Annotated in this window: 51 protein-coding genes (2 of these 51 running past the window's edge); 36 read left to right on the top strand and 15 right to left on the bottom strand. The window is 62.9% G+C overall.

The genetic code is table 11. The features are described from left to right. On the bottom strand, window positions 1-711 hold the 5' end (the start) of the coding sequence (locus LBW87_RS12795; RefSeq protein WP_225201857.1) for a methyl-accepting chemotaxis protein. 1284 nt of this gene lie to the left of the window's left edge; only the first 711 of its 1995 coding nucleotides appear in the window; the start codon lies at window positions 709-711; its stop codon lies off the left edge, out of view. Window positions 712-1074: 363 nt separating this feature from the next. Here LBW87_RS12795 and LBW87_RS12790 point away from each other — a divergent pair, with 363 nt between their 5' ends. Both LBW87_RS12790 and LBW87_RS12785 read left to right on the top strand, forming a co-directional pair. Continuing rightward, on the top strand, window positions 1075-2160 hold the full coding sequence (locus LBW87_RS12790) for an alpha/beta hydrolase family esterase (protein ID WP_225201856.1): 1086 nt from the start codon (window positions 1075-1077) through the stop codon (window positions 2158-2160). A 30-nt stretch (window positions 2161-2190) separates the two neighbouring features. Further along, a complete protein-coding gene (locus tag LBW87_RS12785; protein ID WP_225201855.1) occupies window positions 2191-2823 on the top strand; it encodes a LysE family translocator in 633 nt (210 codons plus the stop codon). 11 nt (window positions 2824-2834) lie between these two features. Here the strand turns inward: LBW87_RS12785 and LBW87_RS12780 are convergent, their stop codons facing one another. Beyond that, on the bottom strand, window positions 2835-3050 hold the full coding sequence (locus LBW87_RS12780; protein ID WP_225201854.1) for a glycine zipper 2TM domain-containing protein: 216 nt from the start codon (window positions 3048-3050) through the stop codon (window positions 2835-2837). 224 nt (window positions 3051-3274) lie between these two features. On the opposite strand from LBW87_RS12780, the gene LBW87_RS12775 reads away from it, so the two are divergent. Next, complete coding sequence (locus LBW87_RS12775; RefSeq protein ID WP_225201853.1) at window positions 3275-3502, top strand: hypothetical protein; 228 nt, start codon at window positions 3275-3277, stop codon at window positions 3500-3502. Between the two features lie 40 nt (window positions 3503-3542). Continuing rightward, window positions 3543-4277, top strand: a complete 735-nt coding sequence (locus LBW87_RS12770; RefSeq protein ID WP_225201852.1) for an ABC transporter ATP-binding protein — start codon at window positions 3543-3545, stop codon at window positions 4275-4277. On the opposite strand, the gene map is transcribed toward LBW87_RS12770, so the two are convergent. From map to LBW87_RS12740, 6 genes are all read right to left on the bottom strand, one after another. Beyond that, a complete protein-coding gene (gene map, locus LBW87_RS12765) occupies window positions 4278-5075 on the bottom strand; it encodes a type I methionyl aminopeptidase (RefSeq protein ID WP_225201851.1) in 798 nt (265 codons plus the stop codon). It lies immediately after the preceding gene. Between the two features lie 49 nt (window positions 5076-5124). After that, on the bottom strand, window positions 5125-6294 hold the full coding sequence (locus LBW87_RS12760) for an MFS transporter (RefSeq protein ID WP_225201850.1): 1170 nt from the start codon (window positions 6292-6294) through the stop codon (window positions 5125-5127). A gap of 510 nt (window positions 6295-6804) precedes the next feature. Further along, on the bottom strand, window positions 6805-7953 hold the full coding sequence (gene dgoD / locus LBW87_RS12755) for a galactonate dehydratase (RefSeq protein ID WP_225201849.1): 1149 nt from the start codon (window positions 7951-7953) through the stop codon (window positions 6805-6807). A 26-nt stretch (window positions 7954-7979) separates the two neighbouring features. Then, on the bottom strand, window positions 7980-8618 hold the full coding sequence (locus tag LBW87_RS12750) for a 2-dehydro-3-deoxy-6-phosphogalactonate aldolase (protein WP_225201848.1): 639 nt from the start codon (window positions 8616-8618) through the stop codon (window positions 7980-7982). Window positions 8619-8635: 17 nt separating this feature from the next. Further along, entirely contained in the window at window positions 8636-9601 is a 966-nt protein-coding gene (locus LBW87_RS12745) for a 2-dehydro-3-deoxygalactonokinase (RefSeq protein WP_225201847.1), read from the bottom strand. An 8-nt stretch (window positions 9602-9609) separates the two neighbouring features. After that, on the bottom strand, window positions 9610-10536 hold the full coding sequence (locus LBW87_RS12740) for an aldose 1-epimerase (protein WP_225201846.1): 927 nt from the start codon (window positions 10534-10536) through the stop codon (window positions 9610-9612). Window positions 10537-10992: 456 nt separating this feature from the next. On the opposite strand from LBW87_RS12740, the gene LBW87_RS12735 reads away from it, so the two are divergent. From LBW87_RS12735 to LBW87_RS12695, 9 genes are all read left to right on the top strand, one after another. Then, window positions 10993-11967 carry an ABC transporter substrate-binding protein gene (locus LBW87_RS12735; protein WP_225201845.1) on the top strand — a complete coding sequence of 325 codons (975 nt, stop codon included), beginning with the start codon at window positions 10993-10995 and terminating at the stop codon, window positions 11965-11967. A gap of 58 nt (window positions 11968-12025) precedes the next feature. Continuing rightward, window positions 12026-13576 (top strand): sugar ABC transporter ATP-binding protein, encoded by a 1551-nt coding sequence (locus LBW87_RS12730; RefSeq protein ID WP_225201844.1) that lies wholly within the window; start codon window positions 12026-12028, stop codon window positions 13574-13576. Beyond that, a complete protein-coding gene (locus tag LBW87_RS12725; protein WP_225201843.1) occupies window positions 13573-14652 on the top strand; it encodes an ABC transporter permease in 1080 nt (359 codons plus the stop codon). The genes LBW87_RS12730 and LBW87_RS12725 overlap by 4 nt, the downstream gene beginning before the upstream one ends. After that, window positions 14649-15662, top strand: a complete 1014-nt coding sequence (yjfF, locus tag LBW87_RS12720; protein ID WP_225201842.1) for a galactofuranose ABC transporter, permease protein YjfF — start codon at window positions 14649-14651, stop codon at window positions 15660-15662. Before LBW87_RS12725 ends, yjfF begins: the two co-directional genes overlap by 4 nt. Before the next feature lie 218 nt (window positions 15663-15880). Then, on the top strand, window positions 15881-16954 hold the full coding sequence (chvE, locus tag LBW87_RS12715; RefSeq protein ID WP_265112930.1) for a multiple monosaccharide ABC transporter substrate-binding protein: 1074 nt from the start codon (window positions 15881-15883) through the stop codon (window positions 16952-16954). Window positions 16955-17130: 176 nt separating this feature from the next. Beyond that, complete coding sequence (gene mmsA / locus LBW87_RS12710) at window positions 17131-18660, top strand: multiple monosaccharide ABC transporter ATP-binding protein (RefSeq protein WP_265112929.1); 1530 nt, start codon at window positions 17131-17133, stop codon at window positions 18658-18660. A 65-nt stretch (window positions 18661-18725) separates the two neighbouring features. After that, window positions 18726-19928: a multiple monosaccharide ABC transporter permease gene (mmsB, locus tag LBW87_RS12705; RefSeq protein WP_413927641.1), complete on the top strand. Its 1203-nt coding sequence runs from the start codon at window positions 18726-18728 to the stop codon at window positions 19926-19928. A gap of 75 nt (window positions 19929-20003) precedes the next feature. After that, the gene (locus LBW87_RS12700; protein WP_225201840.1) at window positions 20004-21764 is read left to right on the top strand and encodes an IlvD/Edd family dehydratase; all 1761 of its coding nucleotides are present in this window, start codon (window positions 20004-20006) and stop codon (window positions 21762-21764) included. A gap of 55 nt (window positions 21765-21819) precedes the next feature. Beyond that, entirely contained in the window at window positions 21820-22596 is a 777-nt protein-coding gene (locus tag LBW87_RS12695) for an SDR family NAD(P)-dependent oxidoreductase (RefSeq protein ID WP_225201839.1), read from the top strand. A 194-nt stretch (window positions 22597-22790) separates the two neighbouring features. Here LBW87_RS12695 and LBW87_RS12690 read toward each other — a convergent pair whose 3' ends face one another. Then, window positions 22791-23732, bottom strand: coding sequence for a LysR family transcriptional regulator (locus LBW87_RS12690; protein WP_225201838.1), 942 nt, complete (start codon window positions 23730-23732; stop codon window positions 22791-22793). 298 nt (window positions 23733-24030) lie between these two features. Here LBW87_RS12690 and LBW87_RS12685 point away from each other — a divergent pair, with 298 nt between their 5' ends. Both LBW87_RS12685 and LBW87_RS12680 read left to right on the top strand, forming a co-directional pair. Further along, entirely contained in the window at window positions 24031-25131 is a 1101-nt protein-coding gene (locus LBW87_RS12685; protein WP_225201837.1) for a porin, read from the top strand. Window positions 25132-25247: 116 nt separating this feature from the next. Continuing rightward, window positions 25248-26111, top strand: coding sequence for an SMP-30/gluconolactonase/LRE family protein (locus tag LBW87_RS12680; protein WP_225201836.1), 864 nt, complete (start codon window positions 25248-25250; stop codon window positions 26109-26111). Window positions 26112-26210: 99 nt separating this feature from the next. Here LBW87_RS12680 and LBW87_RS12675 read toward each other — a convergent pair whose 3' ends face one another. Continuing rightward, a complete protein-coding gene (locus tag LBW87_RS12675) occupies window positions 26211-27053 on the bottom strand; it encodes an IclR family transcriptional regulator (protein WP_225201835.1) in 843 nt (280 codons plus the stop codon). Between the two features lie 275 nt (window positions 27054-27328). Between LBW87_RS12675 and LBW87_RS12670 the strand changes: the two genes are divergently transcribed. The 7 genes from LBW87_RS12670 (at window position 27329) to LBW87_RS12640 (ending at window position 34395) form a co-directional block, all read left to right on the top strand. Continuing rightward, entirely contained in the window at window positions 27329-28606 is a 1278-nt protein-coding gene (locus LBW87_RS12670) for an L-fuconate dehydratase (protein WP_225201834.1), read from the top strand. A 42-nt stretch (window positions 28607-28648) separates the two neighbouring features. After that, window positions 28649-29425 carry an SDR family oxidoreductase gene (locus tag LBW87_RS12665; RefSeq protein ID WP_225201833.1) on the top strand — a complete coding sequence of 259 codons (777 nt, stop codon included), beginning with the start codon at window positions 28649-28651 and terminating at the stop codon, window positions 29423-29425. A gap of 9 nt (window positions 29426-29434) precedes the next feature. Then, complete coding sequence (locus LBW87_RS12660) at window positions 29435-29776, top strand: L-rhamnose mutarotase (RefSeq protein WP_225201832.1); 342 nt, start codon at window positions 29435-29437, stop codon at window positions 29774-29776. A gap of 65 nt (window positions 29777-29841) precedes the next feature. Next, complete coding sequence (locus LBW87_RS12655) at window positions 29842-31395, top strand: sugar ABC transporter ATP-binding protein (RefSeq protein WP_225201831.1); 1554 nt, start codon at window positions 29842-29844, stop codon at window positions 31393-31395. 47 nt (window positions 31396-31442) lie between these two features. Beyond that, a complete protein-coding gene (locus LBW87_RS12650; RefSeq protein ID WP_413927644.1) occupies window positions 31443-32444 on the top strand; it encodes an ABC transporter permease in 1002 nt (333 codons plus the stop codon). A 121-nt stretch (window positions 32445-32565) separates the two neighbouring features. Continuing rightward, window positions 32566-33453 carry an ABC transporter substrate-binding protein gene (locus LBW87_RS12645; RefSeq protein WP_225201880.1) on the top strand — a complete coding sequence of 296 codons (888 nt, stop codon included), beginning with the start codon at window positions 32566-32568 and terminating at the stop codon, window positions 33451-33453. 69 nt (window positions 33454-33522) lie between these two features. Then, complete coding sequence (locus LBW87_RS12640; protein ID WP_225201829.1) at window positions 33523-34395, top strand: amidohydrolase family protein; 873 nt, start codon at window positions 33523-33525, stop codon at window positions 34393-34395. A 122-nt stretch (window positions 34396-34517) separates the two neighbouring features. On the opposite strand, the gene LBW87_RS12635 is transcribed toward LBW87_RS12640, so the two are convergent. Beyond that, complete coding sequence (locus LBW87_RS12635; protein WP_225201828.1) at window positions 34518-35132, bottom strand: TetR/AcrR family transcriptional regulator; 615 nt, start codon at window positions 35130-35132, stop codon at window positions 34518-34520. A gap of 117 nt (window positions 35133-35249) precedes the next feature. Here LBW87_RS12635 and LBW87_RS12630 point away from each other — a divergent pair, with 117 nt between their 5' ends. The 5 genes from LBW87_RS12630 to LBW87_RS12610 are packed head-to-tail and all read left to right on the top strand — an operon-like array spanning window position 35250 to window position 39800. After that, window positions 35250-36539 (top strand): NAD(P)/FAD-dependent oxidoreductase, encoded by a 1290-nt coding sequence (locus tag LBW87_RS12630; RefSeq protein ID WP_225201827.1) that lies wholly within the window; start codon window positions 35250-35252, stop codon window positions 36537-36539. Beyond that, entirely contained in the window at window positions 36536-37354 is an 819-nt protein-coding gene (locus tag LBW87_RS12625; RefSeq protein WP_225201826.1) for a DUF1365 domain-containing protein, read from the top strand. The genes LBW87_RS12630 and LBW87_RS12625 overlap by 4 nt, the downstream gene beginning before the upstream one ends. Then, window positions 37351-38568 carry an SAM-dependent methyltransferase gene (locus LBW87_RS12620; protein ID WP_225201825.1) on the top strand — a complete coding sequence of 406 codons (1218 nt, stop codon included), beginning with the start codon at window positions 37351-37353 and terminating at the stop codon, window positions 38566-38568. The genes LBW87_RS12625 and LBW87_RS12620 overlap by 4 nt, the downstream gene beginning before the upstream one ends. 30 nt (window positions 38569-38598) lie before the next feature. After that, complete coding sequence (locus LBW87_RS12615; protein WP_225201824.1) at window positions 38599-39384, top strand: SDR family NAD(P)-dependent oxidoreductase; 786 nt, start codon at window positions 38599-38601, stop codon at window positions 39382-39384. Next, window positions 39381-39800, top strand: coding sequence for a nuclear transport factor 2 family protein (locus LBW87_RS12610; RefSeq protein WP_225201823.1), 420 nt, complete (start codon window positions 39381-39383; stop codon window positions 39798-39800). Before LBW87_RS12615 ends, LBW87_RS12610 begins: the two co-directional genes overlap by 4 nt. Before the next feature lie 6 nt (window positions 39801-39806). On the opposite strand, the gene LBW87_RS12605 is transcribed toward LBW87_RS12610, so the two are convergent. Further along, window positions 39807-40523, bottom strand: coding sequence for an MgtC/SapB family protein (locus LBW87_RS12605; protein WP_225201822.1), 717 nt, complete (start codon window positions 40521-40523; stop codon window positions 39807-39809). Window positions 40524-40684: 161 nt separating this feature from the next. Here LBW87_RS12605 and LBW87_RS12600 point away from each other — a divergent pair, with 161 nt between their 5' ends. Both LBW87_RS12600 and LBW87_RS12595 read left to right on the top strand, forming a co-directional pair. Then, a complete protein-coding gene (locus tag LBW87_RS12600; protein WP_225201821.1) occupies window positions 40685-41764 on the top strand; it encodes an alpha/beta fold hydrolase in 1080 nt (359 codons plus the stop codon). Window positions 41765-41868: 104 nt separating this feature from the next. Then, window positions 41869-42477, top strand: a complete 609-nt coding sequence (locus tag LBW87_RS12595; RefSeq protein ID WP_225201820.1) for a GNAT family N-acetyltransferase — start codon at window positions 41869-41871, stop codon at window positions 42475-42477. A gap of 12 nt (window positions 42478-42489) precedes the next feature. On the opposite strand, the gene LBW87_RS12590 is transcribed toward LBW87_RS12595, so the two are convergent. Continuing rightward, complete coding sequence (locus LBW87_RS12590; protein ID WP_225201819.1) at window positions 42490-43419, bottom strand: LysR family transcriptional regulator; 930 nt, start codon at window positions 43417-43419, stop codon at window positions 42490-42492. Window positions 43420-43572: 153 nt separating this feature from the next. Between LBW87_RS12590 and LBW87_RS12585 the strand changes: the two genes are divergently transcribed. The 3 genes from LBW87_RS12585 to LBW87_RS12575 all read left to right on the top strand — a co-directional run bounded on the left by LBW87_RS12585 (window position 43573) and on the right by LBW87_RS12575 (window position 49110). Continuing rightward, window positions 43573-44580 (top strand): zinc-binding alcohol dehydrogenase family protein, encoded by a 1008-nt coding sequence (locus LBW87_RS12585; RefSeq protein ID WP_225201818.1) that lies wholly within the window; start codon window positions 43573-43575, stop codon window positions 44578-44580. Between the two features lie 137 nt (window positions 44581-44717). Next, a complete protein-coding gene (locus LBW87_RS12580; RefSeq protein ID WP_225201817.1) occupies window positions 44718-46040 on the top strand; it encodes a hemolysin family protein in 1323 nt (440 codons plus the stop codon). Window positions 46041-46131: 91 nt separating this feature from the next. Continuing rightward, window positions 46132-49110 (top strand): hypothetical protein, encoded by a 2979-nt coding sequence (locus tag LBW87_RS12575; protein WP_225201816.1) that lies wholly within the window; start codon window positions 46132-46134, stop codon window positions 49108-49110. Between the two features lie 105 nt (window positions 49111-49215). Here LBW87_RS12575 and ggt read toward each other — a convergent pair whose 3' ends face one another. Both ggt and LBW87_RS12565 read right to left on the bottom strand, forming a co-directional pair. Next, window positions 49216-50979, bottom strand: coding sequence for a gamma-glutamyltransferase (gene ggt, locus LBW87_RS12570; RefSeq protein WP_225201815.1), 1764 nt, complete (start codon window positions 50977-50979; stop codon window positions 49216-49218). A gap of 163 nt (window positions 50980-51142) precedes the next feature. Further along, window positions 51143-52195 (bottom strand): LacI family DNA-binding transcriptional regulator, encoded by a 1053-nt coding sequence (locus LBW87_RS12565; RefSeq protein WP_225201814.1) that lies wholly within the window; start codon window positions 52193-52195, stop codon window positions 51143-51145. 367 nt (window positions 52196-52562) lie between these two features. On the opposite strand from LBW87_RS12565, the gene LBW87_RS12560 reads away from it, so the two are divergent. The 4 genes in view from LBW87_RS12560 to LBW87_RS12545 are tightly spaced (at most 34 nt apart) and all read left to right on the top strand, a layout consistent with a single transcriptional unit that may run on beyond the window. After that, the gene (locus LBW87_RS12560) at window positions 52563-53915 is read left to right on the top strand and encodes a GntP family permease (RefSeq protein ID WP_225201813.1); all 1353 of its coding nucleotides are present in this window, start codon (window positions 52563-52565) and stop codon (window positions 53913-53915) included. A gap of 16 nt (window positions 53916-53931) precedes the next feature. Beyond that, window positions 53932-55485: a gluconokinase gene (gene gntK, locus LBW87_RS12555; protein ID WP_225201812.1), complete on the top strand. Its 1554-nt coding sequence runs from the start codon at window positions 53932-53934 to the stop codon at window positions 55483-55485. Between the two features lie 34 nt (window positions 55486-55519). Further along, window positions 55520-56314: an SDR family NAD(P)-dependent oxidoreductase gene (locus LBW87_RS12550; protein ID WP_225201811.1), complete on the top strand. Its 795-nt coding sequence runs from the start codon at window positions 55520-55522 to the stop codon at window positions 56312-56314. A gap of 27 nt (window positions 56315-56341) precedes the next feature. After that, window positions 56342-57274 carry the 5' portion of an L-idonate 5-dehydrogenase gene (locus LBW87_RS12545; protein WP_225201810.1) on the top strand. 105 nt of this gene lie beyond the right edge of the window, so the window shows 933 of its 1038 coding nt (coding positions 1-933); its start codon is at window positions 56342-56344; the stop codon falls past the right edge of the window.

Below are 57274 nucleotides of genomic sequence, written 5' to 3'. Positions count from 1 at the left end.
CAGCAGGTAGGCGGTGCCCGCTATCTTGGCCTGCGTGCCGAGGTGCGCCGCGATGAGCGACTGCGCATTGAGGTTGGGATCGAGGGCCGATAACGGTTTGAGCGTGAGGTCCTTGTTGGGATGGGTCACGATTACGCCATCCTTGTTGATCAGAAAACCGAAGCTTCCCGGCGTCGGCTTGATGCTGGCCACATTGCGCACCACGCTGTCGAGTCTGATGTCGGCGCGAATCACGGCCTGCGGGTTGGCGCCGCCTATCGGATCGGCAAAGCTGACCACCAGTTTGCCGCTGATGGCATCGACATAGGGCATCGTCACAACGGACTTGCCTGACTTCACTGCCTCCTGATACCAGGGGCGAGAGGTTGGATCGTAGCCATCGGGCATCGGGTGCAAGGCCACGATGCGCTTGTCCGGATAGCTGATGTAGGCGTCGTCGAATTCGCCGCCTTCCAGGGCCGTGGCCAGGATCGGCAGCGGGTCGGTTTGTTTCAATGCCTGCTTGATCGCGCCGGTGGCGGCGCGTTTGCTGCGCACCCATTCTGCAAGGTTGTCGCCGTGGGTCTGAGTCAGTTGCTGCGTCTGGTGGCTCAGAGAAGCGAGGGTGTCGCGCCGCACGGTGTAGATATTGGCGGAGCAGAGTGCAATCATGGCCACTGCCAGGATCAAGACACAAATGATGATGATGCGCGTACGCAATGATGACAGCATGGTGCTTTCCTTCCCCTAAAAGACCATTGGCGATCATGGTCTTTCGTACGGCCCCTGACGGAAAAATATGCAATGCCAAAATGCTCACGACGCCCCCCCGGGCAATCATGCGCTGGGCGATACTGAAAGACTGGCTGATCAGACGATGCCGACCCGCTGCTTCCCCTGCAAGCCGGACATCACGGGTTTGGCCCGCTGCTTCAATATAACAGTGTTTATTTTTTTAACATTGTCACAGTGGCATGGGTCCATCGAACCAATAAGAAAAAGCCGGTTCTGCTCTTAAGCGGCGATGCAGCATGGCGCCACGCAAAAGATTGCCCCAGGAAATCTTTCCGGCAGCGTTCGATAGGGATCATGAGCATGTTCAACAAGCTGAACCGGCTGTGGATGCGCAGTCTTGCGAAGACCGGAAAATCCCGGATAAGGGCGGTCTCGACCCTGCTGAAGGCGGTGCAGACGGCACCCAGGCGGGCAAGGTCGACGGCCAAGCCGAAGACACCGAGTGTGGCGAATATGCCGACTGCGCCACGCCGCCTGCGCGAACCGCAGGGTGGTTCTTGGCACAGCGCAATCTTTGCCGGCGCCAAGCTTCCGGTGCGGCACATGCGTTACCGGTTGTTCTTGCCGGACACCGGCAGCGCCGGGCTGGTGGTCATGCTGCATGGCTGCCAGCAGAACGCCGACGATTTCGCCGCCGGCACCGGCATGCATCGGCTGGCAGCGGCCAAGGGTTATGCGGTGCTGTATCCCGAGCAGTCGGCCCGCAGCCATCCTCATCGATGCTGGAAGTGGTACGACGCGGCGACCCAGCGAGGCGGCGGCGATGCCGAGACCATCGCCGCAATGATCGAGATGATCGTCGCGCGATACGCCATCGATGGCAGTCGCGTCTACGTGTGCGGCATTTCGGCGGGCGCGGCCATGGCGCATATCCTGGCGCTGACGCATCCGCACCTGATGGCCGCCGTCGGTCTCCACTCGGGGCCGGTGTTCGGGAGCGCGCGCACGGCGGTCGGCGCCTACGGGGTGATGCAGCACGGCAGCGCCACGCCGCTGGCGCCGATGCGGGCGTTACTGGCGCGACAGCCGGGCTTGCCGCCGGTGCCGGCCATCATTGTCGGTGGCGGTGACGACGAGGTGGTGCGTCCGGTCAACCAGTTGCAGCTGGTGCGCCAGTGCAGTGAGCTATATCGACCGGGTTCGCTGGTGGCAGCGCCGGTGCAGGCCAAACCGTTCGGCCGGGTGTCCAAAGCCTGGCCGCGCAAGCGCGCAATGCGCATCAGTGATTACACGGCCGGTTCGGCAGTGATGATCAGGTCGGTGCAGATTGAGGGGCTGGGTCATGCGTGGAGCGGCGGCGATGAAGCTTTTTCGTTCAATGCCAGGGGGCCGGATGCCGGCAAGTTAATGTTAGAGTTCTTTGCGCGGCATCGGCGTAAAATCTAACTTTTCTTATTGCCAGAGGGGACCTCCGTCATGGATGCACTGTTATTTATCCCGGTCGCCATCATGCTGGCCCTGGTCCCCGGTCCGAATAACTTTTGCGCGCTCAATAATGGCCTGCGCCAAGGCATTGGCATGGCCTTGCTGGCAACCTTCGGGCGCGTCACCGCCTTTGCCATCTTCCTGACGATTTCGGCGGTGGGCCTGGGCGCGATGCTGTTGGCGTCGGAGACGGCATTCACGGCCGTCAAATGGGTGGGCGCGATCTATTTGTTCTATCTGGGGTGGCGCGCCTGGCGCAGCCGCGAGTTCCAGGGGCTGGCGCTGGCCGATGGTGGGGCGTTGCAGCCGCACGATGTACCTAAAAGCGCCTTTGCGCTGGCCATGCAGGAGTTCCTGCTGGGCATTACCAATCCCAAGGCCATCATGCTGTTCGCGGCGATCTTTCCGCAGTTCATCGATGCCTCGCGGCCGGCTGCGCATCAATTCCTGGTGCTGGGCTCGATCTACCTGGGCGCCGAGTTCGTTTCAAGCGCCGTGTATTCGGCCGGCGGTCGCCAGATTCGCCACTTCATCCGCACCTCGCGCGGCGTGGCCCGGCTCAACAAGATCACCGGCGGTTTCTTTATCGGCGCTGGCGCACTGCTGCTGGCAGCGCGCCAGTAACGCAGGCAGGATCAGCGGCCCACCTGGTGGCCGATGACGCCGCCCACGGCCGCGCCGCCGGCGGTGCCGATACCGCTGCCGCCGGTCAGGATGGCGCCGCCCACCGCGCCGATGGTGGCGCCGATGGCCGTGTTCTTGTCGCGGCGGCTCATGTTGCTGCAACCGCTCATGGCGGTCAGCGCGCAGACGGTCAGGGTAACGACGGTGATCTTGTGGATGGCTTTCATGATTGGCTCTTGATCGGCTAAGTTAATGATGTTGGGTCGCATTGGAAAAGCGACGAAATGTCTGACCTCAACATTAACAATAGTTTCTCAAAGATTGCCATTTGAAAACTATCGCTTACAGTTGTTACATTCTCCGTTTGGCATCAGCAGCCGATGATGGAAACTGCTATCGTTCGGCAAGCCGGGCTTCCAGGTTCGGCAACATCTTACCGAGAGAGCCCCCCATGGACTTGCCCCCTCGCACTGCTGCCGCACCCTCGTTGGGCGATGTACTTGCCCTGATAATGGCGTTCGGCTGGGAGGGCTTGTGGCTCATCTGGCTGGGCGTGCGGCACGGTGTATGGATCGAATGCATGGCCGGCCTGCTCCTCACGGCATTGCTGTGGCGTCATATCGGGACGGCGCTGCGTGACCTGGGGCGTTCGGCGAACGCCCAGGCAATTGCGCTATAGTTCGGCCTTCCCCAAGGTTGAAAAGAACAGGAAGTTAGTCGTGAGCGTCAACACGCAAGGTCCCGGCGAGACCGTACTGAAAGTCAGCGGGCTCAATGCCTTCTATGGGCGCGCCCATATTTTGTTCGATGTCGAGCTGGAGGTCGCGCGCGGCGAAGTGGTGGCCTTGATGGGGCGCAACGGCGCCGGCAAGTCGACCACCATGAAGGCCATCATGGGCATGCTGCCTGGCACCATCGGCCGGGTCGAATTTCGCGGGCACGATATCAGTCGTGCCCAGCCATTCCAGATATCCCGCCTCGGACTGGGCTTCGTGCCCGAGGATCGACGCGTCTTCACCGACCTGACCGTGCTGCAGAACCTGGAAGTGGGGCGCCAGCCGGCGCGCCCGGGCGCAGTCACCTGGACCCCTGAAAAACTGTTTGCGCTGTTTCCCAACCTGGGTGAAATGCCGCACCGGCCGGGCGGGCAGATGAGCGGCGGCGAGCAGCAGATGCTGACGGTGGCGCGCACCCTGATGGGCAATCCCCATGTGGTGCTGCTGGACGAGCCCTCCGAAGGCGTCGCGCCCCTGATCGTGGAGCAGATGGCCAACATGATCGCCACGCTGAAACGCGAAGGGATGGCCATCCTGCTGTCCGAGCAGAACCTGCATTTCGCCGAACTGGTGAGTGACCGCGCCTATGTGCTCGACAATGGCCACATCCGCTACCAGGGCAGCATGCAGCAACTGGCGGCCGATGAAGAACTGCGCCGCACGACCTTGTCGGTCTGATCAGTTGCTGGTGGCGATGGCGGGATAATCGCCGAAGCCTTCCGGCCATGGCGTCAGGATTTCATAGCCATTGGCCGTCACTACCACCATGTGTTCCCATTGCGCAGATAGCGAGCCGTCGGCGGTGACTACGGTCCAGCCATCGTCGAGTTGCTGGCTGTGGCGCTTGCCGGCGTTGAGCATCGGTTCGATGGTGAAGATCATGCCCTCGCGCAGCGGCAGGCCGGTGCCCGGCAAGCCGTAGTGCAAGACCTGGGGTTCGTCGTGGTAGACGGTGCCGATGCCGTGGCCGCAATATTCGCGTACCACCGAAAAGCCGTCGCGCTGCGCCACCGTCTGGATCGCATGGCCGACATCGCCCAGGGTCGCGCCCGGGCGCACCGTGCGGATGCCGGCGCACATGGCTTCATAGGTGGTATTGACTAATTTCTTCGCTTGCGACGAGACGGGGCCGACGAAGTACATGCGGCTGCAGTCGCCGTACCAGCCATCCTTGATGACCGCCACGTCGATGTTGACGATGTCGCCATTCTTCAGTTTCTGGCGCGACGGGATGCCATGGCAGATCACTTCGTTGACCGAGGCGCAGATGGTCTTGGGAAAGCCGTGATAGCCGATATTGGCCGGCGTGGCCTTTTGTACCTTGACGATGTGGTCCTGGCAGATGCGGTCCAGTTCGTCGGTGGTGACACCGGCCTTGACATGCTCGGCCACTACTTGCAATACCTCGGCGGCGAGTTGTCCGGCGCTGCGCGCCTGGGCTATTTCTGTGGCGTTACGCAGTTTTACTTTTCTCATGCGGTTTCTTTCGGGGGGCTGCATTGCTGGGCGGTCCCTATTGTAGCCATTAAATGAAACGACGCACCGGCCTGGCGCCGAACAAGGCAATGGCCGTCATTACCAGCGCTACGCATACAAAGCTCAGGCGCAGGCCGGCATGCTCGGCCACGCCGCCGATCATGACCGGGCCGATCAGCATGCCCACGTAGGCAAAGCGTGCCACGGCGGCAATGCTCTCGGCGGCGTTCATGCCAGGCACCCGGGCTGCCGCCAGGAAATAGATCGGCATCAGGTTGGCCATGCCCAGGCCGGCCAGCAGCAGACCGGCAATGGTGGTGGCGGGCTCGGGCAGCGCCGCTGCTGCGGCAATGCCGATGGCGCCCAGTGCGGCGCTGACGGTCAGGGTGCGGATGCCGCCCAGGCGGGCCCGGATGCGGTCGCCAAACAGCCGCCCCAGTGCCATGCCGGCCGAAAACGCCGCGTAGCTGTAGCTCACCAGCGCTGCCGGCGAGTGGGCCACGTCGCGCATGTAGACGGCCGCCCAGTCGTACATGCCGCCCTCGCACACCAGCGCCATGAATGCCACGCAGCCCAGTACCAGCACCATGCGCCGCGCATGGCGGTCGCCGTCGGCATGCGATTCGGTCGCTTGCGGCAAGCTGTCGGGCAACAGATGACGTCCGCCCCATAGCGCCACCGCCAGCGTGATCGCTGCGATCAGGGCGGCATGCGGCAGCGGCGACAGGCCGGGCACCGCGCCCAGCGCCGAACCGGCGATGCCGCCGATGCTGAACATGGCGTGCAGGGTCGACATGATCGGTTTGGTGCGGGCATTCTCGACCAAGGCGGCCTGCACGCTCATGGCGACATCGAAGGTCGCCATGGCAGTGCCGAAAACCAGCAGCAGGATTACTAACAGCGGAAAAGCCGGCATCACCGGAATGGCCAGCAGGGCAGTGGCGTACAACACGCCGGCCAGCCGCAGGCCGCGCGCGCTGCCTACCTTGGCCAGCCATTTTCCGGAATGCCCCATGGTCAGCAACGCACCGCCGGCCACCGCCAGCATGGCGACCGACAACAGCGCGTCGGATAGCGAGAAACGGTCCTTGACCGATGGGATCAATACGCCCCAGGTGGCAAAGGTGGCGCCATTGACGAAGAACTGGGCCATGGTGGCCCAGGTGGCGCGACGCAGTTGTGTGGCGGTGGGCGTGAAGGTGGCGGGGCTGTGGGACATGGAACGCGGCGCAAGATGACGGGAGGCGGGAGTGTGCCACGTTAGTCATTGCCGTGCAGGGGCCTGATTTTCCTTGGTGCCGGCGCAGGCCGGTATCCGGTGGCTTATGCGGTGCTTCTGCGGCTGTTGCAAGACGCTGGGTCCTGACTTTCGTCAGGACGACGGGGGGCGGGTTATAACCATTCCGTCGTACCGGCGGAGGCCGGTACCCAGTGGCTTATGTGGTGCTTCTGCGGCTGCTGCAAGACGCTGGGTCCTGACTTTCGTCAGGACGACGGAGGTTGGGTTATAACCATTTCGTCGTACCGGCGAAGGCCGGTACCCAGCGGCTTATGTGGTGCTTCTGCGGCTGCTGCAAGACGCTGGGTCCTGACTTTCGTCAGGACGACGGGGGTTGGGTTATAACTATTCCGTCGTACCGGCGGAGGCCGGTACCCAGTGGCTTATGTGGTGCTTCTGCGGCTGGTGAAAGACGCTGGGTCCTGACTTTCGTCAGGACGACGGGGGGGATTACCACTCGGCGAAACTGCCATCCTTGTGGCGCCATACCGGATTGCGCCAGCGGTGGCCAATTTCGGCGCGCTGGCGCACGTACTCTTCGTTGATCTCGATACCCAATCCCGGACCTTGGGGAATCTTCACGTAACCATCTTCATAGGCGAACACGCTCTGGTCGGTGATGTAGTCGAGCAGGTCGTTGCTTTCGTTGTAGTGGATCCCCAGGCTCTGTTCCTGGATGAAGGCATTGTAGGCGCCGGCGTCTACCTGCAGGCAGGCTGCCAGCGCGATCGGGCCCAGTGGGCAGTGCAGGGCGACCGCCACGTCGTAGGCTTCGGCCATGGCCGCGATCTTGCGGGTTTCGGTGATGCCGCCGGCGTGCGACACATCCGGCTGGATGATGTCGACATAGCCTTCCGACAGGATGCGCTTGAAGTCCCAGCGCGAATACAAACGCTCGCCCAGCGCAATCGGGGTGGCCGTGATGTGGGCGATCTCGCGCAACGCTTCGGCGTTCTCGGACAGCACCGGTTCTTCGATGAACATCAGCTTGTAGGGCTCGAGTTCCTTGATGAGCGCCTTGGCCATGGGCTTGTGCACCCGGCCGTGGAAGTCGACGCCGATCCCGACGTTGGGACCGACCGCTTCGCGCACCGCCTGCACGTTGGCCAGGGTCAGTTCGATCTTGTCGAAGCTGTCGATGAATTGCAGTTCTTCGGTGCCGTTCATCTTGACCGCCGTGAAGCCACGCGCCACGGCGCTCTTGGCGGCAGCAGCAGTGTCGGCCGGACGATCGCCGCCGATCCACGAATAGACGCGGATCGAGTCGCGCACCGCGCCACCCAGCAACTGGTGCACCGGCTGGCCGAGCGCACGGCCCTTGATGTCCCACAAGGCCTGGTCGATACCGGCCAGCGCACTCATGTGGATCGCGCCGCCGCGATAGAAGCCGCCGCGATACAGCACCGTCCAGTGGTCTTCGATGTTGCGCGGGTCGCGGCCGATCAGGTAATCGGCCAGTTCCTCGACGGCCGCTGCCACGCTGTGGGCGCGGCCTTCGACAATGGGCTCGCCCCAGCCGACGATGCCTTCGTCGGTTTCGATCTTGAGGAAGCACCAGCGCGGCGGCACGATGAAGGTGGTGATGTTAGTGATTTTCATGGGTTGATTTCGGTCAGGAGTTTGGATCAGGCGGCCCAGGCCGCCACGAAAGCTTGCGCGCGCTGGCGCACTTCATCGGCCGACAGGCCAGGGGTATACAGGGCCGAGCCGAGGCCGAAACCGCTGGCGCCGGCCTGGCGGAACACGGCCATGCCCTGCGGCGTGATGCCGCCGACCGGCAACAGGGCGATGCTGGGGGCAATCACGGCGCGCCAGGCTTTCACGACGGTGGGGCCCAGTTGTTCGGCAGGGAACATCTTGAGCACGTCGGCGCCGGCGGCCAATGCGGCGAACGCCTCGGTGACGGTGGCCACGCCAGGGGCGCAGTACAGGCCCGCGCGCTTGGCGGCGCCGATCACGGCCGGGTCGCTGTGTGGCATGACGATCAACTGGCCGCCAACGGAGGCCACTTGCTCAACTTGCTGCGGCTGCAGCACGGTGCCGGCGCCGACGAGGCAGTCGGCCGGCAAGGTGCGGCGCAAGGTGGCGATGCTGTCCAGTGGCTGCGGTGAATTGAGCGGCACTTCGATCAGGCGAAAACCGCTTTCATAGAGCGCTGCGCCGATGGCTTCGACCTCGGTCGGACGCACGCCACGCAGGATGGCGATCATGCCGGTGCGGGCGAGCGCGTCGTCGAAGAGAGTAGGGGTGCTATTGGTAGTCATGAGTTCCTTTGGCGGGGTCAGGCGACCAACCCCGCATGTTGTGCCAGGCTCCACAGCCCGATTTCGGTGGCAGCGTCGGCTTCGCTGACCGGGCCCATGCCGTATAGCTCCAGCACCAGTCGGTAACGACGGCACAGGCCGGCGTCGCCAATGAGGCCGATGCGCTGCGGTTGTTGCAGCGCCATCTGCTTGAGCGCGTTCAGTTCATGCCCGATCAACAGGCCCGACAGATAATCGGCCTGGGCTTGCGGCGCCAGTTCGCCCGTCAATCCCAGGGTGCGGCAACTGAATATGTTGGACAGCACGCCGGCCTGGCCATCCAGGCTCTGCGCCACGCGCGCGCCGCGCATGAAGGCTTCGTCGTCGGGCGCGTCGGCGGCCTGCATGGTGCGGCCCAGGATGGTGTGGGCGGTCAGCGCGCCATACACTTCACCGGTCATGAAGGTATCGAAGTGGACGATGCGGCCGTTGGTCACCCGCACCCATTTGGAATGGGTGCCGGGCAGGCCGATCAGCAATTCGTCGTCACGCCATTGGCGCAGGGCACCGATGATCTGTGTCTCTTCGCCCCGCATCACATTGGGCAGCGTCGACATCTGCAGCAGGCCGGGCACGATATGCAGCGTGCGTCCCAGGCCGGTGTCGACTGCCAGCAACTTGCGGGCGATGCGTTCCGGCGCCAGCGGCACGTTCAGGTAGGACGCCTCTTGCCAGCCCTGCTTGCTGCCGACCATGCCGGCGGCAATCAGTGGCGCGCCCGGCGCCGCCGCCAGCCAGTCGCCGCAGGCCGCCTGCAAGGCCGCGCGAAACGCCAGATGCGGGTTCTGCGCCGCCCCTTCGGTGGCGGGCAGTTGCATGATGCCCCATGGGTGGGCGCGTCGTTCGAGCACCGTGCCGGCTGCGTCGAAACGGTAGCAGCGCAGCGAAGAAGTGCCCCAGTCCAGCGCGATCAACGCGCAATCGTCTTGCTCTTTGACAGTCATTGCTTTACCTACAGATCGCTCACGCCGAAGCGGGTGAGCAGGACCATGTCTTCCCCTGGCGCCAGGTCGATCAGTCCCGGGCGGTTGGGCAGGTGGAAGGCATCGATCGGATGAGTGATCGGCTCCAGGCAAAAATAGCCCAGGCCGGGAGGACGGTACAGCAGCGAGTAGCCGCTGCGATCGGTGGTGTGCATCTGCAGGCGCAGGCAGCGGGTCGGGTCGACGATCATGGCCAGGCCGTCCCAGCCTTCATAACAGTTATCCACCAGCGGGCCGTCGAGCGACGCCGGGCGATTGTAGTCCCAGGTGTCGGGCAGCTTGCGGCTCAGGCCGGTGGGGATCGGATCATTGCCCGAGAGCCACACGCCGCGCGAGCGAAACTGCAGACGGGTGTTGGCGTCGTGCAAAAAATAAGGATGCAGGCCGAGCCCGAACGGCATCGTCTGTTGTCCTTCGTTTGATACCCTCAACTCGATCTCCAGCGCGTTCTCGCGCAGCGTCAGCACCTGGCGCGCACGGTAGGTGTAGGGGTTGCCGGCGAAACGCTCCGAGTTCAGTTCCAGCGTCATGCGGTCGTCGCCCTGGCTGCTCACGGTCCAGGCCTGCAGCCAGCCGTCGCCATGGATCGGATACGGTTCGCCGGCACGATTGGGTGCTACCGGATAGCGCGCCGCGCCAACCTCGAAACCACCACCGGTAATGCGATTGGACCACGGCACCAGCGGGAAGCAGGCGGTGCTGTACAGATCGGGCCGATCCAGGTCCGCCGGACGAAACAGCGGCAGCCACTGGTCGCCGCGTTGCCAGTCCCAGGCGGCGATGCTGCCACCTAGTTCGGGGGTGACTAGCAGGCGCTGGCGGCCTGCTTGCAATGTGTGAATCTTCGGCAGCGTCCGGGAGCCTGCACGGGGTGTGTCAATCGCTCGGGAAGGCATATGTCTCTTATGTTATGGCGTGCTGCACGGTGGGCAATGTGCCTGTGCGCCCTGCTGTGAAGCCCCCTTGCGGCTGACGCGCGTCGGCACCGTGACAAAAAACAGGCTGATCCTAACATTGGCCTGCGATGAGGAATAATGAAAAAAAGAACGCTAACGATATCAAAAATGTGCGGGTCTGCAGGGGGGCTGTCCCACCGTCCGAGATGCGCGAATCGGTATCGGATACCCGCAAAAATTCATTGGATGGCGTGTTGGGGCTCTCCTAATATGAGAGCCGCAAATCGGGAACCTGATCTGGCTCCCCTGATTTGGGATCGCAAGCGCGCCGCCTATCAATAAGTCCAACGCAGACGCCGGCGCGTGGAGGTCATTTCAATTCGCGTATTCCAATTCGCGGATTTCAATTCGCATATAACAAGGAAATCGCACGATTTCCAGACAACGGAGACAACGATGAATACCAATAGACGGGCGCTGCTGGGCGCCGCCATCTGCTCGGGCCTGATCGCCGCCGGCATGGGGCTGCCGGCGCTGGCTGCCGACAAGCCGCTGACCATGGGATTTTCGCAGGTCGGCGCCGAGAGCGAATGGCGCACTGCCAACACGGTCTCGATCAAGGAAGCCGCCAAGGCCGCCAAGGTCAACCTGAAGTTCGCCGACGCGCAGCAGAAGCAAGAGAACCAGGTCAAGGCGATCCGCTCGTTCATTGCACAGAAGGTGGACGTGATTGCCTTCTCGCCGGTGGTCGAATCGGGCTGGGAAACGGTGCTGCGTGAAGCCAAGGCAGCCAAGATCCCGGTGATCCTGACCGACCGCGCCGTCAATGTCACCGACAAGTCGCTGTATGTGACCTTCATCGGTTCGGACTTCGTCGAAGAGGGCCGGCGCGCCGCGCGCTGGTTGCTGGAACGCGCCAAGACCCTGCCGGCGGGCGACATCAACATCGTCGAACTGCAGGGCACCGTCGGTTCGGCGCCGGCCATCGACCGCAAGTCTGGGTTCGAGCAAGAGATCAAGGCCGATCCACGGCTCAAGATCATCCGTTCCCAGACCGGCGACTTCACCCGCGCCAAGGGCAAGGAAGTGATGGAGGCTTTCCTGAAGGCCGACGGCAAGAAGATCAACGTGCTCTACGCGCATAACGACGACATGGCCATCGGCGCCATCCAGGCCATCGAGGAAGCGGGCATGAAGCCGGGCAAGGACATCCTGGTGATCTCGATCGACGGCGTCAAGGGCGCCTTCGAGGCGATGATGGCCGGCAAGCTCAATGTCACCGTCGAGTGCAGCCCGCTGCTGGGTCCGCAACTGATGCAGATCGCCAAGGACATCAAGGCTGGAAAGGAAGTGCCCAAGCGCATCACTACCGAAGAGAGCGTGTTCCCGGCTGAAGTCGCGGCCAAGGAATTCCCAAACCGCAAGTATTGATGGCGGCTGGCGCCTGCACGCCTGTGCGCGCTGCAGGCGCAGCCTGGATGGAGTTGCGATGAGCATGGCTGCAGGGGCGCAGGCGCGCCCGATGCTGGAACTGGGCGGCATCCACAAGGCTTTCGCCGGCGTGAAGGCGCTGGCGGACGTGGGCTTGCGTTTGTTTCCCGGAGAAATACATACCTTGATGGGGCAGAACGGCGCGGGCAAGTCGACCCTGATCAAGGTGCTGACGGGGGTCTATACCCCGGACGCCGGAAAGATCGAACTCGATGGTCGCCCGATTGCGCCCGATTCGACCCTGGCGGCGCAGGCGCTGGGCATCAGCACCGTCTATCAGGAGGTCAATCTCTGTCCCAACCTGTCGGTGGCCGAAAACATCTTCATCGGACGTTACCCTGGCCGTTTCGGTCGCATCGACTGGAAGACGGTGCATGCCGAGGCGCGTCGCCTGCTGGCGCAACTGCAGATCGATATCGATGTCGGCGCACCGCTGGCGTCCTATCCGCTGGCGATCCAGCAGATGGTGGCGATTTCGCGTGCGTTGTCGGTCTCGGCCAAGGTGTTGATCCTGGACGAACCCACCTCCAGCCTGGACGAGGCCGAGGTGCAGCAGCTGTTCAAGGTGTTGCTGCGGCTGCGCGAGCAGGGCATGGCGATCCTGTTCGTGACCCATTTCCTGGACCAGACCTACGCCATCTCGGACCGTATCACGGTGCTGCGCAATGGCGTGCGCGAAGGTGAATACCTGGCGGCGGACCTGCCTCGCCTGGAGCTGGTCAACAAGATGGTAGGCAGCGTGGCGGTCGATCACGACAAGCTGCAGGCGGCCACCAGCGCCGTGGCAGGCGGGCTTTCGGCGGCCGCCACCGATAACGGCGAGGTCTTCATCGAGGCGCGCGACTTCGGTCGACGCGGCATGCTGGCGCCGCAGAACCTGGATATCCGTCGCGGCGAGGTATATGGCCTGTGCGGGCTGTTGGGATCCGGTCGCACCGAACTGGCCCGGCTGCTGTTCGGCGCCGATCGTGCCGATAGCGGCGAACTCAGGATCGCCGGACGCACGGTAAAACTAACGGCGCCGCGCGACGCCATCGGCGCCGGTATCGGCTATTGCTCGGAAGACCGCAAGAAGGAAGGTGCGATCCTGGAGCTGTCGGTGCGCGAGAACATCATCCTGGCGCTGCAGGCGCGCCAGGGGCTGCTGCGGGTGGTGCCACGCCGCGAGCAGAACCGCATTGCCTCCGATTATGTGAAATGGCTGGGCATCAAGACCGCCGATCTCGACACGCCGATCGGTTTGCTCTCGGGCGGCAACCAGCAAAAGGCGCTGCTGGCGCGCTGGCTGGCCACCGACCCGGGCATGCTGATCCTGGACGAACCTACGCGCGGCATCGACGTGCGCGCCAAGCAGGAAATCATGGATTTTGTGACCGCGCTGTGCCGCAAGGGCATGGCTATCCTTTTCATCTCGTCCGAACTGCCGGAGGTCTTGCGCTGCAGCGACCGCATGCTGGTGTTGCGGGACCGCCATGCCTGTGGCCAGTACCGCCGCGGCGAGCTCGACGAGGCCGGCGTGCTGCAGGTCATCGCGGGAGAGGCGGCATGAGTGCATCGATGCAAACCAAACTGATCCCCGAAGCCGGTACCGGTGGCGTGCGTGCCTTGCTGGGCGGCGCGTTGCGTCATCCGCTGCTGCGTCCGCTGGCGGCACTGGCGGCGCTGTTGCTGCTCGACCTGCTGCTGGTGCCGGGCTTCTTCCGGCTCGAAATCAAGGACGGTCACCTGTACGGCGCGCTGGTCGATATCGTCAATCGCGCCGCGCCCCTGATGCTGGCCGCGCTGGGCATGACGCTGGTGATCGCCACCCGCGGCGTCGATATCTCGGTCGGCGCGGTCGTGGCGATCTCGGGCGCGGTGGCGGCGATCCTGATCGGCGGCAAGATGGTAGTGATCGATGGCGTCTCGCAGTACGTCAGCAATGTGCCGATGTGGTGGGCGCTGGCCGCTGCCATCGGCGCTGCGCTGGTGTGCGGCGCCTGGAACGGCCTGCTGGTGGCGGTGCTGGGGTTGCAGCCGATCATTGCCACGCTGATCCTGATGGTGGCCGGACGCGGGCTGGCGCAATTGCTCACCGACGGCCAGATCGTGACGGTGTATTACAAGCCGTTCTTCTTCATCGGTGGCGGTTACCTGTTCGGGCTGCCGTTCTCGCTTTATATCGCGCTGGCGATGTTTGCGCTGCTGACGCTGCTGATGAAGAAAACCGCGCTGGGCCTGTTCATCCAGTCGGTTGGCATCAATCCGGTGGCATCGCGCCTGGCCGGCATCCGCACGGCGGCGCTGATCTTCTTCGTCTATATCTTCTGCAGCTTCTGCGCCGGCCTGGCGGGGCTGATGGTGGCCTCCAACATCAAGAGCGCCGACGCCAACAATGCCGGGCTGCTGCTGGAACTCGATGCGATCCTGGCGGTGACGCTGGGCGGCACCTCGCTGGCCGGGGGGCGCTTCAGCCTGGTGGGGAGCGTCATCGGCGCGCTCATCATCCAGACCCTGACCTACACCATCTATTCGCTGGGCGTGCCGCCCGAGGTCAACATGGTGGTCAAGGCGATCGTGGTGTTCCTGGTCTGCCTGTCGCAGTCGCCGCAGTTCCGGCGCATCTTCACATCGGACAAGTCATGAGTTCATCGCATGTTCTGCGGCGCGCCAGCGCCGCCCCCTGGTTCACCTCGGCCGTGACGGTAGCGTTGCTGTGCGTGATGCTGGGCGCCGGCGCATTCGGCTACGACGGTTTCCTGGCGCCGCAGGTGTTGCTCAATCTGTTGATCGACAACGGTTTCCTGCTGGTGGTGGCGATCGGCATGAGCTTCGTCATCCTGGCCGGCGGTATCGACCTGTCGGTGGGCTCGGTGCTGGCGCTGTCGACCATGATCTGCGCCTGGTTGCTGCAGACGGCGCACTGGCATCCGCTGCTGGTCATCGCCACCGCGTTGCTGGTGGGAACGGGGTTTGGCGCGGCGATGGGGGCACTGATCCATTACTTCAAATTGCAGGCCTTCATCGTCACCCTGGCCGGGATGTTCCTGGCGCGTGGCCTGTGCTACCTGATCAGCATCAACTCCATCACCATCGACGATCCGCTGTTCGTGGCGATGTCGCAGAGCCGCATCGAACTGGGCGAACTGTTCATCTCGCCCAGCGTGGTCGTGGCGCTGCTGATGCTGGCCGTCGGCATCTGGCTGGCGCACAGCACCCGCTTCGGACGTGCCGTCTACGCCATCGGCGGCAACGAGCAGTCGGCCTTGCTGATGGGCTTGCCGGTGGGACGCACCAAGGTGCTGGTGTATGCCTTTTCCGGATTCTGTGCAGCGCTGGCCGGCGTGCTTTTTTCGTTCTACATGCTGTCCGGCTATGGCTTGCATGCCCAAGGCGTGGAACTCGATGCCATCGCGGCGGTCGTTATCGGCGGCACCTTGCTCACCGGTGGCTACGGCTATGTCGCCGGCACCCTGACCGGGGTGCTGATCCTGGGCGTGATCCAGACCCTGATCGCATTCGATGGCTCGCTCAGTTCATGGTGGACCAAGATCTTTATTGGCGCTTTGCTGTTTGTCTTTTGCGTGGCCCAGCGCGTGATTTCGATTGGTGCACTGCGTCAATCGACGCCAGGCCAGGCTACGGCAGGGGTTTGACGGATCAGCAGGGGGCTTTTTCTTGCGGTGTTGACGGAGGGAGTAATACTAAAAAACATATCCATATCTCATAAAAAGTCATTAGAAATGTATTGATAAAGTGATTAATGTAGAGGCCGCAAATTACAGCTCGGACTCGAATGCGTTAGGCTGCGCAGCGGTGTCGGGTGAACTAAAAAGACGCCATAACGTAAATTAAAGTTAACGGAGACAACAACATGAAAATCAAATCGGTATTGACCGCGCTGGCGCTCGGTCTGGGCGTGAGCCTGATGTCCATCAGCGCACAAGTGAGTGCACAGTCGAAGTCGCTGGTGGGCGTTGCGATGCCGACCAAGTCCTCGGCGCGCTGGATTGCCGACGGCAACAATATGGTCAAGGTGCTCAAGGAAAAGGGTTACCAGACCGACCTGCAATACGCAGAAGATGACATCCCCAACCAGCTGTCGCAGATCGAGAACATGCTGACCAAGGGCGCCAAGGTGCTGGTGATCGCCGCCATCGACGGTACCACCCTGACCGACGTGCTGCAGAAGGCGGCCGACAAGGGCGTCAAGGTTATCGCCTATGACCGACTGATCCGCGGCTCCAAGAACGTCAACTACTACGCTACTTTCGATAACTTCCAGGTTGGCGTGCTGCAAGCCAGCTCGCTGGAAAAGGCGCTGGGCCTGAAGGAAGGCAAGGGACCATTCAACATCGAACTGTTCGGCGGCTCGTCGGACGACAACAACGCCTTCTTCTTCTATAACGGCGCCATGTCGGTCCTGAAGCCCTACATCGACAGCGGCAAGCTGGTGGTGCGCAGCAAGCAGATGGGCATGGACAAGGTCGCGACCCTGCGCTGGGACGGTGCCACCGCCCAGGCCCGCATGGACAACCTGCTGTCGGCCTACTACAGCAACGCCCGCGTCAACGCCGTGTTGTCGCCGTATGACGGCATCTCGATCGGTATCCTGTCGTCGCTGCGCGGCGTTGGTTACGGCACCCCGCAACAACCGTTCCCGTATGTGAGCGGCCAGGATGCCGAAGTGCCGTCGGTGAAGTCGATCATCCGTGGTGAACAGTACTCGACCATCTTCAAGGACACCCGTGAGCTGGCCAAGGTCACCGTCGGCATGGTGGACTCGCTGCTGGGCGGCAAGGAACCACAGATCAACGACACCAAGACTTATAACAATGGCGTCAAGGTGGTGCCTGCATTCCTGTTGAAGCCGGTCGTGGTCGACAAGAGCAACTGGAAGCCAGTGCTGATCGACAGCGGCTACTACACCGAAGCACAAGTGAAGTAAGTCATGCGTCAAGCCGGCCGCGACAACTGTCGCGGCCGTCGTCGTGTCACGCAGGCCAGGCCACGACGCAGTTGCACATCACATGAAGCACGCGAAGAAACGGTCCCGCTCCCGTGCGGGACTGTTGCGTTAAAAGTAATCCCGCTGCGCCCGGCGCACAACCTGAGGTCTGCATCATGAACAACATCCTCGAGATGCGCGGCATCGAAAAAACCTTCCCCGGCGTCAAGGCCCTGAACAACGTCAACCTCGCCGTGCGCGAGGGCGAGATCCACGCCGTGGTCGGCGAGAACGGCGCGGGCAAGTCGACGTTGATGAAGGTGCTGTCCGGCGTCTATCCTCACGGCACCTATGCCGGCGACATCGTCTACCAGGGCGACGTCCGCTCCTTCAAGGATATCCGCGACAGCGAACACCTGGGCATCATCATCATCCACCAGGAACTGGCACTGGTGCCGTTGCTGTCGGTGATGGAAAACCTCTTCCTGGGCAACGAGCAGGCGCGCGCCGGCGTGATCGATTGGGAGCAATCGTTCCTGCGCGCCAAGGCGCTGCTGGCCAAGGTCGGCCTGAAGGAGTCCCCCCTGACCCTGGTGGGCGACCTGGGCGTGGGCAAGCAGCAACTGATCGAGATCGCCAAGGCGCTCTCGAAAGAGGTCAAGCTGCTGATCCTGGACGAGCCGACCGCCAGCCTCAACGAAAGCGACAGCGACGCCTTGCTGGAACTGCTGCTGGAACTGAAGACGCAGGGCATCTCGTCGATCCTGATCTCGCACAAGCTCAACGAGATTTCCAAGGTGGCCGATTCGATCACGGTGCTGCGCGACGGCACTACCGTGGACACCTTCGACTGTCGCGTCGAGCCGATCAGCGAAGACCGCATCATCGCCAACATGGTGGGTCGCGAGATGGCCGACCGCTATCCGCAGCGCGAGCCCGAGATCGGCGACGTGATCTTCGAGATTCGCGACTGGCGCGTGCATCATCCGCTGCACGCCGACCGGCTCGCCATCAAGGACGTCAACATGCAGGTGCGCGCCGGCGAGATCGTCGGCATCGCCGGCCTGATGGGCTCGGGGCGCACCGAGCTGGCCAAGAGCATCTTCGGTCGCGCCTATGGCAAGAAGATCACCGGCCAGGCTTTCCTGCATGGCAAGGAAGTCGACCTGTCGACCATCCAGAAAGCCATCGGGCATGGCATCGCCTACGTCACCGAAGATCGCAAGGGCGACGGCCTGGTGCTGGAAGAAGACATCAAGAAGAACATCTCGCTGGCCAACCTGGGCGGCGTGTCCGAACGTACCGTGATCGACGAGGCGCGTGAATACAAGGTGGCGGTCGATTTTCGCACCCAGATGCGGATCCGCTGCTCGAGCGTGCTGCAGAAGGTGGTGAACCTGTCGGGCGGCAACCAGCAGAAGGTGGTGCTGAGCAAGTGGCTGTTCTCCAACCCCGAAGTGCTGATCCTGGATGAACCCACGCGCGGCATCGACGTCGGCGCCAAGTTCGAAATCTATAACATCATCAGCAGGCTGGCGGCAGAGGGCAAGTGCATCATCATGATCTCGTCCGAAATGCCGGAGCTGCTGGGCATGTGCGACCGCACCTATGTGATGAACGAGGGCCAGTTCGTCGGCCAGTTCAATCGCGAGGAAGCCAGCCAGGAAAGCATCATGCGCGCCATCATGCGCAACAAAAGAATATGAACCTGTCTGGCGCAGGATTGAAGTCAAGAATTAAAGTTAAGAGGTGAATTATGGAGACCATGAAGATGAGCAATAAAGAGCCGTTGGCAGCGGGCGGTGGCCCGGCCGAAAAGAGGGACTACGCCGGCTTTTTGAAAAACAACATGCGCGAGTACGGCATGCTGCTGTCGCTGGTGGCGATCATGGCGTTCTTCCAGATCATGACTGACGGAACCTTGCTGCGCCCGCTCAACATCACCAACCTGGTGCTGCAGAACAGCTACATCGTGATCATGGCGCTGGGCATGCTGATGGTGATCGTGGCCGGACATATCGACTTGTCGGTGGGCTCGGTGGTGGGCCTGATCGGGGCTTTGGCCGCAGTGCTGATGGTGGACCACGGCTGGGACTTCGTGTCGGCCTCGGTGGTGTGCATCATCGCCGGCGCCGCCATCGGCGCGGCCCAGGGTTACTGGATCGCCTACTTCAAGATTCCGTCGTTCATCGTCACCCTGGCCGGCATGCTGGTGTTCAAGGGCATGGCGCTGGCGCTGCTGCAGGGCCAGTCGCTCGGACCTTTCCCGCCGGCATTCCAGATGCTGAGCTCGGGCTTCATTCCTGAGCTGACCGGCAACACCCAGTTCCGCACGACTTCGCTCATCGTCGGCGTGGTGGCCTCGGTGGTGTTGCTGGCGGTCAAGTTCCACGCGCGTCGCAAGCAGACCAAGCATGGCATGGAAGACGAACCGCAACTGTTCTTTCTGCTCAAGAATGGCCTGTTCGCGGTGGCTATCATCGCCTTCAGCTACCTGATGGCGTCCTATCGCGGCATGCCCAACGTGCTCATCATCATGTTTGCGCTGATGGTGCTGTACACCTTCATCACCAACCGCACCACGCTGGGCCGTCGGGTCTATGCCGTCGGCGGCAACGAGAAAGCGGCGCGCCTGTCGGGGATCAAGACCGAGCGCGTGTCGTTTCTTACTTTCGTCAACATGGGCGTTCTGGCGGCGCTGGCCGGCCTGATCTTCGCGGCCCGTCTCAATACCGCCACACCCAAGGCCGGTCTGGGCTTCGAGCTGGACGTGATCGCGGCCTGCTTCATCGGCGGCGCCTCGGCCTCGGGTGGCGTGGGCAAGGTGATGGGAGCAGTGATCGGCGCCTTCATCATGGGCGTGATGAACAACGGCATGTCCATCATGGGCATCGGTATCGATTATCAGCAGATGATCAAGGGTCTGGTGTTGCTGATGGCAGTTTGCTTTGACGTGTATAACAAGAACAAGTAACCACTCAGTTACGACAGGGGGCGGGCGGCCATGCCGCCCGACTGCATCCCAGACCAACATCCAGGAAAAAACAAGATGAGCAGTGACGACAAGAAAGACAAGAGCCGCAAGTTGCGCTCGGCCAGCTGGTTCGGCACGGCGGACAAGAACGGTTTCATGTATCGCAGCTGGATGAAGAACCAGGGCATTCCCGATCATGAGTTCCAGGGCAAGCCGGTCATCGGCATCTGCAACACCTGGTCCGAACTGACGCCCTGCAACGCCCACTTCCGCAAGATCGCCGAACACGTGCGTCGCGGCATCATCGAGGCCGGTGGCTTCCCGGTGGAGTTTCCGGTGTTCTCCAACGGCGAATCCAACCTGCGCCCGACCGCCATGCTGACCCGTAACCTGGCCAGCATGGATGTGGAAGAGTCGATCCGTGGCAATCCCATCGATGGCGTGGTGCTGCTGACCGGTTGCGACAAGACCACGCCGGCGCTGCTGATGGGCGCGGCCAGTTGCGACATCCCGGCCATCGTGGTGACCGGTGGCCCGATGCTCAACGGCAAGCACCATGGCAAGGATATCGGTTCCGGCACGGTGGTCTGGAAGTTGTCCGAGCAGGTCAAGGCGGGCGAGATCAGCATTCACGATTTCATGGCGGCCGAGGCGGGCATGTCGCGTTCGGCCGGGACCTGCAACACCATGGGCACGGCCTCGACCATGGCCTGCATGGCCGAGTCGCTGGGGGTATCGCTGCCGCACAATGCGGCTATTCCCGCCGTCGATGCGCGCCGCTACGTGCTGGCGCATCTGTCGGGCATGCGCATCGTCGATATGGTGTGGGAAGACCTGCGCCTGTCCAAGATCCTGACCCGCAAGGCCTTCGAGAACGCTATTCGCACCAACGCCGCCATCGGCGGTTCGACCAATGCGGTGATTCACCTGAAGGCGATCGCCGGCCGCATCGGCGTCGATCTCGAGCTGGAAGACTGGACCCACATCGGCCGCGGCACCCCGACCATCGTCGACCTGCAGCCGTCGGGCCGGTTCCTGATGGAAGAGTTCTATTACGCCGGTGGCCTGCCAGCGGTCCTGCGCCGCCTGGGCGAAGCGAATCTGCTGCCGCATCCGGACGCGCTGACCGCCAATGGCCAGACCATGTGGGATAACGTCAAGGATGCGCCGATCTATGACGACGAAGTGGTGCGGCCGCTGGCCAAACCGCTGATCGAAGACGGCGGCATGTGCATCCTGCGCGGCAACCTGGCGCCGCGCGGCGCCGTGTTGAAGCCGTCGGCGGCCTCGCCGGAGTTGATGAAGCATCGTGGTCGCGCAGTGGTGTTCGAAGACTTCTCGCACTACAAGGAACGCATCAACGACCCTGATCTGGATGTCGACGCCAGCTGCGTGCTGGTGATGAAGAACTGCGGTCCCAAGGGCTATCCCGGCATGGCCGAGGTGGGCAACATGGGCTTGCCGCCCAAGGTGCTGGCCACCGGCGTCAAGGACATGGTGCGCATCTCGGACGCGCGCATGAGCGGCACCGCCTACGGCACCGTGATCCTGCACGTGGCGCCGGAGGCGGCCGCCGGCGGCCCGCTGGGTATCGTGGAAGATGGCGACTTCATCGAGCTCGATGCCTACGCCGGGAAGTTGCAGCTCGATATCAGCGACGAGGAAATGGCGCGCCGCCAGGCCGCGCGTGCGGCCAAGCTGGCGGGACAGAAGCCGGAGATGGCCGGCGGCTACCAGGCGCTGTACGTCGATCGCGTGCTGCAGGCTGACCAGGGTTGCGATTTCGACTTCCTGGTGGGTTGCCGCGGCGCCGCCGTTCCCAAGCATTCGCACTAATACAAACTAACAAAATGGCGCCGGCGCAGTTGGCCGGCGCAGCCAAGGAGAACAGATGAGCAGCAATCCACAACTGGCCAGTTTCCCCAGCCTCAAGGGAAAACGCGTCTTCATCACCGGCGGCGGCACGGGCATTGGCGCGGCCATCGTCTCGGCGTTTGCCGAGCAGGGCGCGCACGTGGCCTTCGTCGATATCGCCCGCGAGCCGAGCGAGGCATTGTGCCGGGAACTGGGTGAAGCCGGTTTCATCAAGCCGCTGTTCCGTCACTGCGACTTGCGTGACATTGCCGCCTTCCAGGCCACCATCGCCGAGCTGCAGGGTGAGCTGGGCGACTTCGATGTGCTGGTCAACAATGCCGCCAACGATGAGCGCCACAAGCTGGAAGAGGTCACGCTCGATTACTGGAACGACCGCATCGCCATCAACCAGCGACCGTCGTTCTTTGCGGTGCAATCGGTGGTGCCGGGCATGCAGCGTCGTGGCGGCGGCTCGATCATCAACTTCAGTTCGATCAGCTGGCACCAGTCGGGCGGCGGCTTCCCGGTCTATACGACGGCCAAGGCCTCGACGCTGGGCCTGACGCGCGGCCTGGCACGCGACCTCGGTCCGCACAAGATCCGCGTCAATACCGTTACCCCTGGCTGGGTGATGACCGAGCGCCAGATCAAGTTGTGGCTGGATGAAGAAGGCAAGCAGGCGATCGCCCGCAACCAGTGCCTGCAGGGTGAATTGCTGCCATGGCATCTGGCGCGCATGGTGCTGTTCCTGGCGGCCGATGACAGTGCGATGTGTACTGCGCAGGAATTTATCGTGGATGCGGGTTGGGTCTGAGTCTTCGGTAGTGACGCAAGGAAAAAAGACGCTGGGTGCCGGCGTTCGCCAGCACGACGGATTGCCTATAAATCAATCTCCGTCGTCCTGACGAAAGTCGGGACCCAGCGTCTTTTTTTATACCGATAGATAAGTAAAAAAGACGCCGGCACGACGGTGGGGTATAGCTCACCAGCCGTCGCCTCCCGGCGACATCAGTAAATCATTTTCGCCACTTCCCTGATCGCATCCAGCAGCAATGACGCTCCCGGCGAAAGCAGCGCGTCGCGGCGGGTGATGATGCCGAAGCCGTCCATGCGGCACGGCAAGTCGATCGGCAGGATATCCATCAGACGCGCCTGGGTGTAATAGCGCGCCACCTCAGTCGGCATCGCATACAGGAAATCGGTTTGCTGCAGCAGGCTGGTGATGAACAGGATGGCCGTGGTGTCGACCACGTTCGATGGCGGCGTGAGACCTTGTTCGCGGAACATCTGGTCGCAACGTGCACGCAGGATGCTGCCCTTGGGCGCAAGAATCCACGGTTCGTTGGTTAAATCCGACAGTTTCAGGTTCTCGCGTGCATGCAATGGATGGCCTACGCGCGCTACCGCACATACCGGTTCATCGGCCAGCTCGTAGTATTGCAGGTCGTTGCGGTTTTCTTCGTCGAGGATGCGACCGATCACGAAATCGAGTTCGCCGTGCATCAGGCGCGACAGCAGGATGTTGCTGCTTTCGACTTCGACGCCGATGCGCAGCATGGGCGCGTGTTCCTTGACGCGGGCAATGGCCGGTGGCAGCAGCGCCATGCCGGGTGAGAGGATCACGCCGACATCGACCTGGCCCGACAAGCCAGACTTCAACGCCACGATGTCTTCATGCGCCTTGGACAGGCTGGTCAGCGCCATGCGCGCGTGGCGGATCATCGCCTCGCCGTAGATGGTCGGGCGCATGCCGCGCGGCAGGCGTTCGAACAGCGAGACGGCCAGCATGTCTTCCAGGTCCTTGAGCTGCTTGGAGGCAGCCGGCTGGGTCATGTTGAGCTCGCTGGAGGCGCGGTGAATGTTGCGCGTGTCGTCGAGTGCGATTAACAGCAGGAGTTGGCGTGTCTTTAATCGTGCTCGCAGAAACCAGTTTGGATCACTGTTCTTCATAAGTCTCCGCAGAACTTTGTTTTAAATATTTTTGCTGTCGATGATGATATCAAATCGCATATCGCATTTGCGAAAGAATTCATTGGAAAGACATGAAACGAATACTTAGTATTCACCCACGTTCCGCACTCGCATAGATTTACAACAGCGGTGATCGGAATGAAAAAGTTCGGGTAGTACAACAAAGAACAAGCGGGAAGTTGTCAGCGGCATGTCAGGTCTTCGATGATCGGATTTGCAGTCTGTATGGCCGAACCGACCGACGAAAATTCTAACTGCAATATCACGGAGACTATTCATGAGGCAAGTCAAGGCATCCTTTACTGGTAAGAAGACCCTGTGCGCGCTGGCGCTGCTGGGCGCATTTTCTGCCCAGGCACAAGCACAAACCAGCAGCGTGACCATCTATGGTCGTGTGGTCGCTGGCGTGGACGTTGTCAGCAACGCCACCAATGCCGATGGCACCAGCGGCACCCGCTGGCGCGCTGCCAGCAACCAGTGGGGTACCAGCATGATCGGTTTCAAGGGAACCGAAGACCTGGGCGGCGGCACCAACGCCTTCTTCCTGCTGGAATCGGGCTTCGGCGCGACCACGGGCAAGACCAACGGCACCGAACTGTTCAATCGTCGTTCCTACGTCGGCCTGCAGGGTGGCGCCGGTTCGATCAAGTTCGGCCGCAACCTGTTCATCAACAACGACGTCTGGTTCCTGGATCCGACCGGCCAGCAATGGATCGGCACTGCCAGCCTGGTGAAGGGCCGCAACTGGCCTGGCGCGGCCAACGTGATCGAATACCAGACACCTGACTTCGGCGGCTTTACGGCTACCCTGCAGACTTCGCTGGGCGAGCAGGCGGGTTCGGTCAAGAATGGCCGCAAGGACGGCATTTCGCTGGCCTACATCAAGAATGGCCTGGAACTGCGCGCCATCTATGACGTGGTGCGTGACGCCAATGGCAAGTACGGCAGCGTGCCGACCACCACTGCAGCTGACACGATCTTCACCAACTCCAAGGAACTGATCCTGGGTGGTACTTACAAGATCGACAACCTGAAGATGTTCGTCGGTTACGAAAACCTGAAGGCGCCTGACGTTGCTGCCGGTCTGCCGAGCAAGGTCAATCACTACTGGATTGGCGCCAACTATGACCTGACGCCGCAGCTGACCCTGATTGGCTCTGTCTTCCGCGTCAACGTCAACAACGGTGGTGGCAACGCCAACCTGTACATGCTGGGCGCCAACTATTACCTGTCCAAGCGTACCCTGCTGTACGTGGGCGCTGGCTCCGTTCGTAACAAGGGCAATGCTAACTTTGCCCTCGAGGCAGCGGATGCAACTGGTCCTGGCGCCGGCAAGGGCCAAAATGGTGGGTACTTCGGTGTCGCCCATTCGTTCTGATGTTGTAGTGGTGTAATCCTTCCTGAGGTGGTCTTGATGTAATTCAGGGCAGGCGAAAGCCTGCCCTTTTTTGCGTTATTGATAATCAAGTAACAGTTTGACTGGAAAAGAATCGTATGAAAGCGCAATTGCTGGTCGATGGAAAACACGAACTGGGTGAGGGCGTGCTGTGGTGCGAACGTTCGCAGTCGCTGTTCTGGACCGATATCCATGCGTCGCGCCTGTGGAACCATGATCCGCAACGCGGCACTACCCGCAGCTGGGGCTTGCCGGAGCGCCTTTGCTGCTTCGCCTTTACCGCCGACGCCAACCGCCTGTTGCTGGGGCTGGCCTCGCGCCTGGCCTTCATGACGCTCGATGATGGCGTGGTCAGTCCCATCTGCGAGGTCGAGGCGGACCTGCCCACCACGCGCCTGAACGACGGTCGCTGTGATCGCCAGGGCCGGTTCGTGTTCGGCACGCTCAATGAAGACCCGGCGCGCGCACCGATCGGTAGCTTCTACCGACTCAATGCCGATCTCTCGCTGCAACGCCTGCCGCTGGCGGGCGTGGCCATCTCCAACAGCATCTGCTTCAGCCCTGCGGGTGATGTGATGTATTACTGCGACAGCATGCAGGGCAAGATCATGTGCTGCGATGTTGACGGCGCCAACCCGCGCGTGTTTGCCGACCTGTCGACCACGCCCGGTGGGCCGGATGGGTCCTGCGTCGATGCCGAGGGTTTCGTCTGGAATGCTCGCTGGGGCGGCTCGCGCGTGGTGCGCTTTGCGCCCGACGGCAGTATCGAGCGCACGGTCGAGGTGCCGGCTACGCAAGTCAGCTGCGTCGCCTTTGGTGGCGCTGATTTGTCCACGCTGTATATCACTACCGCGCATGAGGGCATGAGTGTCGCGCAGCGCCAGGAAGATGTGTTTGCCGGCGCGGTTTTTGCGGCGCAACCAGGTGTGCGCGGGTTGCCCGAGGTCAGGTTCGCCGGGTAAAAAGTTAACGTCACTGTATCCCGGCCTGCGCCGGGACGACGGAGAGATGAACCGTCATCCTGACGAAAGTCAGGACCCAGCGACTTTAAGGCGTACCCACTAACTCCCGAAACTCGAATCCCCCATCAACCGCGACAGGCGGGCCGAGATCTCCTGCACGATGCCTTGCACCTCGTCCAGGCTGGGGTTGACCTTCTTGTCGATGCGTTCGATGTAGGGCACGTTGAGCGCGGCCAGCATGCGGTTGTTGGCGCCCATCACCGGATACGAGAGGTTGATCACGCCACGGATCTGGCGGCTGTCGGTGCGCGAGTGACCGCGCCGCCGGGTGTCGTCGACCTGGCGCTGCAGCTCTGCGGTGTCGACTTCCTGCTCGCCATCCAGGCGTACATGTTCAGCCAGCATGCGGGCGCGTTCGGCGTCGTCTCTAAAGGCCAGCAGGACATAACCCGATGCAGTATCGGTCAGGCTCACCAGTGCCCCTACCTTGAGCCCGAAGGCCCAGCGCTCGGGGCTGTCGACCTGGGCCACCACGATCACGCGACCGGCCTCATAGACCGTCAGGTGACTGGACTGCACTGCCCGCGTGGCCAGTTCGCGCATATGCGGCAGGGCAGTGCCGACCAGTGAGCGGATCGGCTGGTGATAGTGGGCCAGCTCGAACAGCTTCAGTGACAGCCGGTACTGGTCGTTGTCGGCAATCAGGTAGCCGCGCTGTTCCAGCGTGACCACCATGCGGAAGATTTCATTGACGCTGCGCCCGAGCTGGCGCGAGATCTGGTTCAGCGTGAGCATCTGCTCCGAGCGGCTCAGCAACTCCAGGATGTCGAGGCCCTTGTCCAGCGCAGGGGCGGCATAACGGTTGCGCGCGCTGTCGCCATTGGCGGCTTCGTCGGCGCTGGCATCGCTATCGGCGGGCGGCAGGGTCTTGGTACGGGGCATGGGTAGTTGGCGGTGGAATTTGACGAAATTGTATAAGACAACCAATTTCATTTGTAAAACTATTTTTTACAGGTGCTCATATCCGTTTTGATATCGATGCTGACAGAAACATCATCGGTTCATCCCGGCAGCGAGAATATGATAGCGAGTATGCTACGAATCTTACATATGAAAACTTATTTCATTCGTAAGTAAAAAATAAGACGAGACGATTTCCCTGGCAGGTACGCCTGCCGCCTAGCCGACGCCAGCAACCTGACGACAATTCGAACCGAATGACCAAGATCACAGCCCTGCGCGTGCTTGACGTGCGCTTTCCCACTTCACAATCGCTGGATGGTTCCGATGCGATGAACCCGGACCCCGACTATTCGGCGGCCTACGTCATCCTCGACACCGATCATCCGCAGCACAAGGGCCACGGCCTGACCTTCACCATCGGCCGCGGCAACGAGATCTGCTGTGCCGCCATCAATGCCATGGAGCACCTGGTGGTCGGGCTCGACCTGGACTGGATCACCGCCGACATGGGGCGCTTCTGGCGCCATGTCACCTCCGACAGCCAGCTGCGCTGGATCGGCCCGGACAAGGGCGCGATCCACCTGGCCACCGGTGCGGTGGTCAATGCCGTGTGGGACCTGTGGGCCAAGCTCGAAGGCAAGCCGCTGTGGCAACTGGTGGCAGACATGTCGCCCGAGGAATTGGTGCGCAGCATCGACTTCCGCTACATCACCGATTGCATCACGCCCGACGAGGCGCTGGCGCTGCTGCGCGAGAAGGAAGCCGGCAAGGCCGAGCGCATCCGTATCCTGAAGCAGGAAGGTTATCCCTGCTACACCACCTCGGCCGGCTGGCTGGGCTATGACGATGCCAAGTTGCGCCGGCTGGTGCAGGAAGCCATCGACCAGGGCTTCGAACACGTCAAGCTCAAGGTCGGGCGCGACCTGGCCGACGACAAGCGTCGGGTCTCGATCGCCCGTGAGGTGCTGGGACCGGACCGCAAGCTGATGATCGACGCCAACCAGGTATGGGAAGTCGACCAGGCCATCGCCTGGGTCAAGGAACTGGCCTTCGCCAAGCCCTGGTTCATCGAAGAGCCGACCAGCCCGGACGACGTCGAAGGCCATCGCAAGATTCGCGAAGCCATCGGCGAGGTCAAGGTGGCTACCGGCGAGATGTGCCAGAACCGGGTGCTGTTCAAGCAGTTCATCATGCGCGAAGCGATCGATGTGGTGCAGATCGACTCTTGCCGGTTGGGCGGCGTCAACGAGATCCTGGCGGTCATGCTGATGGCGGCCAAGTACAACGTGGTGGTGTGCCCGCATGCCGGCGGCGTGGGCCTGTGCGAGTACGTGCAACATCTCTCGATGATCGATTACGTCTGCATCTCGGGCAGCAAGGAAGGCCGTGTCACCGAGTACGTCGATCACCTGCATGAGCATTTCGTCGATCCCTGCATCGTCAGCAACGCCGCCTACATGCCGCCGACCCTGCCGGGATTCTCGATCGAGATGAAACCGGAGTCGCTGGAGCAGTACCGCTTCAGGGGTTAGGCCGACGCCGGCCTCGAGCACCAAGAATAACGGAGACAACAAGTGGATCTGAATCTGCAAGACAAGGTAGTGATCGTCACCGGTGGCGCCTCGGGCATCGGCGGCGCGATCTCGATGCAGCTGGCCGCCGAAGGCGCGCTGCCGGTGGTGTTCGGGCGCAGCGAGCCGGACCCGCAATTCTGGCAGCGGCTGCAGCAGCTGCAGCCACACGCCGCGTTCTTCAAGCTTGACCTGCAGGACGAGGCCAGGATCGGCCACGCCGTGGCCGACACCGTGCAACGCTTCGGGCGCCTCGATGGCCTGGTCAACAATGCCGGGGTCAACGACAGCATCGGCCTGGATGCCGGGCGCGATGCCTTCGTCGGCTCGCTCGAACGCAACCTGATTCATTACTACGTGATGGCGCACTATTGCGTGCCGCACCTGAAGGCCACTCGCGGCGCCATCATCAATGTGTCGTCCAAGACCGCCATCACCGGCCAGGGCAACACCAGCGGCTATACCGCCTCCAAGGGGGCGCAGCTGTCGCTCACCCGCGAGTGGGCCGCCGCCCTGCGCGACGATGGCGTGCGCGTCAATGCGCTGATCCCGGCCGAGGTGATGACGCCCCTCTACGAGAACTGGCTGGCCACTTTCGACGACCCGCAAGCCAAGCTTGCCGCCATTTCGAGCAAGGTGCCGCTGGGCAAGCGCTTCACGACTTCCGAAGAGATGGCCGACATGGCGGTGTTCCTGCTGTCGGGGCGTTCGTCGCATACCACCGGTCAATGGGTCTTCGTCGATGGCGGTTATACCCATCTCGACCGTGCGCTGACCTGAGGAGCCGTAATGCGCCATCTGCTCGCACTGGACCTCAAGGACGACGCTGCACTGATCGCCGAGTATGAACGCCATCACCGCCGCATCTGGCCCGAGATTGCCGCCCACCTGGAGCGGCAAGGCGTGCTCGGCATGGAAATCTGGCGGCTGGGTACGCGCATGGTGATGGTGATGGAGACCGACGACGCCGTGTACGACGCCGCGGCGATGGCCGCCGCCAGCGAGAAGGACCCCAAGGTGCGCGAATGGGAGGAGCTGATGTGGCGCTTCCAGGCGCCCACGCCCTGGACCCCGGCTGGCCAGAAATGGATCGGCATGGAGCAGATATTCGATCTGTCCAGCCAACCCTGAAGCACTGATTCAAGATCAAGAAACGACGGCGTCGCAGAAGCGCCGGATATGCATCCGAGGTGAGCATGCAACAAGACCAAGAGACAAGAGACACTGCCGCGACCGCCGCCCAGCCGGTGATCGCGCTGCGCAACGTCAGCAAGCGTTTTCCGGGCGTGCTGGCGCTGGATAATTGCCAGTTCGACCTGGCGGCCGGCGAGGTGCATGCGCTGATGGGCGAGAACGGCGCCGGCAAGTCGACCCTGATGAAGATCCTGTCGGGCGTCTACCAGCGCGACAGCGGCGAGATATTGATCGATGGCCGTGCGGTCGAGATCGACGGCCCGCGTGCGGCGCAGGCGCTGGGCATCGGCATCATCCATCAGGAACTGAACCTGATGAATCACCTGTCGGCGGCGCAGAACATCTTCATCGGCCGCGAACCGAAGAAAAGCCTGGGCCTGTTCATCGACGAAGAAAAACTGAACCGGCAAGCCGCTGTCATCTTCGAGCGTATGCGGCTCGACCTCGATCCGCGCACGCCGGTCGGCGAATTGACCGTGGCGCGCCAGCAGATGGTCGAGATCGCCAAGGCGCTGTCGTTCGATTCGCGCGTGCTGATCATGGATGAACCTACCGCCGCGCTCAACAACGCCGAGATCGCCGAACTGTTCCGGATCATCCGCGACCTGCAGCAGCAGGGCGTGGGCATCGTCTACATCTCGCACAAGATGGATGAACTGCGCCAGATCGCGGACCGGGTCACGGTCATGCGCGATGGACGTTACATCGCCACCGTGCCGATGCGCGACACGCCGATGGATACCATCATCTCGATGATGGTCGGCCGCCAGCTCGACGGCGGCCAGGGCACGCCGCCCGATACGTCCGCCAATGAAGTGGTGCTGGAAGTGCGCGGGCTGTCGCGTGGACGGGCCATTCGCGACGTCGGTTTCACCCTGCGGCGGGGCGAGATACTGGGCTTTGCCGGGCTCATGGGCGCTGGCCGTACCGAAGTCGCGCGCGCCATCTTCGGCGCCGATCCGGTCGATGCCGGCGAGATCCTGATTCACGGCAAACGCGCCCTGATCGGCTCGCCCGCCGATGCGGTGGCGCACGGCATCGGCTACCTGTCGGAAGACCGCAAGCACTTCGGCCTGGCGGTGGGCATGGATGTGCAAACCAATATTGCCTTGTCGTGCATGGGCCGCTTCGTGCGGCGCGGCATCTTCATCGATGAGCGCGCCTTGCGCGAGACGGCCCAGGGTTACGTGCGCCAGCTGGCCATCAAGACGCCATCGGTAGAGCAGCAGGCGCGCCTGCTGTCGGGCGGCAACCAGCAAAAGATCGTGATCGCGAAATGGCTCCTGCGCGACTGTGACATCCTGTTTTTCGACGAACCCACGCGCGGTATCGACATCGGCGCCAAGAACGAAATCTACAAGTTGCTCGATGCGCTGGCGGCCCAGGGCAAGGCGATCGTGATGATCTCCTCCGAGTTGCCCGAAGTGCTGCGCATGAGTCACCGGGTGCTGGTGATGTGCGAAGGGCGCGTCACGGGCGAGCTTGCCGCCGCCGACGCCACCCAGGAAAAAATCATGCAGCTCGCCACCCAGCGCGAGTCGACGGTGATCCAATAATTCAATTCGAGACGCTCATGGCCAATCCCACTCAATCCGCCACCACCATGTCCAAACCAGAACTCTCGCCAGGCTGGCGCGCCCGCCTGTTCAACCCGGCCGCGCGCCAGAAGCTGCTGGCGTTTGCCAGCCTGATCGTGCTGATGGTGTTCTTCACGGCCGCCTCGCCCAACTTCCTGGAGGTCGACAACCTGGTCAGCATCCTGCAGTCGACCGCAGTCAATGGCGTGCTGGCGATTGCCTGCACCTACGTCATCATCACCTCCGGCATCGACCTGTCGGTGGGCACCATGATGACGTTCTGCGCGGTCATGGCCGGCGTGGTTCTGACCAACCTGGGCTTGCCGCTGCCGCTGGGCATCCTGGCCGCGATCTTCTTCGGCGCGCTCTCGGGCTGGACCTCGGGCATGGTGATCGCCAAGCTCAAGGTGCCGCCGTTCATCGCCACCCTGGGCATGATGATGCTGCTCAAGGGCTTGTCGCTGGTGATCTCGGGCACGCGGCCGATCTACTTCAACGATACCCCGGGCTTCTCGGCCATTGCGCAGGATTCACTGATCGGCGACCTGATCCCGGCGCTGCCGATTCCCAATGCGGTGCTGATCCTGTTCCTGGTGGCCATCGGTTCCTCGATCATCCTCAACAAGACCGTGTTCGGCCGTTATACCTTCGCCCTGGGCAGCAATGAAGAAGCGCTGCGCCTGTCGGGCGTGAAGGTCGATTTCTGGAAGGTCGCGGTGTACACCTTCTCGGGCGCCATCTGCGGCATTGCCGGCCTGATCATCGCGTCGCGCCTGAACTCGGCCCAGCCGGCATTGGGGCAGGGCTACGAGCTCGACGCCATCGCCGCGGTGGTGATCGGCGGCACCTCGCTGTCGGGCGGCACCGGCACCATCCTGGGCACCATCATCGGCGCCTTCATCATGAGCGTGCTGGTCAATGGCCTGCGCATCATGTCGGTGGCCCAGGAATGGCAGACGGTGGTGACCGGCGTGATCATCATCCTGGCGGTGTACATGGATATCCTGCGCCGTCGTCGTCGCGCCTGAAGAATCAGTTTCATCCCCCGTCGCCACTGGCGGCACTCCATCATCGATAACAAGCAAGGAGACAGCAGTGATCCACAAGAACTTATTGACCGCAGCGCTCGGACTGGCCCTGTCGGTCGGCATGGCCACCGGCGCCCAGGCGCAGGAAACCTACATCCCGCTCATTTCCAAGGGCTTCCAGCACCAGTTCTGGCAGGCGGTGAAGTCGGGTGCGACCCAGGCTGCGGCCGACTACAAGGTCAAGGTGACTTTCGAAGGCCCCGAGACCGAAGCCATGGTTGACAAGCAGATCGACATGCTGTCGGCGGCGCTGGCCAAGAAGCCACAGGCGATCGGCTTTGCCGCGCTCGACAGCAAGGCCGCGTTGCCGCTGCTGAAGAAGGCGCAGGCCGCGAAGATCCCGGTGGTGGCATTTGACTCGGGCGTGGATGGCGATATTCCGGTCACCACCGCGACCACCGACAACAAGGCGGCAGCCGCCCTGGCCGCCGACAAGCTGGCCGAGCTGATCGGCAAGGAAGGCGAAGTGGCCGTGGTGGCGCATGACCAGACCAGCCGTACCGCCATCGACCGTCGCGATGGGTTCCTGGATCGCATCAAGTCGACCTATCCGAAGATCAAGGTGGTCAGCGTGCAATACGGTGGCGGCGATCACCTGAAGTCGACCGAAGTGACCAAGTCGATCCTGCAGGGCTATCCCAAGATCAAGGGCATCTTTGGCACCAACGAAGGTTCGGCCGTGGGCGTGGTCAATGGCGTGCGTGAAATGAAGCGCAAGATCGTCATCATCGGCTACGACTCGGGCAAGCAGCAGAAGGACGCCATCCGTGAAGGCCTGATGGCTGGCGCCATCACCCAGAATCCGGTCGGCATCGGCTACAAGACGGTCGAGGCTGCGGTCAAGGCGATCAAGGGCGAGAAGCTGCCGAAGATCATCGACACCGGTTTCTACTGGTACGACAAGACCAACATCGACGACCCGAAGGTCGCCGCTGCACTGTACGACTGATCGGCCCCAGGCCGGATGCGACGTGCCCAGGGCCGTCGCATCCGGCTTTTTTTTGCTGGCAAGGAAAGCATGAGCACCCAACGTATCGACGCGCATCAACATTTCTGGCGCTATCGCCCCGAGGATTACCCGTGGATCGGGCGTGGCATGGAACTGCTGGCGCAAGACCGCCTGCCGGGTGAACTGTATCCGCTGTTGAGCGGGCAGGGCCTGGATGCATCGATTGCCGTGCAGGCGCGTGCCGGACGCGAAGAGACTGGTTTCCTGCTGGGACTGGCGCGCCAGGATGCGCGCATCGTCGGTGTGGTGGGTTGGGAAGACCTGGCTTCGCCTGAGTTGGAACAGCACGTGGCCGAATGGGGCCGCGACAAGTTATTGGGTTTTCGGCACCAGATCCAGGACGAGGCCGATGCCGCTGCCTTCCTGGCCGGCGCCGATTTCAATCGGGGCGTGGCCTGGATGCAGGCGCAGCGACTGGTCTATGACGTGCTGGTGTTCGAGCGACAACTGCCTGCCGTGCAGGAGTTCTGCCGCCGCCACGATCGGCACTGGCTGGTGCTGGATCACCTGGGCAAGCCGGCGCTCACCGAGTTCGGCCGCAATCCGGATGCCTACGCCCGCTGGCGCCAGCAGATCCAGGCGCTGGGCGCCATGCCGCATGTCGCCTGCAAGATATCGGGACTGGTGACCGAGGCCGACTGGATGCGAGGCCTGCGCGAACGGGACTTCGAACACATCGTGCTGTGCCTGGATACGGCGCTGGACGCCTTCGGCCCGCAGCGTCTGATGTTCGGTTCGGATTGGCCGGTGTGCCTGCTGGCGGCGTCCTACGCCAAGGTGGCGTCGGTGGTCAGGGAATGGGCCCAGACGCGGCTGTCGGCAGCGGACCAGGTGGCGCTGTGGGGAGGGACGGCGGCGCGTTGTTATGGCCTGGATGGTTGATGCCGGCGCTCAACGTCACTGGGTACCGGCTTTCGCCGGCACGACGAACTGTTTATGACTCCACCGCCGTCGCCCTGACGCAAGTCAGGGCCCAGCGGCTTGCAATGTAGCCACAAGCGCCTTCACTTCACCACCGAAAACCCGTCGAACGCCACCCGCAACATGTGCCGCACGATATCGTCGGGCGTCATCTTGCTGAATTTCTGCAGATACTCGACCGCCGGATCGCAGGTGCGCGCGTAGTAGCTGAACAGCACCACGTCACTGGGCAGCGTCGCATCGAGCTCGCCCTTCTTCTGCGCCTCCTTCACCAGCTTCTCGATCTGCCCATTCAGTTTGAGCACCCGCGTGACGTACTTGATGTTGCGCATCAGCATGTCGCGCACATGGGCGCTGGTCGAGGGCAGGAAGGGCAGGCCGCCGTCCAGGCGCACCCGCAGCGCCCATTCGAGCATGGCTTCGAGCTTGCCGCGCGGGCTGTCGATGGCGGCCAGTTGCTCCAGCTGGTCGATGGCGCCATCGATGAGCCGGATCATGGTGTCGCCCACCAGCTCTTCCTTGGATTTGAAATGCTTGTACAGGCTCGGCTTGGAGATGCCTACGGCGCTGGCCACGTCGTCCATGGTCATCAAGTCGTAACCCTTGGTGGCCAGCACGGCAGTGGCCGCGTCGAGGATGGCGTTCTCGCGCAGCTTGAAAGCCTGGTCCTTGAAACTCAGTTTGCCGAAAATACTCATTGGTAGCTTTTATTACTAATCAGTAGATTTTATTTTTCATCGGTAGTAATCTTAGCACCGATGCGGCGCCGTGCGGGGCCGTGCTAATTTACTTACATCAAATCGGGCGACGCAATCATGACTTCGGGCAGGCAACGCATTGCGGTGATCGGCGGCGGCATCTCGGGCCTGGCCAGCGCCTACTTCCTGGCGCGCCAGCACGACGTGGTGCTGATGGAGTCGGCCGCCACCCTGGGCGGTCATGCCAACACCGTCGATATCGAGCTCGATGGGCATGCGATGGCGGTCGATACCGGGTTCCTGGTGTGCAATGACCGTACCTATCCCAATCTGCTGGCGCTGTTCGCCGAACTCGGCGTCGAGACCTATGCCAGCGACATGTCGTTCGGGGTGTCGATGCAGGAGGGCGATCTCGAGTGGGCCGGCACCAGCCTGGACACCGTATTTGCCCAGCGCCGGCGGCTGCTGGATCCGGCGTTCCTGGGGATGTTGCGTGACATCGTTCGTTTCAACCGGGCCGCGCCGGCCAACCTCGCCCAATGCCAGGCGCATCCGCAGTCGCTGCGCCAGTTGCTGGCCGCAGGCGGCTATGGCGCGCAGTTTCGCGATGCCTATCTGCTGCCGATGGCCGCTGCCATCTGGTCCAGTGCCCCGGCCGACATCCTCGATTTCCCGGCGGCCACCTTCCTGCGCTTTTGCATCAACCATGGCCTGCTGCAACTGAGCGATCGACCGCAGTGGCGCACCGTGCGCGGTGGCTCGCGCGAGTATGTGCGACGCATCGCCGATAGCCTCCCCGAGGTGCGCCTGGCCTGCCGCCTGCACAGCGTCACCCGCACCGAAGCCGGGGTGACGGTGCGCAGCGCCGGGGCCATCCCGCGTCAGGAGCAGTTCGATGCCGTGGTGTTCGCCACCCATGCGCCGCAGACGCTGGCGCTGCTGCACGATGCCACGCTGGAAGAACAGCAGGTGCTATCGGCTTTTCGCTACCAGCACAACCAGGCCTGGCTGCATACCGATACCCGGCTGATGCCGCGCCGACGCAAGGTCTGGTCGGCCTGGAATTACCTGGGCGCGCGCAGCGCCGACGGTCACCAGGGGGTGTGCGTGAGCTATTGGCTCAACCGCCTGCAGGCGTTGCCGGGCGAGCGCGACCTGATGGTGACGCTCAATCCGCCGCAAGCGCCGGCGCCGGAATGCACCATCGCCAGCTTCGACTACGAACATCCGGTGTTCGACCAGCACGCCATCGATGGGCAACTGCGCCTGCCGACGATCCAGGGAAGGCATCGGGTCTGGTTTGCCGGCGCCTGGACCGGCTACGGTTTTCATGAGGATGGATTGAAATCGGCGCTGCGGGTGGCGGCCGATTTCAATCTGGCCCCGGCCTGGGCCACGCTGCCATGAACAGCGCGCCTCCCGACCGCAACCCGCCGCCGGCCTACCTGATGCGCGCACAGGTGATGCACCAGCGGCTGCGTCCGGTCGGGCACCGTTTCGTCTATCCGGTGTTCTGCGTGCGCATCGACCTGGCGCGTGCGCACGAGGCGCGCAATGCCTGGTTCGGCATGGACAGCCGCCGCTTGATGAGCATTCGCAGTCGTGACTATGGCGCGCGCGATGGCGGCGACCTGCAGCAGTGGGTGTGCGGCCGTCTGGCCGAGGCTGGCATCGAGAGCGATGGCGCCATCGTGCTGCAGACTTTTCCGCGCCTGTTCGGATTCGTGTTCAACCCGATCAGCCTGTTCCTGTGCCATGACCGCGATGGCGGCCTGCGCGCGGTGCTGGCCGAGGTCAACAACACCTTCGGCGATACCTGGCATTACCTGGTCACAGCGCCCGACGGCGCGGTGATCGACGAACACACTGCGCTGTCCAGCGCCAAGCGGATGCACGTGTCGCCCTTCTGCGAAGTCCGCGGGGATTACCGTTTTCGCCTGCGCCAGCGCGGCGACACCGCCATGGTCGGCATCGATTACCACGACGATGGGCAAGAGCAGCCGCTGCTGCGCACATCCATCGGCGGTCAGTTGCGGGCGTTGACGGCATCTGCCGCCGTTGCCGCATTGTGTGCCCAACCGCTGCTGACGATCGGTATCGTCGTCCGCATTCACTGGCAGGCGCTGCTGTTGTGGCGCAAGCGCGTGCCCTGGTTCAGCAAGCCGCTACCGAACCCCCCGTCCGGTAGCGGCCGTTCTTCCGACAAGGAGTTGTCATCATGAATTCCATCCAGATCCTGCAACAAGGCGGCGAGCGCGCCGGTCCGCTGGCGGTGCGCCTGTTCTTGCGCTTGCTCGAGCGCGTGCGGCACGGCCATCTCGAACTGGTCACGCCCCATGGCACCACGCTGACCTTCGGCGAACCGCACCAGCCACGTACGGCGCACCTGCATATTCGGGACTGGCGCGCCTGCGCCCGCATTCTGCGCGCAGGCGACATCGGCTTTGCCGACAGTCACGCCGCCGGCTGGGTCGATTGCGATGACCTGGCCGCGTTGCTGCGGCTGGCGCTGCGCAATCGCGAGGCGTTGGAGAAAGGCGTTTATGGCGGACGACTGAGCGGCTGGTGGTATCGCCTGCGGCATCTGCTGCGCGCCAATACGCGGCGCGGCAGCCGGCGCAATATCCATGCGCATTACGACCTGGGCAACGACTTCTACCGGCTGTGGCTGGATCAGGGGATGACCTACTCCAGCGCCATTTTCGAGTACCCCGGCCAGCCGCTGGCCGACGCCCAGACCGCCAAGTATCGGCGCATCGTCGACCAGCTCGGCCTGCGCGCCGGCGACTCGGTGCTGGAGATCGGATGCGGCTGGGGCGGCTTTGCCCAATATGCCGCCGAGCGCGGTGTGCGGGTGCACGGCGTGACCATCTCGCCGGCGCAACTGGAAGTGGCGCGCCAACGGTTGCAGCGCAGTGGCCTGGATCACCTGGCCACGGTGGAGTTGCGTGACTACCGCGACCTGCAGGGGCAATACGATGCGGTGGTGTCGATCGAGATGCTGGAGGCCGTCGGCGAACGCTTCTGGCCGCGTTATTTCGACACGGTCGCGGCCTGCCTGAAACCGGGCGGGCAGGCGCTGATCCAGTCGATCACGATTGCCGAGGAACGGTTCGTGCGCTACCGCGACAGTTCGGACTTCATCCGCGAGACGATCTTCCCCGGTGGCATGCTGCCCAGTCCGGAGCGGCTGTCGGGGCAGGCGCAGCGGTCGGGGCTGCAATTGCGCGATCAGTTCTTCTTCGGCCGCGACTATGCCGAAACGCTGCGCCGCTGGGAGCGTGACTTCATGGCGCGCCGCGAGGACATCGCCGCGCTCGGTTTCGACGAGCGCTTCCTGCGGCTGTGGCGGCTCTATTACACCTATTGCGAGGCCGGTTTTGATGAGGGGCAGATCGATGTCGGGCAGTTCCTGTTAGCCAAAACCGCTCACTAATTAATTCGCTCACTGAGGCAGGAGGTTGCAATGTTCTTCGCACCGATGAATGCGCCCGTGCACGACTGGCATGGGCGTCGTATCTGGTTGATCGGCGCCTCCAGCGGGATCGGCGCGGCGCTGGCGCGACAGGCGCTGGCGGCCGGGGCGCGCGTGGCCTTGTCGGCGCGGCGTGCCGATGCACTGGAAGAGGTGGCCGGCGGTCATCCGCAAGCCCTGGTGGCGCCGCTCGATGTGCTGTGTCCCGATGGCTGGCACGACCAGCATGCGCGTATCTGCGAAGCCTTCGGCGGGGTCGACCTGCTGCTGTTCTGCGTGGCCCAGTACCAGCCCGAGCGCAGTTGGGAGGTACGCGAAGATCAGGCCGATTTTACCTTGCGGACCAATCTTTCCAGTGTCTACGTGGCGCTGGCGACGGTGCTGCCGGGCATGATCGCGGCGCATCGGGGCGGCATTGCACTGGTGGCCAGCGCTGCCGGTTACGTCGGGCTGCCCGGCGCCAGCGTGTATGGTCCGGGCAAGGCGGCGCTGATCAACCTGGCCGAGATTCTTTACAGCGACCTGCATCGCAAGGGCATCGATGTCTATCTGATCAACCCGGGTTTCGTGCAGACCAAGCTGACCGCCAAGAACAGCTTTGCGATGCCTGCGATCCAGACGCCCGAGCAGGCCGCCCGTGAAATCTGGTCTGGCATTGCACGCGGCTTGTTCGAAATTCATTTTCCACGGCGCTTCACCAACTGGCTCAAGCTGTTGCAGATGCTGCCGTTCCGCTGGCGCACGGCGCTGTTGCAGCGACTGGTCGGCGTTTCGTGAGCGCGCAACTCGATGGCCTACTGGATTGGTACGCCACGCTGGCGCCGGAGACGCTGGTGCGGTTGCCTGAATTCTATGCCGCCGATGCGCGCTTCAAGGACCCGTTCAACGACGTCCAGGGCGTGGCTGCGATTTCGCGCATCTTCACGCACATGTTCGAGACCACCGAGCGGCCGCGTTTCGTGATCCTCGATCGTATGGCGCAGGGGGCTCAGGGGTTTGCCACCTGGCGCTTCGAATTCGGCCTGAAAGGACAGCAGTACACGGTGCTGGGCGCCTCCCACCTGCATTTCGACGAACGCGGCCGGGTGCTGCTGCATCGCGATTACTGGGACGCCGCCGAAGAACTGTGGCAGAAGCTGCCCCTGATCGGCGCGCCGGTGCGCTGGTTGCGCGGGCGCTTTCGCGCTGCCTGAAGGCGATCAATCGGTGGTGCTGGGGCTCCAGAAGACCTGCTTGACGGCGGGTAGCGCCGACAGGCGGGCCACCAGCGCATCGAGTTCGTTGCCGTCGACCGAGGTCGCCGCCAGCGTGGCTTCGATTTCGATTTCGTCTTCGTTGAAGGGCCGCACCTCGAGATCGTGGGTCGGGTAGCGCGACAGTTCCAGCATCGAGGTCACTTGCGCCAGCACCAGTTTCTGGTGAGCGCCTTCGACGATCAGGTGCAGGGTGTTGGTCACTTCCACCGAAGGCACATCGAGCGGCTTGCGGTTGATGGTGTTGACGATCGGGCGCAACAGTGTGTTGGCGGCCAGCACGAAGATCGTGGCCATGATCGCCTCTAGAATCAAGTCGGCACCAGCGGCCGCACCCACGGCAGCCGACCCCCACAAGGTGGCGGCGGTATTGATGCCGCGCACATTGCCTTCTTCGCGCATGATCACACCGGCGCCCAGGAAGCCGACCCCCGAGACCACATACGCCACCACGTGCACCGCGCCTTCATGGCCGCCCATGCGATTGGCCATGTCGACGAACACGGCCGAACCCAGCGCCACCAGCACATTGGTGCGCAAGCCTGCGGTGCGCTGGCGATATTGGCGTTCGAGGCCGATCAGGCCGCCCAGGATGAAGGCGGCGGTCAGGCTGACCAGGGTGTCGAGCAGCGAGGCGAGGTTGATGTTCTGGAAGATTTGCATGGCAAGGCGCAGCGTTGGCTTGGTAGAGGGGCGCGGAGATTGTGCGCGATGATGCCAGTCAAATGCAACAGGGGCGTGACAGGGCCGTGATGATTGGGTCTTGGCGTGCTTTGCCGCGACAGGCTACGATGGCGCTTGTTTTCAACTCCAAGAGGCTTTTCATGACCTTGTTCTCCCGTCTGCGCGCCATTCTGGGCTGTGCCCTGATCTGCGCTGCGTTACCGTTGGCACCGCTGGCTTCCCAGGCTGCCGAGCATCCGAAACCGGTCGAGGGCGACTGGGTCGCGCCGAAGTTCACCTTCCAGAATGGCCAGTCGATCGAAGGCTTGCGCCTGCATTACGTGACCATCGGCGACCCGGCCAATCCGGCCGTGCTGGTGCTGCATGGCACCTATCAGGCAGCCACCGCCATGCTGAGCCGCGACTTTGCCGGCGAGTTGTTCGGACCCGGCCAGCCGCTGGATGCCAGCCGTTACTTCATCGTCATTCCTGACGGCATCGGCGTGGGCAAGTCGAGCAAGCCTTCCGACGGCTTGCGCGCGGCCTTCCCTCCCTACAACTATGCCGACATGGTGCAGGCGCAGTACCGGATGGTCACCGAAGGACTGGGCATCAAGCACTTGCGCCTGATCATCGGCAATTCGATGGGCGGCATGCAGACCTGGCTGTGGGGCGGCTCGTATCCGGGGTTTGCGGATGCCCTGGTGCCGATGGCTTCGCAACCGACCGAGATGGCTGGCCGCAACTGGCTGATGCGGCGCATGCTGGTGGAATCGATTCGCCAGGATCCGGCCTGGAACGGCGGCAACTACACCACCCAGCCGCCTTCGCTGCGCCTGGCCAACAACATGTTCATCTTCGGCACCAACGGTGGCACGCTGGCGTATCAGCAGAATGCCGGCACCCACGCCCAGGCCGACAAGCTGGTCGATGAGCGCCTGGCGGCGCCGGTGACGGCCGACGCCAACGATTTCATCTACCAATGGGGTTCATCGGCCGACTACAACGCCATGCCGGGCCTGGGCAAGATCAAGGTGCCGGTGCTGGCGATCAATTCGGCCGATGACGAGCGCAATCCGCCTGAGACCGGCCTGATGCAGGCGGCCTTGAAGGACTTGCCCAATGCGCGCCTGTTGCTGATTCCGGCCAGCAGCGCCACCCGCGGTCATGGCACCACCGGCCTGGCCAAGTTCTACGCGCGTGAGCTTGAACAGTTCATCAAGGGCTTGCCGGCACGCTGAGGGGCCGCTGTTGCGGCTGCTTTGCGGGCAAACTGTTACTCGCAGGCAGCCGCGCGATGCGGCATGATGCGGGCATCAATCGCATCGTGACTGCAGGGAGCCGCATGACCGCCTTTATCTCGCCGCAACCCACGCTGAGTGGCCAGTTGCTTGAACTCCAGCCGCTCCAGCCCGGGCATCGCCAGGCTTTGCTGGAGGCCGCCGCCGATGGTCAGTTGTGGAACATGACGCTGACCGTGGTGCCGTCGGCGGCCACGATCGACAAATACTTGTCGATCGCATTGGACGGGCGCGCTGCCGGCAACGTCTGGCCGTTCGTCATCGTGCTGCGCGGCACGGGCCAGGTGATCGGCACCACCCGCTTCTGGAAGATGGACGCGGGCCACCGCAAGCTGGAGATCGGCCATACCTGGCTGGCGCAATCGCATCAGCGCAGCGGCGCCAATACCGAGGCCAAGTTGCTGCTGTTGCAGCACGCCTTCGAGCAACTGGGCTGCGTGCGGGTGCAATTCACCACCGACGAACTCAACACCCGCTCGCGCGCGGCGATCCTGCGCATCGGCGCCACCCAGGAGGGCATCGTGCGGCATGAGCGCATCATGCCCGACGGCCGCAAGCGCAACTCGGTGCGGTTCTCGATCATCGATGACGAGTGGGACGCGGTGAAGGCGGCCCTGATGGAAAAATTGGGGCAACGCATCTCGCAGATTTAATGTGAACAGGCCCTAGCCTTCGCTGCGCAGTTCCTGTTCCAGGTCTGCGCCCAGTGCCGTGCAGCGCGCGGCCAGCAAGGCCTGCAACTGCCGCACTGCCGGTGAAAACTGGCGCCGGTGCGGGCACACCAGATGCAGCGGCGCTGCCTGGCCCCGCTGTTGCGGCAGCACGATCTGCAGCCGCCGCGCACGCACGTCGGCGCCCACGTCCAGCCACGACTTATAGGCGATGCCTTCGCCGGCCAGCGCCCAGCGCCGCACCACATCGCCATCGTCGGTCACCAGCGGCCCCCGCACGGCCACCGTATGCTGGCCCTCGCGATCGGGAAAAAACCACTTGTCGTAGACCCGTCCATGCAACTGGTACAGCAGGCAATCGTGTCCGGCCAGTTGCGCCAGCGATTGCGGCGCGCCATGGCGTCGCAGGTAATCGGGCGACGCCACCAGCACGCGACGGTTGTCGGGCGCCAGAGGCAGGGCGATGAAGCTGGCGTCTTCCATGCGGCCGTAGCGGATGGCGATATCGACCGGATCGCGAAAGACATCGGCCACCTGGTCCGATACCAGCAGGCGCAGGTCGAGCCGGGGATGGGCGCGACGAAACTCCGACAGCCACGGCAGCAGCACGTTGCGCCCCAGGTCCGAAGGCGCGGCCACCTGCAGTGTGCCCGACAATTCGGTGGCGTCGCCGCGCAAGCCGTCCTGGCCATCGCGCAGCGCCTGCAGCGCCTCGGTCGCGTAGGGCAGGTAGCGCTCGCCCTCTTCGGTCAGGCGCAGGCTGCGGGTAGAGCGGGCAAACAGGCGGATGTCGAGATCGCGCTCCAGGCGAGCGATGGCGGCGCTGACCTGGCCCGGCAACAGGTCGGCCTCGCGCGCAGCCTGTGAAAAGCTGCCCAGCGCGGCCGAGCGGATAAACAATTGCAAGTCTTCAAGACGGATCATCTTCACGCCGGGAGTGAAAGTCCTTGTCGCGGCAGCGGGTGGTCGACGGTGTCGTAACTTCGTACCATAGGCATCAACGTGGTCGAAGGGGGAGGGTGTCGTGAAGACATCCTGCCAACGACCGGCGACTTAACCTCTGCCAAAGGAAATGAAATGAAAGCGATAGTCTACACGCAGCATGGTCTGCCCAGCACCGACGAGAACTCACTGATCGACATCGAACTGCTGGAACCGACCCCCGGCCCGCGCGACCTGCTGGTGGAAGTCAAGGCGGTATCGGTCAATCCAGTCGATACCAAGATCCGCCGCAATGCGCCGGTGACCGAACCGCGCGTGCTGGGCTGGGATGCCGCCGGCGTGGTGCGCGCGGTGGGCGCCGAGGTGACCCTGTTCAAGGCGGGCGACGAAGTGTTCTATGCCGGCTCGCTGACCCGACCCGGTTCCAACAGCCAGTTGCAGGTGGTGGACGAACGCATCGTCGGCCACAAGCCGGCCAGCCTGGACTTTGCCGATGCTGCGGCGATTCCGCTGACCGCCATCACCGCCTGGGAGTTACTGTTCGACCGCGTGGGCGTGGCCGAGAATGGCGGCGAGGGCCGTCGGCTGCTGATCATCGGCGCCGCCGGCGGCGTCGGTTCGATGCTGGTGCAACTGGCGCGCAAGCTGACCCGGCTGACGGTGATCGGTACCGCTTCCCGGCCCGAGACGATTCAATGGGCCAGCGAACTGGGGGCGCACCATGTGATCGATCACACCCGGCCGCTGCCGGAGCAATTGCACAAGCTGGGCATCGATAACGTCGATATCGTCATCAGCCTGACCCACACCGACCAGCACTACCCGCAGATCGTCGAGGTGCTGGCGCCGCAGGGCCAGTTTGCGCTGATCGATGATCCGGCCGCGCTGGACGCGCTGCCGCTCAAGCGCAAGAGCATTTCGTTGCATTGGGAGCTGATGTTTACCCGTTCCATGTTCGGCACGCCGGACATGATCAAGCAGCACGAGTTGCTGCAACGGGTGTCGCGCCTGATCGACGATGGCGTGCTGCGCACCACCGTCGGCGAGCGTTTCGGCACCATCAACGCGGCCAACCTGCGGCGCGCTCATGCGCTGATCGAAACCAATCGCGCACGGGGCAAGGTGGTGCTGGAAGGGTTCTGAACAAGTGTTGTGGATAAATGCTGATTATTGCAAATATGGCAATATTGCGAGCTGTTTGTCCGCAGCATGGTAAATTATCGAGTCCGGGCCGGTATAAATGGCCTGGGCCTGATTCACTACCCCTATAGGAACCCTAGTTGGAAAACATATTACTGATCGTCGCAGCCTTCTTCCTGGTTGCGTTGAACGGTTTTTTCGTTGCTGCAGAATTCAGTCTGGTCAAGTTGCGACAAACGCGCATCAGGGCCATTGCCAAGACTCAGGGCTTGCGCGGTCGCATTCTGGCCGTAGTGCACAATCAACTCGACGCTTATCTTTCCGCCTGCCAATTGGGCATCACGCTGGCCTCTCTCGGTCTGGGCTGGATCGGTGAACCGGCATTCGCCCGGCTTCTCGAACCGTTGTTCTCCCTCGTTGGCGTGACCAATGCCGAACTGATCCACGGCGTATCCTTCGTTTTCGCCTTCTTCGTCATCTCCTTCCTGCATATCGTGGTGGGTGAACTGGCGCCCAAGTCGCTGGCCATCCGCAGCCCTGAAAAGCTGGGCCTTTGGTGCGCCATGCCGCTGTACGGTTTCTATTGGGGCATGTATCCGCTGATCTGGGTTCTCAACGCCAGCTCCAATGCGCTGCTGCGGGCCGCCGGCCTGGGCGCCAACCATGGTCATGACGCCCATTATTCGTCCGACGAACTCAAGCTGATCCTGCGGGCCGGTGGCAAGAGCGGCAAGAACGGCAAGTTCACGCGCGACGAGTGGAACATGCTGGCGCAAAGCCTCAACTTCAGCGAGATGGATGTGGCCGACATCATGCGTCCGGCCAGCGAGATCATCGCCCTGGGCGATGACAAGTCGCTGGCCGAGAACATGGAGATCGTTTACCGCAACCGTTTCTCGCGGTATCCCTATTTCGACAGCGAACGCCGGCTGGTGCTGGGCCTGGTGCACTTGAAGGATGTGTTCCTGGCGCAGCAGGACGGTCGCGCCATCGTCAACCTGAAGGATTACCTGCGCCCGGTGCAGTACATCTCGCCGTCGCTGCCGGCGCTGGACCTGCTGCGCCGCTTTCGCACCGGCTCGCCGCACTTTGCCATCATCGGCAAGAAGGGGCAGTCGCCGCAGGGCTTCATCACCCTCGACAACATGCTCAGCCTGCTGGTGGGCGAGATCCGCGACGAATTTCGCCACAACAGCGGCGAGTGGACGCGCCAGGACGATGGCACCTTGCTGGGCAAGGGCAGCCTGCCGATCGTTACGCTTGAGAACATGCTGGGCATCGATATCGAATACGACGACAGCATCGATTCGGTGGGCGGCCTGGTGATGGAAAAGCTGGGCGACCTGCCCAGGGAAGGCCAGAAGATCGAGTTCGCGGCCTTCGACGTGGTCATCAAGCGCATGTCCGGCCCCAAGATCGTGCTGGTCAAGATCTATCCGCGCGCCAGCCTGTCCCAGGACTGATCCGGCCACAGCCGGCGCCATGCATGCAACCTGCATGGCGTGCGCTGCCCGCCCGGGCTGGTATTAATTTTGTAAATCATTGCGACAATGCTTGATGCAGTGTCGCTTTGTTGCGCATGTCTTATTGTCGCTTTCCGATTTTATGAGGAAAGTGGCAATGAATGTAACGACGCATCCCGAAACCAACACCCATCGCGACCAAGTGCAGCAGGTGCTTGATCCCTTGTTGCAAGCCCGTACCAGGCTTGCTCCCGTGGGAGAATTCTATAGCCCCGAGTTCCGCCAGAAACCGGCCGATCCCAGGTATGTGTTCGAGTTGCGCAAGAACGGCAGAGATTATTCGCTGCACACCACCGATGCGAGCGCGACCTTCACGCCGTCGGTGGATGGCGATTTCATCTATGTCATCAAGGCCGATGATCCTGGGCGCATCTATGTCGCCATCGATATGCGGACGGGACCGCCGGAGCTGCGCCAATATGGCGTGGAAGGGCATACCTCGTTCGGCAACGGCAGTGATGTGTTGTATGCGGGCGAGCTTTCGTTCGACAACGGGCGTCTGGTCTCCTGGGATAATTCCAGCGGTCACTATCGCCCGTCTGGCGACGCGCGCCACACCAATATGCTGCCCGTCGTACGCAACTTGCTTCCCGAGCGGCTCTTCGCCGTTGCGCAGAAGCCCTTGACCCTCAGGCTGGGGCAGCGGGACATCGAACTGATGGATCTGCGCGCAATGGGGGCTCGGGTTGATGGGCGTGTGCTGTGGACGGTGGCGCAAGCTGATGGCATGCCATCGCTGCAACACAATCTGGAGAACCGGATCCAGTTCAAATCGGATTACCTGGTCGGCCAGGACCGTTCGGCGCGTGCCGCCATCAATGCCGAGATCCTGCTGGAGGTGGCCTCCGTGCGCACCAGCGATAAGCCGCTGGTGATTGGCCCCTCCAAGAGCCGCATCCTGATCGATGCCATGAACGTCCAGCTGAGCCGCTTCAAGGGCGTCGTCTCGAAGGCGGCCAGCGGGGTGAAATCCAATACGTTGACGTACCTGATGCCGGGCGGCGGGATCGTCAGGCAGACCGGCGTCGGCCTGCAGGCATTCGGCATCTATAACAGCGTGCATAACCTGTCGGCAGCCATCGAGCGCGGCGACTCCACCGAGACGGTGATACAGGCTGCCGGCTTAGGCGCGGAAGGCGCGAGCCTGGCGGCCGAAGCGGCTATCCCGGCGCTCGGCCGCTATCTGCAGGCCGGCAATGTCGCGCGCTTCAATAGCTTCGCCGCCACCAGCTTCGGCCAGCGGCTGGGTGGCATGGCCCGCCTGGGCACCAATATTGGCCGTGCTGGTGGCGTTGTTGGAACGCTCATGACGGTGCCATTCGACATCTACAATGCGGTCACTTCATTCCGGCAGGCAGCGCAATCCAGTGGCAAGGAGGCCCAGGACCACTATGTCAACGGCGGCCTGACCAGCGTTGGTGCCGGGGTGTCATTCGGCCTGGGAATAGCTAGTGCCGCCGGCGTGCGTGCGGCTGGCCCAGCGGGGATTGTCTTCAGTCTCGCCTTGATCGCCGGCGCCCGGATCTATCAAAGCGTGCGTTATGTCGAAGATGTCGATGCGTATGCCGGGCTGTCCGCTGGCGAACGCTTTACCACCGGGCTGACCAGCTTCGTGGGATTGTCTAACACGCAAGAGGTCGAGGATCGTCTCGCCGTAGGTCGCGCACGCGATGCATATAAAACTGGCAAGGCAACGCAGCTGCAGGCGATCCTGAAAAAAAAGAACTGGCGCGCCGCGATTTTCGGCGATGCAGTAATCACGCCGCAGCGACCGATCGATATTGAGGACAACAGTTTTCTGAGCGGTACGGAGTTCGAGATTGTCAATGTGGAGCAACAACCGGCCAAGGTGATCGACAATGCCGCCGATGACAGCATCAATGCCAGTGCCGGCCTCAATGGCATCACCAACCTGGTACGCAACGCGCTCTCGTCTTCCGAGACCGTATTGTGGGCCACCGGCGATGGCAACGACCGATTGCTGGGCGTACTCGATAGTATCAATATCTTCAGCATGCGCCGTGGCAAGAAGGCCGTGCGGGGCGGCGAACAGGACGACTTCTTCATGCTCAATGCGATTCCTGGCAGCGGTTCGGCCTTCGATGGCGGCGAGGGCAAAGATACCCTGGTGCTGGCGGGCCCAGACGCTATCAGCGTCGATGGGCGGCCAATGGTGAACATCGAGTTGAGCCCTGATGACAGAAGCTGGGAATGGGATACCTCACCCGACACCTACCTCGAGACCGACGACGATGGCGCACAGCACCGCCGACGCAAGATCGGCATGCGGGTGAGTACCACCCCGGATGCTGGCAGCCTGCGGTGGGGGGGCAAGACCAGTGCACTGCGCTCCATCGAGAACGTGGTCACCGCACCCAATGCCACCACCTCCATTACCGGCAATAACGAGAACAATGTGTTCGTACTCAACGGATACGGCGACGTCGCCGGCGGCTTGGGGGGGGACGATGCCTATATCGTTCAGGGTGGTGGCAGTGTCACGCTGGATGTCGGTCCGGGGAATAACATCTTCGATATCAAACGCAGCATCGACGATATCGACATCTGGAGCCAGTCGGGCAAGGACTGCGTGATGCTCGACTTCGATCAGGGCGACATCTCCATCGAGGTGGTCGACAATAGCCTGGTCGTGGCGCTGGACGATGAAGGCGACCGCAAGGAAATCCGTTTCCGAGGCCAGTTCCGCACCGCCGCAGACGGCACTAAAGTGGCGCTGCGGAACAATGGCGACATCCTGCTGTGGACGCGCGACAACTATGCGCTGGCGCCCCTTCTCAGTAAAGTCGGTCTGGCCACGGACGGCATGATCGAGTGCGCGGCCACGCGTGCGTCAGATCCGGAGGTGCAGGTCATGGACTTGTTGATCCAGTATGCCGCCGGCGTTGCCGGCACCCCGATCGGGGCAGGCGCCGCCACCCCCGGCGGCAGCATGGCCGCTACCGGCCACTTGCTCACCCAGGCACCGCTGGCGCAGCCGTCGCTGGTCTGAACCCTGGGCCAGGCTGGTTTGCAGAACGAAAAAGGTCGCTCCCCTGTGCGGGGAGCGACCTTTTTTCTTTACGACCCCTTGCGGGGAAACATGGTCAGCGGGCGATCAGAAACCCAATGTGCGACCGTCAGGATTGCGCGGGTCCGAGTAGCCATAGAAGCCATCCTGCTTGATCTGGATGGTCTGCGTACGGCCCATGGAAGGTTGCACGCTGATCTTCTGACCCTTGTCCTGCAGGATCTTGATGGTGTCGGCCGAAATGCCCTTTTCGATGCGCAACTGGTCCGGCGCCCACTGGTGGTGGATGCGTGGCGTGATGGTGGCTTCGGCCACGTTCATGTCATGGTCGATCACGTTGAGGATAGTCTGCAGCGTGGTGGTGATGATGCGGCTGCCACCCGGACTGCCGGTGACCAGGAAAGGCTTGCCATCCTTGAGCACGAAGGTCGGCGACATCGACGACAGCGGACGCTTGTAAGGGCCCACTGCATTGGCGTCGCCGCCGATCAGGCCGAAAGCGTTCGGCACGCCCGGCTTGGCGGCGAAGTCATCCATCTCGTTATTGAGCGTGATGCCGGTGCCGGTGGCTACGATGCCGCTGCCGAAATTGAGGTTCAGCGTATAGGTGGTAGCCACCAGGTTGCCGTCCTTGTCGGCGACCGAGTAGTGCGTGGTCTGGTCGCTTTCATAAGGTTGCGGCTGGCCCGGCTTGATCTCGGACGATGGCGTGGCGCGCTCCGGGTTGATCTTCTTGGCCAGTTCGTCGGCATACGCGCGCGAGGTCAGGCCCTTGACCGGCACCTTGGTGAAATCGGGGTCGCCCAGGTATTCCGAACGATCGGCATAGGCCAGCTTCATGGCCTCGGCCATCACGTGGATGCTCTGCGCGCTGTCGGCGCCGTACTGCTTCAGCGGGTAGCGTTCGAGGATGTTCATCATCTGGATGATATGCACCCCGCCCGAGCTTGGCGGCGGCATCGACATCACCTGGTAGCCGCGATAGTTGCCGGTCACCGGCACCCGCTCGACCACCTTGTAGTTCTTCAGGTCTTCGGCCGTGATCAGGCCGCCGTGCTGGTCCATCTCGGCCACGATCTTCTTGGCGATGGCGCCTTCATAGAAGGCCGACGGACCTTGCTTGGCGATCAGGCGCAATGACTTGGCCAGGTCTTTCTGCACCAGCTGTTCGCCGCTTTGCAACGGGCGACCGTCCTTGAAGAAAATCGCCTTGCTCGATTCCCATTGGCCCAGGTGTTCGCGTTCGGCGGCCAGGATCTGCGCCAGCCCCGGGCTCACCGGATAACCTTTTTCGGCCAGCGCGATGGCCGGCTCGATCACCTGCGACAACTTCATCGTGCCGTACTTGCTCAATGCATGCGAGAGCCCGGCCACGGTGCCCGGCACGCCAACGGCCAGGTGCGTGTAGAGCGAACGTCCGGGCACCACATTGCCCTTGTCATCCAGATACATGTTGCGGGTGGCGCGCTGCGGCGCCATCTCGCGGAAGTCCAGCGCCACGTTCTTGCCGGTCTTGGCATCGTGGATCATCATGAAACCGCCACCGCCGATGTTGCCAGCATTGGGCAGCACCACTGCCAGCGCAAAGCCGACCGCCACGCCGGCGTCGATGGCGTTGCCGCCGCGCTTGAGGATATCGACGCCAACCTTGGTGGCCAGTTCCTGTTCGCTGGCCACCATGCCGCGCTGGGTATGCAGCGGGCTGATGATGTCGTAGGTCAGGTCGTATTTCACGACCACCGGCGCGGCTGTCGCCGCAGTCTGCGCGTGCGCTGGCATGAACGCCAGCGAGGTACAGAGGGGCAGCAGGGCCAAAACGGCCGGGCGGGTGAGTCCGCTGAATTTTTGCATGAGCTATCTCCTGAGGGTCTGGACTTATTAACGCATTTTTATTAACTATGGTCGTTGACCGGCCACGTCACGATTGTAGTGGCTGCTCCGGTCTTGTCTAGAGGAAAAGTCTTACTTTGCCAGTCCCGACGACTAACGCGTGACTAACTCATCAGCAGCGAGTTCAGGTGCTCTCGCGCACTGCCAGCTCGAACCCGAGGTCGAGCCGGCCGCGTTCGATGCTTTCCCCCTTTAGCTGGCGGATCAGCATTTCGGCAGATTTGTAGCCGATGTCGTAACGCGGCGTGATCACGGTCGTGATCGATGGCGTGGCGCAGGCCGCCCATGACAGGTCATTGAAGCCCGCAATGGCCAGCTGGCGCGGCACTGCGATGCCCTGGCGCTGGCATTCGAACAGCGCGCCCAGGGCCAGGTCGTCGTTGCAGCAGAAGACGGCGTCGCAATCGGGGCGGGCCTGCAGTACCCGACGCAGCAATTGCGCGCCCATGTCGACCGTGGTCGGCTCCGGCAACAACACCTCGGTGGCCGCTTCCAGGCCGGCCTCCAGCAGGCCTTTGCGAAAGCCCTCGCGGCGCTTCAGCATGCGCGGGTCGAGCTGGGCGGCGATGAAGGCGATGCGCCGATAGCCGCGTTGCGCCAGATGCTGGGCCACGGCAAAGCCGGCGCGCGATTGCGAGAACCCCACCGAATGGTCCTGGTTGCTGCGCCCCAGGTCGAACATGCGCACCGCAGGAATGGCGCGGCTGGCCGGGCGCGCCTGCAGGATCTCGTGTTGCTCGCTGCTTGACAGCAGGAAGCCGGCCGGCGCATGCGACAGGTAGGTCGAGATCAGCTGTTCTTCCTTGACCCGCGCATAACCGGTCTCGCCGATCAGGAACTGGTAGCCCGCTTCGTTGAGGTAGTCGCGAATGCCGGAAAGCGTCTCGATGAATACCGCGTTGGTCAGCGACGGCACCAGCACCGCGATGACTTGCGAGCGCGCCGACGCCAGCGTGGCAGCAGCCTGGTTGGGCACATAGCCCAGTTGCGCGATGGCGGCCATGATGCGCTCGCGCGATTTTTCCTGCACCAGTTCCGGCGTCTTCAGGGCGCGCGACACCGTCATCGGGCTGACCGCCGCCAGGCGGGCGACGTCGATGATGGTGACGCGACCGGTGGCGCGGCTGCCTTTGGGGGGGAGAGGTGGGACCAGCTTGGATGCTTCGCGACGGCTCATGGCGGAGTGATATTCGGGTTTGGCGACATGATACCGCGCCCGGATGGCCGGCAATAAACATCCTTGATGATTATTTCCAGCGGGAAATCAATGTCGCGCTGCAGCATGAAGAGAGTTTGACGCCCGCAAAATGTTAGCGTTATCATCCGACCCGATGTTAACGCTAACATCGGCGTTGACATTGACGATGTCGTACTCAGGAAAAGATAAGGCTTGACCACAAGCCGTCACAAGATCAACACAACACTACGCAGATAGTGCAGACCACGGCCGCCCGGCTGGGGCCAACGGAGACTCGCCTGCGATGCCGGTGATGCGCCGGCGGCCATGCCTGGCGTTTTGGTCGGCTGTCGGCAGGAGATCCACCATGCTGGGCATGAGCCACGAAGCAACCTTGCTGTTCAACGCATTTATCGCCATTCTCGCGCTGGTCCTGATGATCACGCGGCTGCGCGTGCACCCCTTTGTCGCCTTGATCATCACCTCGGGCTTTCTCGGCCTGATCTCGGGCATGCCGCTGCCCAAGATCGTCAAGTCGTTCCAGGACGGCTTCGGCGGCGTGCTGGGCTTCGTCGGCATCGTGCTGGGCCTGGGCACCATGCTGGGCAAGCTGATGGCCGAGTCCGGCGGCGCCGACCAGATCTCGCAGACGCTGGTGCGCGCCTTCGGCCGCCAGCGGGTGCACTGGGCGATGATGATGGGCGCCTTCCTGGTGGGCATTCCGCTGTTCTTCGAAATCGGCTTCGTGCTGCTGATTCCGCTGGTGTTCATCGTGGCGCGTCGTTCGGGCGTGCCATTGTTCAAGATCGGCATGCCGATGCTGGCCAGCCTGTCGGTGATGCACGGCCTGGTGCCGCCGCATCCGGGTCCGTTGCTGGCCATCGGCATCTTCGGCGCCGATATCGGCAAGACCATCCTGTACGGCCTGATCGTGGGCCTGCCGACGGTGATCATCGCCGGTCCCATGTTCGGCTCGTTCATTTCGCGCTATGTCGACGTCAAGCCGTCCGAGGAATTGATGGCGCAACTGGCGCGTGAGCCGCAGACCACCAACCTGCCGGGCTTTGGCATCACCCTGGTGACGGTGCTGTCGCCGGTGTTCCTGATGCTGCTCAAGACCTTCGTCGATGTGGCCCTGCCGGAAGGCAATGCCGTGCGCGAGCTGATGGACTTCATCGGCAACCCCATCGTCGCGCTGCTGGCGGCCCTGTTGCTGGCGATGTATACCTTCGGCGTGGCGCGCGGCTTCACCCGCCAGCAGGTGCTCAAGTTCGTCGATCACAGCCTGGCGCCGACTGCGGCCATCGTGCTGATCATCGGCGCCGGCGGCGGCTTCAAGCAGATGCTGGTCAATAGCGGCGTTGGTACCGCCATCGGTGAACTGGCGGTCCATGCCCAGATCTCGCCCTTGCTGCTGGCCTGGTTCGTGGCCGGCGTGATTCGCGTGGCGACCGGTTCGGCGACGGTGGCCACCATCACCGGCGCCGGTATCGTAGCGCCCCTGGTGGCGCTGGTGCCCGGCACCAACAAGGAACTGCTGGTGCTGGCCACCGGCGCCGGATCGCTCATCCTGTCGCACGTCAACGATGCCGGGTTCTGGCTGGTCAAGGAATACTTCAACATGAGCGTTGGCGAGACCTTCAAGACCTGGACCGCGATGGAAACACTGATTTCGGTTGTTGCTATCATCTTCATCATGTTGCTCAACCTGGTCGTCTAGTAAAGGAAAACCGCCCATGCCCCAAGCTCCCCGCACCATGCTAGGTGTCGATATCGGCACCACCAGCACCAAGACCGTGGTCTTCACGCTCGACGGCCAGGTGGTCGCCCAGCATGCCGTGGAGTACCCGGTGCTGTGCACCGAGCCGGGCATGGCCGAGCAAGACCCGCAGCAGATCTTCGAGGCGGTGCTGGGGTCGATTGCAGGCGCCGTCAAGGCGGCCAAGGCCACGCCCGAAGACATCGCCCTGGTGTCCTTCAGCGCGGCCATGCATAGCGTCATCGCCCTCGATGCCGAGCACCAGTTGCTGTGCAACAGCATCACCTGGGGCGATATCCGGGCTTCGGTGTGGGCCGAGCGCATCAAGAAGGACTTCGATGGCAATGCCATCTACCGTCGCACCGGCACCCCGATCCACCCGATGTCGCCGCTGTGCAAGCTGATGTGGCTGCGCCATGAAAAGCCGGAGGTGTTCGATAAGGCGGCGCGCTTCGTCGGCATCAAGGAGTACGTGCTGTTTCGTCTGTTCGGCCAGTGGCAGGTCGATTATTCGATTGCCTCGGCCACCGGCATGTTCAACCTGCGCGAGCTGGCCTGGGACCGCGAGGCGCTCGCGCTGCTGAAGGTGGATGTGGCGCAACTGCCGCAACCGGTGCCGACCACCCACCGCCTGCCGCCGCTGGATGCGCAGAGCGCGCAGCGGCTGGGCCTGTCCACCGATACGCCGTTCATCATCGGCGCCAATGACGGCGTGCTGTCCAACCTGGGCGTCAATGCCATCGAGCCCGGTCATGTGGCGGTCACCATCGGCACCTCTGGTGCCATGCGCACCGTGATCGACCAGCCGCTGACCGACCCGCATGGCCGCCTGTTCTGTTATGCGCTCACCGAGAAGCACTGGGTGGTGGGCGGCCCGGTCAACAACGGTGGCAACATCTTCCGCTGGGTGCGCGACGAACTGGCCACGGCCGAAGCCGCCGCCGCGCGCGAGGAGGGTGTCGATCCCTACGAGGCGCTGACCCGGATCGCCGAGACGGTGGCGCCGGGCGCCGAAGGCTTGCTGTTCCATCCCTTCATGGCCGGCGAGCGCGCGCCATTGTGGAATGCCGACCTGCGCGGCTCATTCTTCGGACTGGCGCTGCACCACGGCAAGCATCACATGATCCGCGCCGCGCTGGAAGGCGTGATCTTCAATCTCTACAGCATCCTGCCCGCGCTGGAAGAACTGATCGGTCCCACCAAGCGCATGATGGCCACCGGCGGCTTTGCCCGCTCGGCGCTGTGGCGCCAGATGATGGCCGACATCTTCGATCGCGAAGTGATGGTGCCCGAGAGCGTCGAATCGTCTTGCCTGGGCGCGGCCGTGCTGGGCGCCTGGGCGCTGGGCCTGGTGCCGTCGCTGTCGGTGATCTCGGAGATGGTGGGCTCGACCCATCACCATGCGCCCGAGGCCGACGCGGTCAAGGTGTACGGTCGCCTGCAACCGATCTTTGCGGCCATTCCGGGCAAGCTGGAAAACGAATACCACGCCATCGCCGCGTTCCAGCGCGAGATGGTCAAGTCGAAGTAACCCCGATAACAACACCGATCCGACAGGAGACACCATGAGCATCAAGGCAACGCAACTGCCCGCTGGCCTGCAGAATTTTTCACTCGAAGGAAAGCTGGCCCTGATCACCGGTTCGTCCGGCGGCATCGGCCTGGCGCTGGCGCGCGGCATGGCCGAAGCCGGCGCGGCCATCGTGCTCAACGGGCGCGATGCCGCCAAGCTGGCCAAGGTGGCGCAGCAACTGCGCGACGAAGGCCACGTGATCCATGAGTCCAGCTTCGACGCTACCTCGGCCGAGGCGGTGCAGGCGGCGGTGCAGAAGATCGAGAGCGACATCGGCGCCATCGAGGTGCTGGTCAATAACGCCGGCATCCAGCGTCGCAATGCGCTGGAAGACTTCAAGCACGAAGACTGGCACGACATCATCAACACCAACCTGAACAGCGTCTTCTATGCAGCCCAGGCCGTGGCGCGCCATATGATCCCGCGCGGGCGCGGCAAGATCATCAACATCTGTTCGGTGCAGAGCGAACTGGGCCGCCCCAACATTGCGCCCTACGCGGCCACCAAAGGCGCGGTCAAGATGTTCACCAAGGGCATGGCCATCGATTGGGGCAAGTACGGCATCCAGGTCAACGGCCTGGGACCAGGTTATTTCAAGACCGAGATGAACATGGCACTGGTGCAGGACCAGAAATTTACCGAGTGGCTGGTCGGACGTACGCCGTCACGCCGCTGGGGCGACGTGGAAGACCTGGTGGGCGCGGCGGTGTTCCTGGGCAGCGATGCCTCGCGCTTCGTCAATGGTCATATCCTGTATGTAGATGGCGGCGTGACCGCAACCTTGTAGTAATCAAAGACCAAACCGGAGACCATCATGCAACAAGGCATCGTCATTCATGCGCCGCACGACCTGCGCATTCAGGAACTCGACACCGGCGCGCTGCAGCCGCTGCAACTGAAGGTCAAGGTGAAGGCCGGCGGCATCTGCGGCTCGGACCTGCACTACTACCATCACGGCGGCTTCGGCGTGGTGCGCATCAAGGAGCCGATGGTGCTGGGCCACGAGGTCTCGGGCCAGATCGCCGAGATCGGTTCGGGCATCACCGATATCACCCCCGGCACCCGCATCGCCATCAGCCCCAGCCGCCCGTGCGGCGCCTGCAAATACTGCCAGGAGGGCAAGCAGAACCATTGCCTGGACATGCGCTTCTACGGCAGCGCCATGCGCATGCCGCATGTGCAGGGAGCGTTTCGCCAGGAGATCGTGATCGAGCGCGCCCAGGCCCATGTGGTGGCGGACCATGTCAGCGATGGCGAGGCGGCCATGGCCGAGCCGCTGTCGGTAGCCTTGCATGCGGTGCGCCGCGCCGGGCCGCTGGTAGGCAAGCGGGTGCTGGTGACGGGTTGCGGCCCGATCGGTGCGCTGGTGGTGATCGCCGCCCGTCGCGCCGGGGCGCTGGAGGTGGTGGTCACCGATGTGGCGAAGATGCCGCTTGAGGCCGCCATCAATGTCGGCGCCGATCGCGCCATCAACATGGCAGACACGCCCGATGCGCTGAAGGCCTATGCCGCCGACAAGGGTACGTTCGACGTGCTGTTCGAGGCCAGCGGCAACGAGCGCGCGCTGGTCGGCGCGCTGGAAGCATTGCGTCCGCAGGCCATCATCGTGCAGGTGGGGTTGGGCGGCGATATCAATTTTCCGGCCAACCTGCTGGTGGGCAAGGAGCTCGACTGGCGCGGCGCGTTCCGCTTCCATGAAGAGTTTGCGATGGCGGTGGAATTGATGAATCGTCGACTGGTCGATGTG

This window comes from Herbaspirillum sp. alder98 (genome assembly GCF_020179755.1).
In the GTDB taxonomy this organism is placed as follows: Bacteria; Pseudomonadota; Gammaproteobacteria; order Burkholderiales; family Burkholderiaceae_D; genus Herbaspirillum.
This window is presented reverse-complemented; position numbering and strand designations above follow the sequence as displayed.

What these genes read in the sequence shown, in the direction of transcription:
- LBW87_RS12790 (WP_225201856.1), top strand. Translation starts at nt 1,075, where the DNA reads ATGTTCAACAAGCTGAACCGGCTGTGGATGCGCAGTCTTGCGAAGACC.
- LBW87_RS12785 (WP_225201855.1), top strand. Translation starts at nt 2,191, where the DNA reads ATGGATGCACTGTTATTTATCCCGGTCGCCATCATGCTGGCCCTGGTC.
- LBW87_RS12780 (WP_225201854.1), bottom strand. Translation starts at nt 3,050, where the DNA reads ATGAAAGCCATCCACAAGATCACCGTCGTTACCCTGACCGTCTGCGCG.
- LBW87_RS12775 (WP_225201853.1), top strand. Translation starts at nt 3,275, where the DNA reads ATGGACTTGCCCCCTCGCACTGCTGCCGCACCCTCGTTGGGCGATGTA.
- map (WP_225201851.1), bottom strand. Translation starts at nt 5,075, where the DNA reads ATGAGAAAAGTAAAACTGCGTAACGCCACAGAAATAGCCCAGGCGCGC.
- LBW87_RS12760 (WP_225201850.1), bottom strand. Translation starts at nt 6,294, where the DNA reads ATGTCCCACAGCCCCGCCACCTTCACGCCCACCGCCACACAACTGCGT.
- dgoD (WP_225201849.1), bottom strand. Translation starts at nt 7,953, where the DNA reads ATGAAAATCACTAACATCACCACCTTCATCGTGCCGCCGCGCTGGTGC.
- LBW87_RS12750 (WP_225201848.1), bottom strand. Translation starts at nt 8,618, where the DNA reads ATGACTACCAATAGCACCCCTACTCTCTTCGACGACGCGCTCGCCCGC.
- LBW87_RS12745 (WP_225201847.1), bottom strand. Translation starts at nt 9,601, where the DNA reads ATGACTGTCAAAGAGCAAGACGATTGCGCGTTGATCGCGCTGGACTGG.
- LBW87_RS12740 (WP_225201846.1), bottom strand. Translation starts at nt 10,536, where the DNA reads ATGCCTTCCCGAGCGATTGACACACCCCGTGCAGGCTCCCGGACGCTG.
- LBW87_RS12735 (WP_225201845.1), top strand. Translation starts at nt 10,993, where the DNA reads ATGAATACCAATAGACGGGCGCTGCTGGGCGCCGCCATCTGCTCGGGC.
- LBW87_RS12730 (WP_225201844.1), top strand. Translation starts at nt 12,026, where the DNA reads ATGAGCATGGCTGCAGGGGCGCAGGCGCGCCCGATGCTGGAACTGGGC.
- LBW87_RS12725 (WP_225201843.1), top strand. Translation starts at nt 13,573, where the DNA reads ATGAGTGCATCGATGCAAACCAAACTGATCCCCGAAGCCGGTACCGGT.
- yjfF (WP_225201842.1), top strand. Translation starts at nt 14,649, where the DNA reads ATGAGTTCATCGCATGTTCTGCGGCGCGCCAGCGCCGCCCCCTGGTTC.
- chvE (WP_265112930.1), top strand. Translation starts at nt 15,881, where the DNA reads ATGAAAATCAAATCGGTATTGACCGCGCTGGCGCTCGGTCTGGGCGTG.
- mmsA (WP_265112929.1), top strand. Translation starts at nt 17,131, where the DNA reads ATGAACAACATCCTCGAGATGCGCGGCATCGAAAAAACCTTCCCCGGC.
- mmsB (WP_413927641.1), top strand. Translation starts at nt 18,726, where the DNA reads ATGAGCAATAAAGAGCCGTTGGCAGCGGGCGGTGGCCCGGCCGAAAAG.
- LBW87_RS12700 (WP_225201840.1), top strand. Translation starts at nt 20,004, where the DNA reads ATGAGCAGTGACGACAAGAAAGACAAGAGCCGCAAGTTGCGCTCGGCC.
- LBW87_RS12695 (WP_225201839.1), top strand. Translation starts at nt 21,820, where the DNA reads ATGAGCAGCAATCCACAACTGGCCAGTTTCCCCAGCCTCAAGGGAAAA.
- LBW87_RS12690 (WP_225201838.1), bottom strand. Translation starts at nt 23,732, where the DNA reads ATGAAGAACAGTGATCCAAACTGGTTTCTGCGAGCACGATTAAAGACA.
- LBW87_RS12685 (WP_225201837.1), top strand. Translation starts at nt 24,031, where the DNA reads ATGAGGCAAGTCAAGGCATCCTTTACTGGTAAGAAGACCCTGTGCGCG.
- LBW87_RS12680 (WP_225201836.1), top strand. Translation starts at nt 25,248, where the DNA reads ATGAAAGCGCAATTGCTGGTCGATGGAAAACACGAACTGGGTGAGGGC.
- LBW87_RS12675 (WP_225201835.1), bottom strand. Translation starts at nt 27,053, where the DNA reads ATGCCCCGTACCAAGACCCTGCCGCCCGCCGATAGCGATGCCAGCGCC.
- LBW87_RS12670 (WP_225201834.1), top strand. Translation starts at nt 27,329, where the DNA reads ATGACCAAGATCACAGCCCTGCGCGTGCTTGACGTGCGCTTTCCCACT.
- LBW87_RS12660 (WP_225201832.1), top strand. Translation starts at nt 29,435, where the DNA reads ATGCGCCATCTGCTCGCACTGGACCTCAAGGACGACGCTGCACTGATC.
- LBW87_RS12655 (WP_225201831.1), top strand. Translation starts at nt 29,842, where the DNA reads ATGCAACAAGACCAAGAGACAAGAGACACTGCCGCGACCGCCGCCCAG.
- LBW87_RS12650 (WP_413927644.1), top strand. Translation starts at nt 31,443, where the DNA reads ATGTCCAAACCAGAACTCTCGCCAGGCTGGCGCGCCCGCCTGTTCAAC.
- LBW87_RS12645 (WP_225201880.1), top strand. Translation starts at nt 32,566, where the DNA reads ATGGCCACCGGCGCCCAGGCGCAGGAAACCTACATCCCGCTCATTTCC.
- LBW87_RS12640 (WP_225201829.1), top strand. Translation starts at nt 33,523, where the DNA reads ATGAGCACCCAACGTATCGACGCGCATCAACATTTCTGGCGCTATCGC.
- LBW87_RS12635 (WP_225201828.1), bottom strand. Translation starts at nt 35,132, where the DNA reads ATGAGTATTTTCGGCAAACTGAGTTTCAAGGACCAGGCTTTCAAGCTG.
- LBW87_RS12630 (WP_225201827.1), top strand. Translation starts at nt 35,250, where the DNA reads ATGACTTCGGGCAGGCAACGCATTGCGGTGATCGGCGGCGGCATCTCG.
- LBW87_RS12625 (WP_225201826.1), top strand. Translation starts at nt 36,536, where the DNA reads ATGAACAGCGCGCCTCCCGACCGCAACCCGCCGCCGGCCTACCTGATG.
- LBW87_RS12620 (WP_225201825.1), top strand. Translation starts at nt 37,351, where the DNA reads ATGAATTCCATCCAGATCCTGCAACAAGGCGGCGAGCGCGCCGGTCCG.
- LBW87_RS12615 (WP_225201824.1), top strand. Translation starts at nt 38,599, where the DNA reads ATGTTCTTCGCACCGATGAATGCGCCCGTGCACGACTGGCATGGGCGT.
- LBW87_RS12605 (WP_225201822.1), bottom strand. Translation starts at nt 40,523, where the DNA reads ATGCAAATCTTCCAGAACATCAACCTCGCCTCGCTGCTCGACACCCTG.
- LBW87_RS12600 (WP_225201821.1), top strand. Translation starts at nt 40,685, where the DNA reads ATGACCTTGTTCTCCCGTCTGCGCGCCATTCTGGGCTGTGCCCTGATC.
- LBW87_RS12595 (WP_225201820.1), top strand. Translation starts at nt 41,869, where the DNA reads ATGACCGCCTTTATCTCGCCGCAACCCACGCTGAGTGGCCAGTTGCTT.
- LBW87_RS12590 (WP_225201819.1), bottom strand. Translation starts at nt 43,419, where the DNA reads ATGATCCGTCTTGAAGACTTGCAATTGTTTATCCGCTCGGCCGCGCTG.
- LBW87_RS12585 (WP_225201818.1), top strand. Translation starts at nt 43,573, where the DNA reads ATGAAAGCGATAGTCTACACGCAGCATGGTCTGCCCAGCACCGACGAG.
- ggt (WP_225201815.1), bottom strand. Translation starts at nt 50,979, where the DNA reads ATGCAAAAATTCAGCGGACTCACCCGCCCGGCCGTTTTGGCCCTGCTG.
- LBW87_RS12565 (WP_225201814.1), bottom strand. Translation starts at nt 52,195, where the DNA reads ATGAGCCGTCGCGAAGCATCCAAGCTGGTCCCACCTCTCCCCCCCAAA.
- LBW87_RS12560 (WP_225201813.1), top strand. Translation starts at nt 52,563, where the DNA reads ATGCTGGGCATGAGCCACGAAGCAACCTTGCTGTTCAACGCATTTATC.
- gntK (WP_225201812.1), top strand. Translation starts at nt 53,932, where the DNA reads ATGCCCCAAGCTCCCCGCACCATGCTAGGTGTCGATATCGGCACCACC.
- LBW87_RS12550 (WP_225201811.1), top strand. Translation starts at nt 55,520, where the DNA reads ATGAGCATCAAGGCAACGCAACTGCCCGCTGGCCTGCAGAATTTTTCA.